The sequence below is a fragment of the Breoghania corrubedonensis genome, assembly GCF_003053845.1.
GTDB lineage: Bacteria > Pseudomonadota > Alphaproteobacteria > Rhizobiales > Stappiaceae > Breoghania > Breoghania corrubedonensis.
Genome location: NZ_QAYG01000001.1, coordinates 1260678 through 1316895 on the forward strand (window position 1 = coordinate 1260678; position 56218 = coordinate 1316895).

Sequence of the window (56218 nt, forward strand, 5' to 3'; positions counted from 1 at the left end):
TACGGCCTCAACATGCCGCAATCTCTGGAGCAGACGCCGAACGTGACACTGTTGCAAGATTAGGTGTTTGGCTCCGGGACAGGCGGCCAGGTCCAAGTCTGCCATAACCTCGATGCAGCATGTCCGCGTGGACGACCGGCTCAAGGCACACGCTTTCGAGGATCAGATGGCGATTGCCGGTTTGCATCTCGGACAACAACCCGGATGCGGCTCTGGCCTTGATGGAGGAGATCCGGAGCGAAGTCGCACAGCTTCCGGCCCATCCGAAACGCTGTCGTCCCGGCGGGATGGAGCGCACACGGAGCTGGTGGTCCGGCCCGGCTACCTAGAGCATATTCCGATCAGATTGAATCAAACTGATCGACAAGAATATGCTCAAGAGATCGATTTTGAGCGATTTCTTGTCGTTCAGGCGGGTTCGCCTGAACGGGAAGCGCTCTAGTGATCCATACCGAAACAGCCGACTTGATAACCATCATGCATGTGCTCCGTGCCGCCCGCGTGCAGTCATGACAGCGCCGAACTCAGAAGCGGCGCGGATCGAAGGGCGCGAGCGAAATCTCCGGCGCGCGCCGCGCGGCAAGCGCGCGCACAAGCTCCGCGGTGCCGGCCGATTGCGTCAGACCCAGGTGACCATGGCCGAAGGCGTAGATCACCCGGTCCGCCTTGGGCGCGCGCGCGATCACCGGCAGGCTGTCGGGCAGCGAGGGACGGAACCCCATCCATTGCGTGCCGCCGCTGGGGTCAAAGCCCTGAAGGAAGTCGGCCGCCTTGCGCACCAGGATCTCGGCGCGCCGGTAGTTCGGCGCAAGCTTCAGCCCGCCAAGCTCCACCGCGCCGCCGACCCGCAGTCCCTCGCCGATCCGGCTGACGACGAAGCCGTGATTGGCGAAGGTCACATGCGTGCGCAGATCGAAGCTGGCGGTCGGGAAGGTGGTGTTGTAGCCGCGCTCGGTATCGAGCGGGATGCGGTCGCCGAGCATGCGCGCGATCTGGTGCGACCACGCGCCGGCCGCGACGACGAGCTGATCGCCCCGGTGCTCGCCTGAACCGGTGCCAGTGTCTGTGACGACCTCGACGCCGTCCTCAAGCTGGCGCACGGCCAGAACCTCGGCGATCTCGATCGCCCCGCCGGCCTCCACGAAGGCGCGGGCGAGGTGCTGGGTCCACGCTTCCGGGTCCACCGTGTTCATCCAGTCCGGCGTGAAGCCGGCATGGGTGAAGCGCGGGCTCAGGCCCGGCTGGATCTCGGCGATCGCCTCGAGGCTTTCGAGCAGATCGAAGGCGATGCCGTGGCGACGGCGCTGGTTCCACGCCGGTTTCGAGGCCTCGAACTGCGCGCGGCCCTCATAGACCTGAAGCTGACCTTCGCGCCGCATCAGGGGTTCGCCCGAAACCTTGACGATCAGCCGCTCCAGGGCCGCGCGCGACAGCCCCATCAGGCTCGACTGCGCCGCGACCGCCGCCTCAAAGCGCGATTTCGCCGTGGCGCGCCAGAAATGCAGCATCCACGGCATGATCTTCGCCGCATAGGCGGGGCGCAGCGACAGCGGTCCGAGCGGATCGAGCAGCCATTTCGGCGCCTTGCGCATGATGCCGGGCGCAGCCAGCGGTTCCACCTCGGCAAAGGCGAAGGCGCCGGCGTTGCCGCGCGAGGCTTCCGCCGCGACGCCCTTGCGGTCGAGGATCCGCACCCGGTGCCCGTCGGCCTGTAGGGCCAGCGCGGCGGTCACCCCGATGATGCCCGCGCCGATGACAATGATTTCAGCTTGTGTTGACTGCGCCAAGACGGACCTCGATCGAACGCGATGGAAACGAAGCCCCCGGCGTCGGACCGGCGCCGGGGAAGGGGAGAGGCAGGAGGGAAGGCGGTCAGGGAGCGATTCCCTGCCGGAACGGATCTTCCGGCAGGAACAAGAGGTTGCTTTCGGCCATCACGTAGGCCTTGCCGGTGATGGAGGGGATCACGCCGCCGTTCGGGCCGGTGCGATAGGACAAGCGATAGGTGCTGCCGATAATGCTCTCCTGGACGATCTCCTCGCCCTCGGCCAGACGGCCTTCGGCGGCAAGGCAGGCGAGGCGGGCGGAACTGCCGGTGCCGCAGGGCGAGCGGTCATAGGCATCGTCCGGGCAGAGCACGAAATTGCGGCTGTGTCCTTCCGCCGTTTCCGCCGGACCGTAGAAGATCACGTGATCGACCGGCATGCCGTCTGCGCCGCCGAGCCCTTGCGCCAGCAGCGCCTCGCGCACCGCGACCGCCGCATCCGTGAGCCGGCGGATGTTCGACGAGATGACCGGGATCGGGCTCGGGTCGACGATGAAGAAGCAGTTGCCGCCATAGGCGATATCGCCGGTGACGGTGCCCAGACCCTCGACCTCCACCGAAACGCCCGTGCGGTCGCGCCGGCTCTCGATATTGGTCACCGTCACGGTGTTGGCGTCGCGCACATCGACGGTCACCACGCCCACCGGCGTCTCGATCCGGTGTTTGCCGAGCCCGATGCGCCCCATGTGGACGAGCGTTGCGGCAAGGCCGATCGTGCCGTGGCCGCACATGCCCAGCACCGCCTCGGCGTCGAAATAGATCACGCCGGTCACGCAGGTCGGGTCGACCGGCTCCACCAGCAGCGCGCAGACCATCGCGACCTGCCCGCGCGGCTCCAGGATCACCGATCGGTAGAACGCGCGATGCTCGGTTGCGAGCCTTGCGGCGCGCTCGGCGAGCGGCCCTGAGCCGAGATCCGGCCCCCCGTCGAGGATCACCCGGGTGGGCTCGCCCCCGGTGTGGCTGTCGATCACATGCATTCGGCGATCACTCCCCCCTGCTTCGACCAGTTCGCGAACCACGCGTTGAACTGGTTGAACTGCGCCTCGCAGAACCGCGCCTGGGAGGGCGACAGCGCGTCGGTCTCGTTGATGTTGAGCGCGTATTCGCTCTCGCCCTTCAGCGTCATCAGGTGCTTGAAGTAGAGCACCAGATCGACGCCCTCGTCGAACTTGGCGAGCACCGAGAAGGCCTCGGTCAGTTCGCGCGCGCGCAGATCGGCCTCGGGACAGCCCCCGGCCGCACGGCGCGACAGGGCGACCAGCAGCAGCGCCTCCTTCGGCAGGATGCTGCCGATGCCGGTGATCGTGCCGACGGCGCCGCATTTGACGAAGCCGTGGTAGACCTCGGTATCGACCCCCACCATCAGGATCACGTCGTCATCTTGCGAGGTGATGTGCTCGGCCGCATAGCTCAGGTCCGACTTGCCGCCGAATTCCTTGAAGCCGATCAGGTTCCTGTGTTCCGCACGCAGGGCGAAGAACAGGTCCGCCTTGGTCGAATAGCCGTAATAGGGGCTGTTGTAGATGATCGCCGGCACGTCCGGCGCGGCCACCAGGATTGCCTTGAAGTGGTTGCGCTGGGCGGCGACGGACAGTCCGCGCGAAAGCACGCGCGGGATGACCATCAGCCCGGCGGCGCCGACCTTCTGGGCATGCGCGGCATGGGCCACGGCGGATTTGGTGTTGATCGCGCCGGTTCCAACGACGACCGGCACGCCGGCCCTGGTCAGGCGCTCCACGCCCTCCATGCGCTGCTCGTCGGTCAAGAGCGGCCAGTCGCCGCAAGAGCCGCAATAGACGACGCCGGACATTCCGGCGGCCATCAGCTCCTGCCCCTTGCGCACGAGCGCGTCGAAATCGGGTTCACGGTCGGCGGTGCAGGGGGTCAGCAGCGCGGGGATGGTGCCGAGAAAGACGTCCTTGTTCATGGTTTTGTTCGGGGATTGGGTCATGGGGCAAGCTCCGTTCGTTGTTCGTTTGGGCGATGGCGCCGAAGGGGCGGGCGGGGCGCGGTTCGGTCAGGTCGCGATCCATGCGGGCGGCGCGGCAGGCGCGCGGCCGCTGCACGCCGCCTCGGCGCATTGCGCCAGAGAGCCGAAGCGGACGGCGCGGTTGCTCAGGCCTGGCGCATAATGGGCATATTTGCCCGAGTTGGTCATCAGCACCCGGGCGTGGGGCGGAAAGACGGGTTCCGAGATCGAGCACCAGCACAGGTCGGGTATGATCCGCACACCTGCGGCCTCGAGCCGGGCCCTGACCCCGTTTTCGGCGATCTGCGCGAGCGTGCCGCGACCGAGCGTGACGATGGCGGTGACGTTCGGGCCGACATGCGCGCCCTCCATCAACCGCGCGAAGGCGGCGCATTCGGCGGCGGAGAAATGCGGGCTGCCGAGCGCGACGAGGTCCACCTCAGCCCCGCCCCGGTTGAACTCCGCCCACAGGCGGGCGAAATCATCCAGGCCGATCGCCACGCGGTCCGCCTCCGGTACAGGCGCGAGATCCGCCTCCGGCGTGATGCCGGCGACATGCAGCATCGGCGCGGCCGAGGTGGTTCCGAAGGCGGCGCACAGCGCCTTGAGATCATCCTCGCAAGGGCAGGCGGCCTCCAGCCCCCGGATGAGCGGAATGCGGTCAGGCGCCGCCTGACCGGCGAGCCATCCGAGCATCGGCCAGAAGGCATCGTCGGCGCCTGCGGGCATCGTCACGTCAAGGATGCGGCGCGGCGCGCGGTTCTTGCCGAGATAGACGCCGGCTTGAGCTGCCCGGCCGGTCAGCGCGATGCACAGGTCCATGAAATCGGCATGCTTTTCGGTGCGTGCGCCCAGCACGCTGTTGGCATAGACCACCGCGTTGCTTTCCGCCCAGGCGATGTCCTCGCCCGCCTTCGGCCGGTCGGCCAGGAGGTAGGGCGCGCAGGTGAAGCTCGGTTTCGCGCCCATCTCCACATAGGCATCCGCCAGCCCTGCTGCGGGCGCGCCGAAGGCCTCGTCCACCCCCTGGGCGCGCCAGTTGGCGTGGTCGACCGAAATCGCGTTCATGGTCGTCGGCACCCGCACCCGGCCGCCCTTGTCCGCCATCGCGCGGGCAAAGGTCAGGAAGGCGGGGCTTGCGTAGATGCAACCGTCGATGTGGACGCGGCTGACATCGGTCAGCCGGCGCGCGCCTTGCGCCCTCGCCATCGTGACGATAACCTCCATCGCAAGTTGTGCCGCCTCGCCAGATCCGCCGGTCAGAATGGCGCGGTCGGCCTCGCTCAGTTCGAGCGCCCCGGCTTCGAGCGTGTCTGCGGGCACGAGCGGCCATGTTTGCGTGCCGGCCTTCAGATGCGTACGGGTGATTTCGGCGGTCTTTTCGCGGGCGAGCGCGTCGTACTCGGCGGCGGACAGGCGCAGGACCGCGATCTCGTGGCCGAACAGCCGCCCGGCGACCAGCGCGCCAAGGGTGAGGATGTCCTCGGCCTCGCGGAAGACCAGCGCGCGCGGTGCGGTTCCGGCGAAGGCCAGGCCCAGCAGGACGCCGCTCCCGGTGCATGAACCGCGGCTGGTCGGCATCATGACGATGTGCCCGGCGAGCGAACGCCCGCGCTGCGGGTGATGCGCGTCGATGATCTCGCCCGTTGCGGGATTCACGCCGCCCCAGACACTGAGCCCTTCCTCGCACACGAGAAGCGGCCCCTGAACGGATGCGGACACGATCGATGTCGCCATGATTCTTCCCGTCGCCTCCACCGGACCATCGCCGGCTCATCAACTTCGGCGTGTTGTGCGACCCGTCAACACCCGAAATGGCGCCGAAAGGCGCAAGTTTCGGGGATTGCCCGCCTCCGGCCGGTTGCAAATGTTGCGCATGTCACGAAAATATGCTTAAACGATCACAACTGGTAAGAAAAGAAAAATATGGCACAAATGGAAAAATCCTCCGCCGATGACGCCGGCACCGAGACCGATGCCGCCACCGGGGCCGCGGGCGACGACTGGGAAGCCGAGCGCATGCAACTGCGCTCCGACCTCGGCAGCCGGATGAAGGCGATGCGCCAGGCCTGCGGCTTCACGCTCGAGGCCGCCGCCCAGCGCACGGGGCTTGCGCTGTCGACGATCCACAAGATCGAGAACGGGCGCGTCTCTCCAAGTTACGAGAACCTGGTGCGGATCGCACGCGCCTATGACATCGGCATGGAACGGCTGTTCTCCTCCGACCACGAAGCGCACCAGACGACGCGGATGACCGTGACCAAGGCCGGCGAGGGCCGCAAGGTGCGCTCCAAGAACTTCGAATACGAGGTGCTTTGCAACGCGCTTGCCGAAAAGAAGATCATCCCGCTCGTCACCCGCGTGGAAAAGCGCGCGCCGCTGAAGCCGGAAGAGCTTGAGTCCCACGACGGCGAGGAAACCCTCTACGTGCTGTCCGGGCGGATCGAGCTTGTCGTCGAGCATTACCAGCCTGTCACGCTGGGGCCCGGCGACTGCGCCTATTTCGACAGCACGCTCAAGCACGGGCTGCGCGCGCTGGACGACGAAGAGGCCCGGATCTTCTGGGCCTGCACCTATATCGACGTGGACAAGTAGGCCCGGGAGGCCCCCGGGCAAAGCAGGACCGGCAGAGCAGGGCCGGCAGGGTAGGGCAGGGCGCCTCGCCGATTGCCGGCCCTCCGTTCGGCCGCGTCCGACCACCCTCGACCATCACCCGCACGGCACAAGGAACCTGACCAAGCATGGCCGAACCTCATGTCCTCTCCGTTGACGCGTTGCTGCAGCGTGTTGAGACGATCTTCGAGCGCGCCGGCGTCCGCCGCGAAAGCGCGAAGGCCGTTGCCGGCGTCATCGTCGCGGGCGAGCGCGACAGTTGCAAGTCGCACGGGATCTATCGCATCGAGGGCTGTCTCAAGGTGCTTGCCGCGGGCAAGGTGGAGCCGAATGCGGTGCCGCAGCTCCACGATGCCGGCACGTCGGTGATCGAGGTCGATGCGGGCGGCGGGTTCTCCAACCCGGCCTTCCATGCGGCCAGGGATCTCCTTGCCGAGCGCACGCGGGCAAACGGCATCGCGGCGCTGGTGATCCGCGATTGCCTGCATTTCTCCGCGCTCTGGCACGATGTGGAGGCGCTGGCCGAAGAGGGGCTGGCATCGCTTTCGATGTGCCCGAGCTATTCCTTCGTCGCACCGGCGGGCGGCACGGAGCAGCTTTTGGGGACGAACCCCTTCGCCTTCGGCTGGCCGCGTCCGGGCGGCGATCCTTACGTGTTCGACTTTGCGACCAGTGTGGCGGCGCGCGGCGAGATCGAGCTGCACCGGCGTGCCGGCACCCCGATCCCGGAAGGCTGGGCCATCGACCGCGACGGCAATCCCACGACGGATCCAGACGCCGCGCTCGATGGCGCGATGCTGACCTTCGGCGGGCACAAGGGGTCGGCGATCTCCACCATGATCGAGCTTCTGGCCGGCGCGATGCTGGGCGAGTTCATGAGCAAGGAAGCGCTCGACTTCATGGGCGGCACGGCCTTGCTGCCGCGCCACGGGGCGCTGGTGATCGCGCTCGATCCGCGCACATTCGCCGCCAGAAGCGGCCGCGATCCGCTGGCAGAAGGCGAGACGCTGCTGACCGCGATCGGCGCCCAGGGCGCACGGCTTCCCTCCGAGCGCCGCTTCGCCGCACGCCGCAAGGCAATGCGCGACGGGATCGCCCTGAGCGAGGCCGAACTGGCGCAACTCGACCGCTTCGAAAAAGACGGCCTCGCCGCGGTGGGCGCCTGAGCCGGTCGGGTCTCCCGGCGAAGGGACCTGGCGTTAAAGGGCTCTGGTGAGAGACCATTGTGATTTGGCAGAAGCAGGTGGCGGACATTTTCGCTGCGGCCCATCCGCCTTAGCCGCGAATCGCTCTAACCGGCGCCGCCCGCGTAATCCCGCGCAAGGCGGGCGGCCTGGCGGGCGACATCGGCCACGTCGAGGCTGAGCGCCAGGCTCGCATCCTCCAGTTCCTCAAGGTCGAACCAGCGCGCCTCCAGCGCATCGTCGCCGGCGACCGGCGTTCCCGAAATCCGGCGGCACAAAACCGCCACCAGCACATAGTGCTGGCGCAGGCTGCCGTCGTCTGCATGGTCGAAGACATCGACCGCGGTGAAGACCTTGAGGGCCTCGCCCTCAAGCCCCGTCTCCTCCATCAGTTCGCGCACCGCCGCCGCCTCGATCCGCTCGCCGCGATCGACCTTGCCGCCGGGAAAGCCCCAGTGCCCGACATCGGGCGGATTGGCGCGCCGCACCAGCAGCACCTTTCCATCCTGAAACACCGCCGCGATCGTCGCCACGATGGGGCGCGGCGCGTTGGCAAAATCGGACGGCGGGGAAGACGTGGTCAAGAGAACGGCCTCTTTCGCGAGACGGCCCATCCTTCGAGACGGCCTTGTCAGGCCTCCTCAGGATGACGTTGTGTTTGTTGTTAGTTTTGCAGAATTCACAACACGTGCAACGTCATCCTGAGGAACCCGCACAAGCGGGCGTCTCGAAGGATGGGCGGCTTGCTTGTAGCAAACCATGAATGACCCCGGCGCGCTATCCCTCCAAACCTCATCGCCCGTCAGGCCGCGATAGCGACCTTGTCCTTGATGCGGCGGAAGGCGTCGTTCGCTTCGCGCAAGACCCGGTCCTGGTCGACCCGCGTCAGCCGGCGCCCCTGCATCACGATCTCGCCGTCGATGATCGTCGTGTCGACGACGCTGCCGTTTGAAGCAAAGACCAGATGGCTCATCAGATGGGCGGGATCGTCGCTGAGCAGCGGCGTGAAATGGGCGTTCCGCGTATCGACGAGAATGACGTCGGCCTTGGCGCCCGGCACCAGATGGCCCACGTCGAAGCCGAGCGCCCGGCCGCCGTTGCGCGTCGCCATGCCCAGAACCGTGGCGGCCGGCATCAGGCCGGCGTCGCAATGGCGCGCCCGCTGCATCAGCGAGGCGAATTTCATCACCTCGAACATGTCGGCGCTGTTGTTGCACTCAACCGCGTCATGTCCGAGACCCACGTTGATGCCCTTTGCCATGTATTCGGGAACCCGGGCGATGCCGTTGCCGAGCTTTGCGTTGGAACTGGGATTGTAGGCGATGTGCGTGCCCGTCTCCGCCATCATCGAGATCTCGCTGTCGGACAGCCAGACGCAGTGCGCGGCAACCGTGTCGGGTCCCAGAAGCCCGGTTTCGTAGGCAAGCTCCGTCGGGCGCCGGTCGAACTTCTCGAGGCAATAGTCGACCTCGGTCTGGGATTCGTTCAGATGAACATGGATCCCGGCGCCCAGTTCATCGGCGGTGCGGCGCGCGGTGCGCAGCAGTTCCGGCGAGGCAAGCGGCAGCCATTCGATGCCGATGCGCACCGCGATCCGCCCGTCGGCCCGCCCGTGCAGCGTGTTGAACGCCTCGATGTTGTCCGCCATCGTATCGAGATTGTGCTCGTCGAGCGCGATGTCGTTGGAGAGCACGGCGCGCATGCCGATCTCGTCCGCCGCCTTCGCCAGCGACGGCAGCAGCCGGTACATGTCGTTGACCGTGGTAACCCCGGACAGGATCGATTCCGAATAGCTCGCCAGCGCCGCCCAGTAGGCCGCCTCCGGATCGAGCCCGCGGATCAGCGGATACCAGCACTGATCGAGATATTCCCACAGCGGCAGGTGATCGTTGAAGCCCTTGCCGATCGCCGTGTGATAGTGGAGATCGACGAGCCCGGGCATGATCACCTTGCCGCTCGCATCGATGACGCGGTCGTCGTCGCGCGCCTCGATTTCCGGTGCGCCCGGCCACAGCGAGGCGATACGGTCGCCCTCGATGACCAGCGATCCGCCGGGATGATAGGTGCCGGCCGCGTCCAGCGCCAGCAACAGGCCGTTCTTCAGGATGATGCGTGCCACGTCTCGCTCCTTGTCGTCTGTCCCCGGCGCTTCGCGAAGGGGAGGGGAGGGGGCAGCGCGGCGTCTCCGCCTTCGTTCCCGCCCCCGTCTCCGCCTTCGTTCCCGCCCCCGTCTCCGGCTACGTCTCCGCCCCCGTCTCCGGCTACGTCTCCGCCCCCGTCTCCGGCTTCTGGGCCGTCAGGCGGAGGAAGGGGGGATGGGTGCGCTCGCTGATCGTCAGCCTTTCGCGCGCCTCCGCCGCGATGGCATCGGCCGTCAGTTCGTAGATCGACGGCCCGAGGAAACCCGCCTCGCGGATGAGATCCACATAGGTTGCCTGCGACCAGTGCCTGTCGTGGATGACGAAGGGCTCTGCGACGCCGGGCACCTGCAGCGTCACCTTGCGCAGCGCGCCGTCGGCATACTTGATGCCGGCCTCTCCGCTCTGGAAGGTCTTGAACCGGACGCCGGTCACGCGCGGGTTGGAATCCAGCACGAAAAGCTGGCCGCCCGGTTTGAGGACGCGGTGGATCTCCTTGAGGATCGCGGCGATCTCCGCCTTGCTGTCGATGTTGATCAGCACGAAACAGATGATCGCCGCATCGAAGCTTTCGTCCTCATGGGGCACCCGCCCGCTTTCCACGCGCGCGAATTCCGGTCCCGGCAGCCCCAGGGCCTTCGCCTTTTCGATCATGTCGGGGGAGAGATCGACGCCGCTGACCCGCGCGATCCCCGCATCGAGCATGCGGCGGGTCACCTTGGCGCCGCCGCAGCCGTAGTCGAGCACGCGGATATCGCCGCCCAGACGGCGCAGCATTTCCGCGATCAGCGGCTGGTAGCCGAGAAGATCCTCGACATGATCGTCATAGGCGACGAACAGGTCGGAAACCGTGCTGTCGTCCCATTTGGTCTTGGTCGTCGCGCCCATCAGTTGACCGCCTCCATGCGCCGTTGCGTGAACAGGTGCCGATGCAGCGGATGGAGCGCCTCCAGCGCCCGCGCATTGACCTCCGGCCTGCGCGAATGCAGCCAGAACAGCACGAGAATGTCGCGCCAGTAGGCGGGGACGGAAAACCGCAGCACATCGTCCAGATCGAGGTTGCCCTTGCGGATCTCGCCTTCGGCGCAAAGAACGTCCTCGATCGTCTCCGGGCTTGTCGCCGGCATTTCCGGATAGCCGATGCCGGCCGTCGCGGGCCGCTCGGCCACAAGCGCGCGCGCCCGCTCCAGATCGGGCTCGTAGATGTGGATGGAGCCGACGTGGTGGTAGTAGCGCCCCACCCGCACGCCGAGGCGCCGGGCGATGTATTCCTGGATGAGCGTGAACGAGAACACGTCGCTCAGAAAGCCGATATAGGCATCGTTGGCGCGCATGAACGCCACCATGTGCAGGGCGCCGTCGCGCAGCAGAAGCTGCAGGCCCAGCGTGCAGGACACGTCGATGTTGCGCCGGTAGATGTCCTCGTTCGCATCGAAGATCTGGAGGAAGGCGCGCTTGCTGTCGGGATCGTCGTTCAGCAGGATATCGACGACCCGCTCGATCTGGTCGATCCGGTCGGGCCCGAAGGCCAGCAGCTTGCGCCCGTAGCCGGTGCCGGGAAGCGTTTTTCCGTCCGCGCTGTAGCGCTTCATGCGCGGCGCATAGCGCTCGATGAACGCCAGATCGTTGCGGCCCGACAGATACCAGAGCGCCTCGGCGTAATTGAAGACGATGTTCTGGCGCCGCGCGGGGCTGAGGCACATCCGCGCCAGCGGGTTGTGCAGCACGGCGGAAAAGCCGAGCACCTCGATTTCCGCGTTTCCGCGCGGCGCGTTGCGGAATTCGGGCGCGGAAAGAACGCCCGCGATCGTCGAGCGATACATGTCGTCGAAGGTTTCATAGCGGTCTGTCATGGCGCCACCTACGCTTCGGCGAGCAGGTGCTCGAGCGCCTTCGGCTCCACCGTCTCGTCATAGACGAGCGTGCGCACGCGCGTGATGGTCTTGAGGCCGCGAACGAGGAACGCGTATTCGACGCCCCGCTTCAGGAGCAGGGTAATGTCCTTCTGCAAGGCCGATGCCCAGCCGAGTTCGACATGCGTGCCGGGAGAGGCGGGAAAGCCGGGATAGGCGACGAACCGGTCGCATCTGGCGATCTCGTCGTAGTCGATGCGCGTGCATTCGTCAGGGGTCATGAATTCCCGCCCCCACTGCTCGCGCCGGTGAGCCGAATGAACCTCCCAGCCCAGCGTCTCGAAATGATCGATCAGCGGGACGAACATCGCCATTCCATGATCGGACATCCGCTTTTCCTGCGGATCGACGAGTGCCTTGAACGGCCCGGCGAGAAATACCTTCATCTGAACGCGTCCTCTCCAAAATTTTTTGAATTGAATGACAATCAAGGAAACAAAAGCCGAAAGTGTTGTTGGGATCGCTCCTGTCAAAATGCGGATCGGCGGAGGATTTCTTCTGTTCGCTCCCGCCTGATCGGGCCACCGCGGCGGGTGGCGCAATTTCGAACGGGCGGACAAGCCTTCTCCGGCGACAGCCGCGAAGACCGGCCGAAGCCGACAGGTCCGCGCGCATGCGTCGGCCCGATTTCAAAGCCGCGAGTTTCAGGTCCCCGATTTTCAGGTCATTGAGTTCATCGCAACAGACAAGCTCATCGTAAAAGACAAGTTCATCGCAACAGACATCCGCGCCACAAACCGCCGGCGCATTTCAAAATCAGACCGACACGTTTCTTCCGATCGAAATATCGCCGGCATTTGAAACGGTCGGGCGGGGCCTGTCAACAGCATGGTAGCAGCGGCAGGCCCAGCACTGGCCCGCCCTTCTTCGGGCGCGGCCCGCTCAGCGCACGCTGGCGAGAAACTTCCGGGTTTCGGGGTGCTGCGGATCGCCGAAAATCTGGTCCGGCACGCCTATCTCGGCCATGACGCCCTTGTGGAAATAGGCGACGCGGTCCGACACGTCCCGGGCGAAGGCCATTTCGTGCGTGACGCAGATCATGGTCATGCCTTCCTCCGCCAGCATCTTCAGCGTTTCCAGCACCTCGCCCACCAGTTGCGGATCGAGCGCCGAGGTCACCTCGTCGAACAGCATGTAATCGGGCGACATGGCGAGCGCACGGGCGATCGCCATGCGTTGCTGCTGGCCGCCGGACAGGCGCGCGGGATAGGTCGCGAGCTTGTCGCCCAGCCCGACATGGGCGAGCTGCGTCCTCGCGATCTCCTCGGCCTCCGCCTTGCCCATCCCCAGCACCTTGCGCGGGGCGAGCGTGACGTTTTCCAGAACGGTCAGATGCGGGAAGGCATTCCATTGCTGGAACACGATGCCGATCTTCCGGCGCAGCCTGTTGAGATCGGTCGACTTTGCATGCACCTCGGTGCCATCGACGACGATCCGGCCGGAGGCGATCGGCTCCAGGCCGTTGATGCAGGTCAGGAGCGTCGACTTGCCCGAGCCGGAACCACCGATGATGGTCACCACCTCGCCCTTGTCGACGGTCAGCTCGATGCCCTTGAGGACTTCGAGCTGACCGAAGGATTTGTGGACGTCGTGGATCTCAATCATTGGACCACCTCTTTTCGAGATACCCGCCGAACCGGGCAAGCGGGAAGCTGATGACGAAGTAGAAGACGCCGCAGATGAGGAGCAGGAACATCGGTTCCTGCAGGCGCGTGATGAGGATCTGGGTCGATTTCAGCAGTTCGGTCACCTGCACCACGTAGACCAGGGCCGAATCCTTCATGACGCCCAGCGCCAGCCCGATCCACGACGGCAGCGCCACGCGGGTGGCCAGCGGCAGCACGATGTGGCGCATGTCCTGGCCCCAGGTCATGCCGAGCGAGCGGGCCGCGCGCCGCGTCGTGGTGGGCACGGCGTCGATGCCGCCGCGCACGATCTCGGCGCAATAGGCCGCCGTATAGAGCGAGAGCACCATGCAGGCCACCGTGAGGCCGGAAAACTGCAACCGCAGAACCATGCCCATGAACGCATTGGCGAGCACGAGCTGGATCAGCAGCGGCACCGAACGGAAGATGTCGAGAAAGAAGGTCAGCGGCGCGGCGTAGACGGTGCCGAGCTGGACGCGGATCACGCCGAAGACGATGCCGAGGACGGTGCCGATGGCGACCGAGATCGCGGTGACGACGATGGTCATTCCCGCGCCCTTGGCGAGGAAGATCAGGTCGGCTGAGGAAAGCGCGGTGTCGAACATGCTCTGCGCCCCCTCAATAGCGGAACAGGCGTGCCGCGATCAGGCGGGCGCTCAGGGTGATGATCTTGGTGATGATGTAGAAGATCACCGCGGCGATCGCGAACAGCTCGAAGGTGCGGAAGGTCAGCGCGTTCAGGTCCTGGGTGACGCCGTAGAGATCGGAATTCAGGCCGACGGTCACGCCGAGCGAGGTCATCAGCACCGCCCAGACCATCTGGTTCGTCATCGGCAGGAACGAGATGCGCAGCATCTGCGGCACGATGATGTAGCGGAAGGCCTGGGTCTGCGACATGCCGAGCGAACGGCCGGCACGGATCTGGGTGTCGGGAATGGCCTTCAGCGCGCCGCGGAAGTTCTCCGCCAGATAGCCGGCATTGTTGAAGGTGATGCCGATCAGCAGCGAGACGAAGGGGCTGAGATGGATCCCGAAACTGGCGATGCCGAAATGCGCCATGTAGATCTGGAACAGGGCCGGGGTGTTGCGCGCGACCTCGACCCAGCCGGTTGCGACCGCCCGCAGCGAGCGGGAGCCGGACAGGCGCAGCAGCGTCAGGAGGATGGCGCACAGGATGCCGATCAGCATCGACAGCACCGCCACTTCCATCGTCACCACCGCACCGTCCAGCATTTTCGGAAGCCGGGCGAGCGCCTGGTTCCATTGGAAGGTGTAGCCGAACATTGCCGTTTCCTGCCTGAGGAGATGTCGCGGGAAAAGCGGCGCGGGTCTCCCGCGCCGCCGTCAGTTCCGGCGTCCGGTTAGCGATAGGCGTTCGGAACAGTCAGGGAGGGGAGAGTGCCGCCGACCCACTTCTTGTAGAGTTCGGCATACCGGCCGCTGCGGATCTGCTGGTTCACGAACAGGTTCAGATAGTTGATGAGGCCGTATTCGTTGCGGCTGGCGAACAGCGCGACATAGTCGGTGTCGAACGGCGCCTTGCCGACCACCGAGATGCCGTCGAACTTGCCCGAATTCACGCTCGCCATCGCCACGGTGGAGGTCGAGACGGTGGCGTCGAGCTGCCCCTGGCTCAATGCGAGGAAGACGTCCGCCTGGGTCTGATAGGGCCGGTATTCGCCCTCGCCCCACGCCTTGACCTGCTTTTCCAGGGCAATACCTTCGAAGGTGCCGGCGACGGCACCGACGGTGTGGCCCTTCATGCTCTCGAACGAGGTGATGCCGGACTTGTCGTTGGCGGTCACGACCATCTCGAACGCGAAGTAGGGGATGGAGAAACCGACGGTCTTGGCGCGCTCCAGCGTGTCGGAGGTCGAGGCGACGCCGACGTCGACGCGGCCCGACATCAGCGCGGGAATGCGCTCGGGGAAGGGGGTCTCGACGATTTCGGCCTCGACGCCGAGCACCTTGGCGAGGTCCTTGCAATAGTCGACGTCGAAGCCGATCGGCTCGTTGTTCGCGTCGCGCATGCCCATCGGCGGGAAGTCGAGTACGACCGCGCAACGCAGCGTGCCGGAGGAGATGATGTCATCGAGCTTGTCCGCCTTGGCGGCGCCGGCAAAGCCGGTCGCGGCGATCAGGGCGGCGATAATGGTGATTTTTGTCATTGGTGGAACCCTCTGTTGATTCTTGAGCAAACATGACGCGATTTTTTCTTTACTGCAATAAATTTTCATATAAGAAAAAATCTAGCGCAACGCGAAAATCGCCGCCAAGCCTGCGTTGGAAGCCAAGCCAATGGATTCACGTATGTTTTTTCTTCTCCCTGCATCCATGCCGCGCGCCATTCCGACACATTGACGTGAATTTCGGGGGTCAGGATGCCCTCATTGCAAAGGCCAACTGGAAGGGACTCACATGACTTTCGCACCCCACGGCAAACATCTGATCGCAGGAACGTGGACCGGGACCGAGCAGACCTTCCTGTCGGAACCCGCCCACGGTCCGGCGCATGCGTTCTCACTCGGCACGCCGGAACTGGTCGACCAGGCGGCGCGGGCCGCCGAAGAGGCGTTCTGGACCTACAGCACGACCACCCGCGCCGCGCGCGCCGGTTTCCTTGAGGCGATTGCCGACGAGATCGAGGCGCGCGGCGAGGCGATCACGCAGATCGGCACGCAGGAGACGGGTCTGCCGGAGGCGCGGCTGAACGGGGAGCGCGGACGCACCACCGGCCAGCTGCGGCTCTTCGCCGACCATATCCGCAAGGGCGACTATCTCGACCGTCGCCACGACGCCGCCCTGCCGGACCGCCAGCCGCTGCCGCGCCCCGACCTTCGCCTGATGCAACGTCCCATCGGCCCGGTGGCGGTGTTCGGCGCCTCGAATTTCCCGCTCGCGTTCTCAACCGCCGGCGGAGACACGGCGGCCGCGCTGGCAGCCGGCTGCCCGGTCGTCGTCAAGGGCCACGACGCCCACCCCGGCACCGGCGAGATCGTCGCCGAGGCGATCCTTGCCGCGATCGTCTCCTGCGGCATGCCGCAGGGCGTGTTCTCGCTGGTGCAGGGCGGCACGCGCGAGGTCGGCCAGGCGCTGGTGCAGCACCCGCTGATCAAGGCGGTAGGTTTCACCGGCTCGCTCGCCGGCGGGCGCGCGCTTTTCGACCTGTGCGCGCAGCGTCCCGAACCGATCCCGTTCTTCGGCGAGCTCGGATCGGTGAACCCGATGTTCATGCTGCCGCAGGCGATCGCCGCGCGGGCCGGCGAGCTCGGCCAGGGCTGGGCCGGCTCGCTCGCCATGGGGGCGGGCCAGTTCTGCACCAATCCCGGGATCGCGGTGGTGATCGACGGCGCGGGCGCCGACGCCTTCGCCGAGGCCGCCCGTGAAGGGCTCTCGCAAACGGGCGCGCAGGTGATGCTCACCGACGGCATCGCCGCGGCCTATGCCAAGGGGGCTGCCCGAATGGGCGCGCAGGCGGGCGTGCGCGGCCTTCTGACCTCCATGTGCGACAGGCGCGAGGCAAGGCCCTTCCTTTTCAAGGTGTCGGCCCGGGACTGGATGGACAACCGCGTGCTCGGCGAGGAGGTCTTCGGCCCGCTCGGTCTCGTCGTCGTGGCAAATGACGAGGAGGAGATGGTCCAGGTCGCGCTGAGCTTCGAGGGACAGCTGACCGCGACGCTGCACATGGACGATGCGGATGTCGCGCTCGCGCGCCGACTCATGCCCGTTCTGGAACGAAAGGCGGGGCGCGTGCTGGCAAATGGCTTCCCCACCGGGGTCGAGGTCTGCGACGCCATGGTCCACGGCGGGCCGTACCCGGCTTCCACCAATTTCGGGGCGACCTCGGTCGGAACCCTGTCGATCCGCCGCTTCCTGCGCCCGGTCTGCTACCAGAACATGCCCGCCGCGCTGCTGCCGGACGATGCGGCCAGCTGAGCCCTCGGAGGCTGGCCCGGAAACGGCATCGGGCCGGCCTCTCCGGGCGGGCTCACATTTTCCCCACAAAGGAGAACGGACCATGCGTTCGCGCATCAACATTTCCGTCGTCGGCTGCCATGCGGAAGGCGAGATCGGCGACGTCATCATCGGCGGGGTGCTGCCGCCGGAAGGCGACACGATGATGGAGCGGATGATCGCAATGGAGCGCGATCACGACCATATCCGCCAGCTGCTGATCTGCGAACCGCGGGGCTCGGTCGCCCGCCACGTCAACCTGATCGTGCCGCCGATCTCCCCGGATTGCGCGGCCGGCGCCATCATCATGGAGCCGACCGAATACGTGCCGATGTCCGGGTCCAACACGATCTGCGTCGCGACCGTCCTCCTGGAGACCGGCATGGTGCCCATGCAGGAGCCGGAGACGCGCTTCAGGCTCGACATGCCGGGCGGGGTGATCGAGGTGAGCGCGCGCTGCGAGGACGGCAAGTGCAAGTCCGTCACCTTTCGCAACGCCCCCGCCTTCGCCTCCGTGCTGGACGGGGCGCTGGAGGTCGAGGGCCACGGCACGATCCCGCTCGATATCGCGTACGGCGGGATGTTCTTCGCCATCGTGGATGCGAAGGCGCTGGGTTTCGCGATCGAGCCGGACGAGGCGCGCGATCTCGCACTTCTCGGCGAGAAGATCCGCAAGGCCGCGCGCGAGCAGTTCGAGGTCGTGCATCCGGACTTCCCGAACGTGCGCGGCGTCTCCATCGTGCAGTTCGCCATGCCCTTCGAGGGCAGCGGCCAGGTGACCCGCAACACCTGTATCGTGTCGCCGGGCCGCTCCGACCGTTCGCCGACGGGCACGGGAACGTCGGCGCGCATGGCGGTGCTGCACGCCAGGGGGCAGATGAAGGTCGGCGACGAACTGATCCACGCCTCGATCATCGGATCGCGCTTCGTCGGCAGGATCCTCGATGCGCAGGAGCGCGGGGGCCGCACGACCATCATCCCCCAGATCACCGGCCGGGCCTGGATCACGGGCCAGCATTCCTACCTGCTCGACCCTGAAGACCCCTGGCAGACCGGCTACATGCTGTCGGACACCTGGGGCGTCACGCCAACCTTGAGGCAGTGAGCCGGACGGCTGCGACAAAGACGTCGCGACCCGCGCTGGAGCATATTCCGCTCGCTCGCAAAGTGCTCCAAGTGGCGCGCGGGTCGTTCCTGCAGCGGTACGGCTCAGGCCCTCTCGGGGATCTCCAGGCCGAGCCAGTCCCGGTAGAAGGTGTCGATATCCGGTTCGAAGTCGTGGATGACCGGATACCACGGCGTCGGCGCCTCGACATCGAGCAGATCGCCCGAGAGCGGGCAGAAATACTCGCGTATCACCTGCCATTCGGTGCTCGGCGCCATCAGGCGCGGGTAGATCTCCTCCATCTGCTGCGCCGTCTCGCGCACCCGGATGCGGGCGTAGAGCTTCCAGTTCTCCGTCCACTCGCAGAAATCGTGGCCGGCCCAGCTGCGCACCATCCATTTCTTGTCCGAAGCACGCTGGACGATGAAGAGCTTCGGACCCAGCGGCAGGATGATCCTGTCGTCCCAGGGAACCGCCTCCTGCAGGATCTCGACATACTTGACGAAGCGGTCGTGGTCCTTCGGCGTCGACAGCATCTGGTGCAGCGTGTCGCGGTCGATGGTGCCGTCGACGAGATCCCTGATCTTCGATTTCGTGTAAGCCATGTGGTCCTCCCTTTTTTCATGACACGGGTGCGCCGATCGCCGCCGGCGCGCCCGAAGCCCGGATCATTCCTCGACGAGTTGCACGACCTTGACGTCGGGCAGTTCGGAGATGTCCATCGAGTACTCGCGGCCGTAGGACGGGATCGGCAGATCGGCCTCGTCGAGCTTCCAGCTTTCCGGCAGGTTCCAGAAGGCGCGGAACGCCGTCTCGAACTTCGGCCCCAACTTGAAGGACGCCGCGAACATCTGCTGGACATGGACGCCCGCATCCTTGGCGAGGATCTTCTCGCGTTCGCGGGCCATCCAGTCGGAGGTCGGCACCGACTGGTCGAGCCGCTCCTTGCGGATCGCGGCACGCCTGGCCTTGGTCGCCGCCTCGTCGACACCCAGCATGCCTTCGGCGGCATCGACGAGCACGACGCCATAGACGGTGTCGGCGAAGCGGCGCAGCAGATACCCGCCATTGACGTCGTCGGCGACCGCCTGGGGCGCGCGGTCGAGCGGATCGCCGAAGCCGGGGCCGCCGCGCATGTAGTTGAGATAGAGATCGTAATCCTCAAACATCGCCTCGGTGGTGATCGCCTGCTTGTCGCGCTTGATGCGCGCCCCCGGAAGCAGGCCCTCGTAAAGCGGGTTTTCCGGATCGGTGTCGCCGCCGAAGGGAATCGGCTCGCCGTTGGCGATCTTCTCCTTCAGCCCCGTGTCATGCGCCTCGAAGCGATAGCCGGAGGCGGCGGGGTAGCCGCCCATCAGCCCCCAGTCGGAGCTGATATGGCCGTTGCCCATGAAGAACATGGTCCAGTCCTTGGCATTCCAGACCATGCGCAGAGACTCGAACCCGCAGCCGCCGCGATACTTGCCGGCGCCGCCGGAGGAGGCCTTGATCTGGCGGCCGAGATAGACCAGCGGTTCCGCCAGCTCCCAGATCTCCATGTCGCCCATGTCGCCTTCCGGGTTCCAGACCGCGGCGGCGTGGCTGATGCCGTCGGCATGGGCCGAGGCGCCGACCCCGTTCGCGGCGCATTCGAACGAGTTCACGGCGTGGATCTCGTCGTACTGGTTGAACCCGCCGCCCTGCAGCCAGTTGGAGGTGTTGGCGTTGCCGGCGTTGACCTCCTCCAGATAGCCGCGGCCGAAATAGCTGCGCGAGAGCCCGCGCCACAGCGCCGTCCACGACGAGACGAGGAAGTGCCACGAGTAGCTGAAGGCCACCCGCCGGTCGTCCGGGTTCATCCACGTGCCCTTGGGCAGCCGGAATTCCGTGCCGTAGGCCGCGCCGTCGTTGATCATCTCGGTCGGGATGAGGCTTTGCGTCATCATCACCCAGATGCCGGAGGTGAAGCTGACCTGGTGGGCGTTGTAGGTGTGCCAGCCCCAGCGGCTGGACCCTTCGAAATCGAGCCGCCACGTGCCGTCGCCGCGGATGGTGATTTCCGAGGGCGTGTGCATGATCGTGTCGAGCTTGGCGAAATCCGACGGCACGCGGACGTCGTCATGCGCATAGGGCACGTCGACGAAGCCCACCTGGCGATACTTGCCCGGGATCGTCATCGCCTTGATGCGGTTCTGCAGACCGACCCTGCCATGCTCGACAGCCTCGTAGGCGAACTGCCAGTAGGCCTCGATCCCCTCTTCGGCGACCACCTCCTCCACCAGCCGGCGGATCATGTGGCAGCCGGCGACACGGGTGCGCTCGTCGAGCATCCAGTAGCGCGTCGTGCGCACCATCCTTTGCGATTCATGCAGCCAGTCGCGCTTCAGCTCGTCGTTCTCGCCGATCTTGCGGCAAGTGATCGAATAGCCGTCGCCGAAGCGCTGCACCTGGCCGGTGGACATCGAGCCGGGGCCGACCGAGCCGGTATCGATCACGTGGGTCACGCCGCCGACCCAGCCGATCAGTCCGCCCTCGTGGAAGATCGGCACGATGGTGTGGATGTCGCAGGGATGGACGTTTCCGATCAGCGAGTCGTTGTTGCAGAAGATGTCCTTGTCGTTGATCCCCGGATTGCTCTCCCAGTCGTTCTCGATCATGTACTTGATCGCCGCACCCATCGTGCCGACGTGGATGATGATCCCCGTCGAAGTGAGGATGGAGTCGCCGGCGGCGTTGTAGAGGGTGAAGCACAGTTCTCCCTCCTGCTCCACGATCGGGCTGGCGGCGATCTTCTTGGCCGTCTCGCGGGCGTCCACCACCCCGGCGCGCAGCCTTGAAAACAGCTTGTTGTAGAGGATCGGCTGCTCGTCGCGCAGTTCCAGCCGTTGCAGGCCGGCATAATGCCCGGTCCGTTTTGTGGCCTCCATCAGCTTGTCGCGGTGCTGCTTGAGGGTCTCGCCGCCGCGCACGATGCCGCGCCGGATGTTCGCCTGAATGTTCATGTCGTGTTTCCTCCCTTATGCCTTCACACTTCCCGTCCGCTGCCTTCACGCCTCCCGAAGGTGGAACAGCCTGTGTTCGTCGAGCCAGGTCTCGAATCCGTCGGGAACGACGAAGGTCGTGGCATCGGATTCGATGATGGCCGGCCCGAAGATCCGGTTGCCGGGCAGGATGCTCTCCATCTGGTAGAGCTGCGCATCGACCCACTTGCCCTTGCGATAGAATTGCCGCGTGCCCAGCTTCGACGCCTCCGGCGGCGCCACCTCGTGCAATTCCTCGCTGGGAATGCGCGGCTTGGGGATCGGCACGGTGCCGCGCATGATGGCGCCGGTGACCGAATAGCCGAGCTCGGGCGAGCGCGCGGAGGCGGCATAGACCCGGCCGTAGGTTTCGTTGAACGCCTCCACGAGCGCGTCCCAGTCGTCGGCGCTTTCCGCGCGCGCGATCGGGCTCTCGATCTCCAGGTCGTTCAGCTGTCCGCGGTACTGCATGCGGAAGCCGGGCTGCAGCTCGACCTTGTCGGCGGCGTAGCCGTTGAGGGCGAACTCCTCCAGCACCCGCTCGCTCAGCTCGTCCCAGGCGGCCTGCAGGATGGCCGCCTGCGCCACCTTGTCGTGCTCGTGCGCATGCTCGTCGATGTTGATGTCGAGCGACTTGTCGTAGCGATATTCGAAGTCGGCCGCGGCGCAGCCGAAGGCGGAGAAGCCGGCGGCCCAGGCCGGGACGATCACGTCCTCGAAACCGAGCCCCTCGGTATAGCCGTAGGTGTGGACCGGGCCGGCGCCGCCGTAGGAAAAGCAGACGAAGTTCGACGGGCTGGAGCCCTTGCCGGAGATCATCGAGCGCAGATAGTCGCGCAGGTCGCTGTCGAGCAGTTCGATCACGCCGGCCGCGGCCTCCTCCACCGTCAGCCCGAGCGGATCGGCGATCTGCTCCTTCATGGCATCCCAGGCACGCTGCCGGTCGAGCTTGACCTGTCCGCCGAGGAAATTGTCCGGGTTCAGATAGCCCAGGATCATGTGGCAGTCGGAGATCGTGACGGTGTCGATGCCGGATTCCGGCCAGCACACGCCGACCCGGTAGCCGGCCGAATCCGGCCCCAGCTTGATCGCCCTGGTGTAGGGATCGAGGCGGATGAAGGAGCCGGCGCCGGCACCCACCGAATCCATCGCGACGAGCGGCAGTGACAGCACCAGCCGCGCCATGTCCGGATCGTTCCGGATGGTCAGTTCGTTCTGGGTGATGAGCGCGACGTCGAACGAGGTGCCGCCGATGTCGGAACAGGCGATGTTCCTGTAGCCCAGCGTCTCGCCCAGGTACTTGGCGCCGATCACCCCGCCGATGGGACCGGAGACGATGGTGCGCGCCAGCTCCTTCGCCTTCCACGAGATCGTGCCGCCATGGGTCGCCATCACGCGGAAGTCGAACCGCGATCCGTGGTCCTTGAACGCGGTGGAGATCCGGTTGAGCGTCTGCCGCGAGGGCTCGGCCGCATAGGCTTCGAGGATCGTGGTGTTGGTGCGGTGGGTTTCCTTGCGCACCGGGTAGTAGTCGGTCGAGGCGAAGACCGGGATGGTCTTGCCCGAGGCCTTCACCTCCGCCTCCACGATGTCGCGCACCCGGCGTTCGTGGTCGGGGTTCTTGTAGGAGTGCAGCAGCGAGATGACGATGCCCTCGACATCCTGCGCGATCAGTTCCCGCGCTGCGACGCGCGCCGTCTCCTCGCGCAGCGGGATCACCACGGTGCCCGACATGTCGACCCGCTCCATCACGCCCCGGGTCAGGTGGCGCGGCACCAGCGGCTCGTCGTAATAGTGCGTGTTGAGATGGATCCGGTCCTCATAGGCGAAGCCCAGATAGGCCTGGATCGCCCGCCCCATGCGGTGGAAGTCCTCCATCCCCGCATTGACGATGAGGCCGCAGCGCAGCCCCTTGCGCTGCACCACGCGGTTCAGCATGGCGGTGCCCGAATAGACCCCGGTCTGGATCTTCTCCAGCGCGTCCTCGAGCGTCAGGCCCCAGTGCTCCAGTCCCTCCTTGCTGGATGCGATCAGGCCCAGCGCCTCGTTTTCCGGCGTCGATTGCGACTTGCCGACCACGAAATCCCCCTCCGCGTCCACGAAGAACGTGTCGGTCATGGTGCCGCCGGCGTCGATGCCAAGCACCTGAACGCTGCGGACGTTTTCCTTGTCGAGTTGCAATGTGGCGTCCTCCCTTAAGTGACGCGGCTCTGCGGCCGCGCCTGAAAAGGATCGCCGGAACGGCCGCGCCGCAGGTGTCCGAATATCGGACGCCGTGTCGGACATGCCGCGGACGCGAAGACGCGCGAAAAGGGGAGTGGGCCAGAAGGGGAGCGGGCAGCCAGGACGGGTGCAGCCGGGGGAGCCGCCGCAGGAGGCGGGGCGTCAGCCGGCATTGCCGCTTGTTAGGGTGATGTCAGCCGGCGTTGCCGGCTGGGCGCTGGATGCCGTGCGTATGGAGCTTGAGATAGAGCGTGGAGCGGGCGATCCCGAGCGCGTGGGCGCTCGCCGTCAGGTTGCCGCCGGTCTCGTTGAGCACGTCGAGAATGCGCTGCTTCTCGCTGGCGCGCAGCGAGGCCTCGCCTGACGCGGCGGGCGGCGCGACGATTTCCGGCGGCAGGTCGCCCAGTTCGATCAGGCCCGTCATCGACAACGCCGAAAGCTGCTCCACGAGGTTTCTCAGCTGGCGGACGTTGCCGGGCCAGTCATGGACCTGCAGGCGCTCCATCGCCGGCGGCGTGAAGCGCAGCGGGCCGCGGTTGCCTTTGGCGTGGAACTGTTCGGCGAAGTGTCTCGCCAGGCGCCGTATGTCCGCCGGGCGCTCGCGCAGGGGAGGGACGTGCAGGCGCGCGCCGTTGAGCATGAAATAGAGATCGGAACGGATCTGCCCGGCCTGCAGCGCCGCGTGCAGGTCCGTTCCCGACAGGGCGATGACGCGCGCCTGCGTCTCGTGCGCATGCGAGATCCCTTCCGCCTTGAGCAGGTGGAACAGCAGCGACTGCACGTCGGGCGCGGCGGCGGCGGGCTCGTCCAGACACAACACGCCGCCCGAACGCAGCACCGAACGCAGCAGGCGCGCGATCCGGCCCGCGCCGTCGTCTTCCTCGCGCAGCCGGTCGGCGGTCAGTTCACCGCAATAGACCATCTCGAACGGCCTGCCGGCATGCGCGGCCCGCGCTATCGCGCGCGCCAGCAGCTCCTTGCCGACGCCGGTCTCGCCCTCGATCAGCACCGGCAGGTGCGTCGCGCCGAGGCGCGCCGCCCGTTCGCACAGCCGCTCCATCTCCGGCCCGCCGCCCGATATCCAATCGAGCCCCAGGCCCGGACCGTCCTGCGTGCGGCGGCGGCGCCGGCGCGAGGGCAGCACGATCATGGCGCCGAGCGCGCTGCCGCCATCCTCGACGATCTCGATCTCCGCCGCCGGCATCGCCTCCGCCAGAGCGTCCACGAGCCGCTCCGGCGGAATTTCGCGCAGATTCCGGACCCGGTCGCGCACGGCGCCCACATCGCCGAACTCCGGGGCCCGGTCCGGGAAAAGCTCGGTCGCGAACACCTCGCCGCCGAAGCGATCGAGCAGCAGCACCTCGTCGTCGCTCCAGTAGCGCCGCGTGGCAAGCAGGGTCGCGACCAGCTTCTGCCGTTCCTCCTCCGCCTCCTCCCGCAGCCTGCCGCCGATTTCAGCGGCGAGCGAGGCGGACACGAGGGCCGCGTGCCTCTGGTTGCTGCCTGCGGGTCCGGAAATGTCCACGACCCCCATCAGCGCGCCGTTCACCGGGTGCAGCACCGGGGTGGCGGCGCACGACCAGCGCTGGATCTCCTCGCAGAAATGCTCCACGCCATCGATCTGCACCGGCCGGCGCAGATGCAGCGCGGTGCCGATCGCGTTGGTGCCGATGGCGTCCTCGTTCCAGCGTCCGCCGAGATGCAGATGGTTCTCGCTGGCCCGCTCCAGCACGGCCCGGTCACCGTCCGCATCCAGAACGATGCCGTTCGCATCGCACATCAGCACGATCGATCCGGTGTCCAGCAGCAGCGTTCCGGCGCGGTTGAGGACGGAATTCGCCGAAGCGCGGAGCATCGAGCTGCGTTCGCGCAGAGCCTCAAGCTCGTGCGACGTCACCCGGGGGGCCCGCTTCAGCGACGGGATTTCCCGCCTGGTTTCCGTTCGTCTCCAGGACTGGAGAACGACCTCCCTTATGCTTTTCGGCACCTTGCCGAGCGCCCGGAATCGCTCCCAGTCCTCCTTCTGGATGCTCTCCGCCATCTCTGCTCCTCTGAAGATCAGTGCAGCATAGAAAGTCTCCGCGAGCAATACATATGGATAAGGGGCCGCTTACGATACGGCACATGTCGTGCCGCACCGGAGTGGCTGGGAGTTCACGTGCAGCCGCACGCCCCAGAAAGCGAAGCTATACTCGGCGCGAGCCGCCGGAGCGCCTTGGCGGCTGCTGGGCGTTGCGGAATTCGGTCGGGCAGTTCCAGCCTCACGCCTGAAAATCTGACGAAACTGGTTGCGTTGGCGAAGCCTGGCTGGCGGCCGATGCATGTTGTGCTATCGCGGTTGGTGAGCAAGCTGCCTCAGCAGAGGAGTGCAAAGCTGGTGTCGCAGCAACGCGGCGCGCATCTCGGGGGAAGTTCCGCCCGCAAATCCCTCTGAAGCCGGTCTGCAATCCTGCGCAAAACATCCAGAGCCTCGCGCGCGCATCGCTGGATCGGCAACAGGGTGTTCATCTGAGCAAGCTGGGCAATGGTCGGGATGCGGAGGACCGTTCCCGGGAAGCAGATAACAGGCTCGAAGCCCACGGTCCGGGTGCGTCCTGACCCGTTCGAGCATGCACACCTATGCCGCGAGGAACGGGTTCTCCGGAAAGCTGCGGATCCCCGCCGACGGCGAGACCCTGACATTGTGACCGCGGAAGAAACCCTTGCGGGTGCCGACCGTAGGTCACCGTCATGCGCCGGAGCGACTACGAAACCGCATACTTGATCCGGAAGTCGAAGATCCCCTCGATCGACTATGCCGCCCCCCCTGTACAGCTGCGATTTCGGCTGCGCCTATTGCTACGCCAACTTCAGCGGCCGGTTCGTCGGCGAACCAGTGAAGGAACGGGCAACCTGGTCGCGGTGAAGAGCAACGCGGTGAAACTCGCGCGCAGCGAACTGGGCAGGATGCAGGCCGCCAAGAAGAACGGCATGATCCTGCTCTCCTCGCTCACCGACCTCTGTGAGGGCATCGAGAGAAGGCGGGGAATTGCCGGGGGCGTCTTTGTGAGCTCGTCCGCAATGGGTGGTCGGGCGTCGCGCGGATCCTAAACAAGTCGCCCATGGTGACACGGGATGTCGATCGGCTCGAACGGCTGCCGCACGCCGAGATCAACCTGACGGTCACCACCACTGACGATGCGATCAGCCGCTGGCTCGAGGTCCGGACGCCGAGCGCGACACGGCGGCTGCACGCCTTTTCGCAACGGCATGAGGAAGGCATCCGCACCTTTGCTTTCGTTGGCCTCCGCTATCGCATTTCGCCGCGCTGCCGGATCTTCTCGACACGCTCTTTGCCCGACTGGCCGGGGCCAAACACCTGGCAGGCTGGCCTTTAGGGTCGAACCCGCAAAGGCCGGCCGCGTCAGTCGCGCAACATCTCGATCGTGTCGGCGTCCGTGCATGCGGCCAGCGCGCCGGCCGCGGTCAGGCCGCCGCCGACGGGCGCATCCGGCCAGATCTCGGCAAGTGGCACCAGCACGAAGGCGCGCTCCGCGATGCGCGGATGGGGGATTGAAAGCCCCTCCTCAGCTATCTCCTCGCCCGCGTAGACCAGCACGTCGATATCAATCTTGCGCGGGCCCCAGCGGATGTCGCGCACGCGGCCGAGGCGGCGTTCGATCTCCAGCGCGCGGGCGAGCAGATCCTCGGCTGACAGCGTCGTCTCCACCACGATGCAGGCGTTGACGAACCAGTCCTGATCGGCGAGCCCCCAGGGGGCTGTGCGATAGTCGGCGGAACGGGCGACGACCGTGATGCCGTCGCTTTGCGCTATCTGCTCGATGGCGGTGCGCACGAAAGCCCGCTTGTCGCCGATGTTGGAGCCAAGGCCGAGCGCAACGCGGACCGGCTCGCGAGCCGACGGGTTGTCCGGCGCGCCGCCGGGTTGCACGCGCTTCATGCGTTGCTTCCCGCATCCTGGGAATTCTGGGGCGCGGCCTGCGGATCAAGCGATTCGCGCCGGATCGCATCGGCGACGCGGACGGCATCGACGTGCAGCTCCACATCGTGGACGCGAACGATGTCGGCGCCGTGGGCGACGGCTGCCAGATGGGCACCGAGCGACCCCGCGCCGCGATCATGCGCCTCGCGGCCCGTCAGCGCGCCGATGATGCGCTTGCGCGAGGCGCCCACCAGCACGGGCAGGTCGAAATGAGCCTTCAGAGCCCCCAGCCGATTGAGAGCGATCAGGTTCTGCTGCGGAGTCTTGCCGAAACCGATGCCCGGATCGAGGATGATCTTTTCCCTCCCGATGCCGGCGGCGGCGGCGATTTCCAGCGAGCGCAGGAAGAAGGCCCGCATGTCGGCCATGATATCGATCGCGGGGTCGACCGTTTCCCGGTTGTGCATGACGATGACAGGTGCTCCCGTCTGCTCCGCCACCATCGCCATGTCGGGATCGCCCTGCAGGCCCCAAATGTCGTTGATGGCATGCGCGCCCGCACCGAGAGCGGCCGCGGCGACGTCCGCCTTGTAGGTGTCGATGGAGATCGCGCAGCCCAGCGACCGCACGGCGGCAAGAACCGGCAGCAGACGGATCATTTCCGCGTCTGCCGAGATCGGCTCGGCACCCGGCCGGGTGCTTTCCCCGCCAACGTCGATGATGTCGGCGCCCTGGGCCAGCATCAGCCGGGCATGGGCCTCGGCCGCGTCCGCGCCGCAGTGAAGGCCGCCATCGGAAAAGGAATCCGGGGTGACGTTGAGGATGCCCATGACGAGGGTGCGCACGCCTGTCACGTGCTCCAGCGGACCGATATTGAGAAGGCGTTGCATCGCTATCCGAGTGTTCGAAGGGAAATGGGGAGCGTGATGCGCTTTCGCCGGCGCAAATGCAAGGCGCATCCGCTCGTCGCGGCCGTGTCCCGCGCCACGTTCGCGGCCAGGCCCCGACCGCGTGCGGAGCCTGCTTCGGGACGAGAAAAGCGAAACGCCGAAGCCACACGCCTTCCCGGGTCCTTTCGCCAAAAGTCCCCAAGACAGCAAGCGCCTTTCCAGTCACAATAGCTTCATCGGCGGCTGGTAGATCCATCGTCATGGGGTTCAATTACAAAAAGAGCATCACCTTTCGGCTTGCCCAGACGGCCAAGGCCTGCCGGGCGCGCTCGGGTGCGCATCTTTCGCGCATCGGTTTGCATCCGGGCCAGGAAGCGGTGCTGAAGACTCTGGCCGACAGCGACGGGCTGTCGATGAGCGAACTCGCGCTTGCGCTGGGCGTGCAACCGCCCACCGTGACCAAGATGGTCACCCGCATGTCCGCGCAGGGTCTGCTGACCCGGCGTGCCGCCGATACCGATGGCCGGCTTGCCCGTGTCTATCTCACCGAAGAGGGCCGCGAACGGGTCGAGCTGATCGACCGAGCCTGGAAGCGGCTGGAAAGGGAAGCGCTCACGGGTCTCGATGACAAGGACCGCAAGCGTTTGCGCAAGCTGCTGCGCGCGGTGGAACGCAACCTCGTGGCCACCGCCGGCAAGGATGCCGACCTCGATGACGAGATCGATTCCGAAGCCTCCGCCGTCGCCGAGGACGAACCCGTCGTGCCGATAACGGTGAGCGAACCGGCCGCCTGAGACATTTCCGTTTTCCTCGCTCACGGCTACCTCGCGCGGTTCGCGCCAGTCTGTCGCCACGCGTGCGCCGGCGCATGTTTCAACCTCTTTGCCTCGGCCTTCGAACGCGGTAGCGTGCCGACGCCAGCTTTGAGGCGGCGGTCGACCCGTTTCGGCCGCCGGCCCGGCTCTCAACCGGAGCGCCCGCCCCCATGCCCGACGATCTTCTGCCCGCCTTTCGCGACCCCGCCTACTGCGACAATTCACTCGATCGCGCCGCGCTTCGCCGCGATGACGCCCCCTGGCTCAGCGAACAACAGAACCGACCCGATGCCGCCTACATTCTGATCTCCGGCGACAGGCCGGTGGTCCGCATACGCGGCAACGCACTATCGATCCGCCATCCGCGCGCGCTTGCGGAAAACCTCGGCATTGCCGCCGACGAGATCGCCCTTCTCGGCGTGGAAAAGCCCGAGCGCGGGGCGCGTCCCGTCTTCTGCGCGCGCGTGCGCGCGGCGGCGGAAGAGATCGAGGCGGATATCGAAGCCGCGAGCAAATCAGCGCTGAAGCTCATCGACATGCGCTCTCTGGCGCTTCAGGCGACGCTGCCGGCCGGCGATCTGGGCCTTCTGGCCCAGGCCCGTTCCCTTTGCCACTGGCACGAGAGCCATGGGTTCTGCTCACGCTGCGGACACAAGACACGGATGGCGCAGGCCGGCTACAGGCGCGATTGCCCGTCCTGCTCGACGACGCATTTTCCGCGCACGGATCCTGTCGTCATCATGCTCATCGCGGACGGCGACAAGGCCCTGATGGGAAGACCGCACCGGCTGGCCGAAGGCGTCTACACCACGCTCGCCGGCTTCATGGAGCCGGGCGAGACGATCGAGCAGGCGGTCCGGCGCGAGGTGATGGAGGAAGCGGGAATACGCGTGGGCGATGTCAGCTTCGTAAAGAACCAGCCCTGGCCGTTTCCAGCTTCGCTGATGCTGGGCTGCTTCGGCGTGGCGGAAAGCCGCGAGATCAACCTGGGCGACGACGAACTGGAGGATTGCCGCTGGTTTGGCCGCGAGGAGGTGCGTGAGATGCTGGCCGGGCGGCACCGCGACGGCCTTGTCGTACCTCCGCCGATCTCCATCGCCCACTGGCTGATCCGCAGCTGGATAGAGCAGGAAACGTAGCCCGATCGCAACCGCCCGCTCCAAAGCGCCGCACACGTCAGGCCGTTGGGCAGGCATGCCGGAGATCCCTTTGCCAGAGCGCACGGTATTGTTTTCGTTCACGCTCCTCCGCTAAATAGCACCTAGTGAACAACCGGTCGCATGGCTGCGGCCATCATTGACAGCGAACGCGGACGGGCCGCGCGAAGGACCCCCAATGAGCCAGACCAGCCGGCGCGTGACGCCACTTGCCGCCGCCGACTATTGTGTCGATCTCCTGCGCCATGCCGGACTGCCCGCCGATGACGCGGCGACGGTCGCCGCCTCCTTGGTGCGGGCGGACCTGCGCGGGGTCAACACCCACGGCATCACCCGCATGCAGGTCTACATGGAGCGGCTGAGCGGCGGTCTCATCAATGCCCGGCCCAACATGACACTGACGAAACCGACGCCTGTCGTCGGCCATCTGGACGGCGACAACGCGCTGGGTTTCGTGACGGCGACGCGGGCGATGAACGAGGCCATGAAGATGGCCGAGACGTTCGGCATCGGCATGGTGGCGGCGAACCACTCCAACCATTACGGCATGGCCGCCGCCTATATCCTGCAGGCCGCGGAAGCGGGCTACATCTCGTTCGCCTTTTCCAATGCGCCGGCCGCCATGCCGGCATGGGGCGGGCGGGCGGCGCTACTTGGAACATCGCCCTTCGCGGCCGGTGCGCCTGCGGGCGGGAAGACGCCCTTCGTGGTCGATTTTTCGCCGGCGATCACCACGCGCGGCGCCATCCGCCGGGCGATGCGCCACGGCAAGCCGCTGGCACCGGGCCTCGCGCTCGACAGCGAAGGCCGGCCGACGACGGATCCCAAGGCCGCTTTCGAGGGCGTGGTGCTGCCGATGGGCGGGCCGAAGGGATCGGGCCTCGCCATGCTCATGGACGTGATGAGCGGCGTCTTCGCGGGGGCCGGATTTGCCGGCGGCGTCGGCGATCTTTATGGCGGCGCCGGACCACAGGACGTCGGCCATTTCTTCCTGGCGATGAAGCCGGGCCTCTTCATGAGCAGCGAAGAATTCCAGACCCGGATGGAGACGCTCGTGCGCACGGTGCATGACCAGCCGCGTGCCGAAGGCTTCGATGAGGTGCTGATGCCGGGCGAACGCGGCGCGCGCTGCGAGGAGACCTACCGCCGCGAAGGCATTCCCTTTGCGGACGAGGATATCGCGCTCTTGCAGGAAACCGCCACCACCTACGGCACCGCTCCGCTGGCCGTCTTGCCGTAGGAGCGCATGCGGAAGGTGGCGTGTCGCACATGTGTTCCGTGTCGCGCCGCCACACTCTCCCGCCTCAGGCGTTTTCCGCGCTGGAAAGCGGGCTTGCCACGCTTTCCAGCGAGGCCTGCTCGGCATCGATGCCAATGAATGCCTCGCAGAGCGCAGCCGCGATCATCACTGTGGCGGCAAACGCATATCCGTAGAAGACATTCCAGGCCGAGCCTGTATCGATCAGCATGCCGAAGATCCACGGCGAGAGGATACCGCCGGTCGCGGTTCCGATCGAATAGAACAGCGCGATGGCCAGCGCGCGGGTTTCCAGCGGAAAGATCTCGCTTACCGTGAGATAGGCGGAGCTGGCGGCAGCGGAGGCGAAGAAGAAGATCACGGACCACAAGATCGTCAACGTTATGGCTCCGAGCATTCCTTGCGCGAACATGTAGCCGGTGACCAACAGGATGAGTGCCGAGATCGTGTAGGTGCCTCCGATCATGACACGCCGGCCAAACGTATCGAACAACCGGCCGAGCAACAGCGCGCCGAGGAAATTACCGATGGCGAAGGGCAGCAGATAAAGACCTGTCTGGCCCGAAGGAACATCGAAGAAGTTCGACAATACCAGCGCGTAGGTGAAGAAGATCGCGTTGTAGAGGAAGGCTTGCGACGCCATCAGCGTGAGGGCCAGAAGCGATCGCTTGAGATGCGTGCGGAACATCGCCTTCAAAATGGCGGCAAGTGAAAACGAGCGCTGCGGATGGATCTTGATGCGGTCGTCGGCGTCAATGTCCGACAGCTCCTCACCCGTCTCGCGGCTCACGCGGTCCTCGAGCCCGCGCATTACCTTTTCCGCCTCGTCCAGACGGTCGTGCGTGACGAGCCAGCGTGGGCCTTCGGGCAAATGGCGCCGCATGAAGAGCACGATGACGCCGAGCGCTGCACCCACGAAGAAACCAATGCGCCAGCCGACATCGACAGAGAAGTAGGCCGTGTCGAGCAATACGATCGTGGAAAGCGACCCGAGAGCAGCACCTGCCCAGTAGGATCCATTGACCGCCAAAGCTGTCTGGCCACGCACGCGCGCCGGCATCATCTCGTCGATCGTGGAGTTGATCGCCGCATATTCCCCGCCGATGCCCAGCCCCGTGATGAAGCGGAACACAATGAAACTCGTCAGGTCCCAGGAAAACGCCGTAAGCATCGCGCCGACCAGATAAACCCCGAGCGTAACGAAAAAGAAGATGCGGCGGCCGAAACGGTCCGTCAGATACCCGAAGATCAGTGCGCCGACCACCGCGCCGGCGATATAGAAGGACGCGATCATGCCGATTTGGGAACTGGTAAAGCCAAGACTTTCCGGTTCCTGAAGGACACTGGAAACCGCACCTTTCAAGGTGACTTCAAGACCATCAAGCACCCAGGTCACTCCCAGCGCCAGTAATATGGCCCAGTGCAGCCTCGACCATGGCAAACGGTCCATGCGAGCAGGGATGTCTGTTGTTACGGAGTGTGTGGCGTGACGATAACTTGTAGAATTCATGAAATTTTTCCCGGAACATCTGACTGAACGCTCAACACCGTGACAATTGCTTTAGTTCCCCATCGGCGACTTCCGCTTGCTGACAATTTTTGCCGATCACAGCTCCACCAGGGGAATTCACCGCTTTGCGGCGGGCGATTTTCCGGGCAGACTCACTGCCTGTTTCAAACGTCGAAATTGTTCTTCCCGGCGCCGTTCGCGGTGCCATCCGGCAACCGTTTTCAGGCCGGACTGATCCGACACGGGCGGACCAAAGCCATGATGGAGCATGCCTTTTCGATCGGGGATCGGGCCCCGGATATATTTGAAATGGTCATCGAGATCCCGAAGACCCGGGCAATGTCGCGGAAGCTGGAGGTGGACCTCGCCGATGGCACGCTTCTCAATGCCGGCGAGATCGACCCGCCGGTCCCGATCCACTGGCACTACGGCGCCATTCCGCAAACTTTCAGCGACGAAGGCGAGGCGCTGGACGTCCTGCTGGTTCTGGATGACAGCGACCGCGCGCCGGCCGAACAGGTCCGGGTGCGTCCCATCGGCGTCTTCATCGCGATCGACGGGTGGGAAACGAACGACGACAAGGTCATCGCCGTGCCCGACACAAGGGAACATGCGCATATCCGCGAGATCGGTGACCTGCCGCCGATCGAGACCGGAGACGGGCAGGCCATGCCGCTCGCCGCGGCCGTGAACGCCTTTCTCGCGCGCTACCGCCCGGGCGACGAGATCGTTTTCGACGGGTGGGGCAACAGCCGCGACGCGTGCCGGATCATCCGGCTCGGCATGAACAAGTACCGCTGCGCGCCGCTTGCTCGCAACCGGTCCGACGCACACACCTTTCCCCTCTACCAGCACATCTTCATTCCGCCGCCACCCAGATATTACGGCCCGACGCACTATCTGGAAGACCTCGCACCCGTGAACGCCCTGTTCAGGCGTGAACCCTGCCACCCGGGTTACGGACACATCGTCTCCGGAGCGGAACTGAAACGGGTTCTGCGCGACGCTGGGTTGGTGATCGGACGCTCGCGCCTGCGCGGGCACGACCGTGAACGGCTCGTAGCAGAACGACTGCGCATGGCCGATTTGCTGATACGCTACGGCGCCAAGGTTTTCACCGCCTCCAACGACGGCGACTGGCTGAAACAAGCACGCGCGCACGGCGTCGTCACCGCGCATGTCGACCACGAGGACTACGAGGTGGAGAATGTCGCCGGCATCAGCGCGATGGATTTGAGAACGATCCAGTACCAGCGCGCCGACGGTACCCATGTCGCCATCGTGGAGCATGGCGTCGACCGGTCGGCGCTCAAGGACCGGCTGGTGCGCATCGGCGTCGCCAAGGCAGACGAGGCGTGCCGGGTTTTCAACGTGCCGGACAGATTGATCCCGTGGGAGGTGCCGGGCCGCGTCACCTCGCTCACGCAGCTCACCAACTGGGTGGATTACGGTTTCAACATCTGGCCCGACCGACACAACCGGCCGCATCTGGTGATTGGCGAAGCGGTGGCCGAAATCGCCCGGGCTTGCGGCCGGAGCGGTGAACTCGACAGCTTCATGGAGACCTGCACGGCCGAGTTCGAAGGCGTGCATATGCTGAAACTGGCACCCGGCCAGCCGTACGGCGCGCCGACCAACAGCATCGACGTGGGGACGGCGATCATCTCCAATTCGAGCCTTGCGTGGGAAAGCCGGGATGCGATGGAAGCGATCCTGCAACGCCCGGTCGACAATTCCATCGTGGTGGAGGAGGACGTACCGGGCCTGCGCTGCGCGGTGTTTCCAATCGACAAGTCGGCCTATTCGATCCTGCTGGAAGGCGATCCATTGCATCATGCCTCCGTCGACCGCACCTGCATCGACCCACTCGATCCGATGGATTCCTTCTTCGACGTGCATGGATCCGAGCACGAGAATCTGGCCGCCCGGGTGCGGGCGCGGCGCGAGGCCATGGGCGAGGGCGTCTTCGCCCAGAATGCCGTTACGGTCCGTCGACGCCCCCCGATCCTGCGCGCTCGTCCCGTTGACGGCGACGGTGGCGGTGGCGGCGAGCGGCACTGAAACGACAAGAGGGAGAGCGCGAACCCGATGAAGGAAAAGCCCGCCGTCATCATTCTCGACTGGGACAACACGCTGATCGACGGCACGGCCTATTTCGCGCGCGTCGATGCGGCGGTGTTCGAGCGGATCCGGCGCGAGGACGGGGTGGATGCCGTGGGCGACCATCAATCGCTGCCGGGCGAAAGCGATGTCGCCTTCTTCGCGCGGCTGCTCGGCTCACAGGCGCTGGCCGCCAAGGCGGTGGTTCTTTTCGAGGAATACACCCGCAAGGGCGGGATTCCGGTCGAATTCCTTCCCGGAGCGACGGAGCTTCTGAGCTTTCTGGACCAGCAGGGCATTGCGCACGCCATTCACTCCAACAGCGAGGATGCGTATCTGCGCGATCTCGTGCGGGTCAATTGCGAGCGCGTGGGGCTGCGCGTGCCGCTGACGCTCGGCATCTTGCCGGGCCGGATCGCCAGCAAACCCGACCCGGCGGGCATCCGTGAAGTGCTGCGGCTTCTGTCGAATGACGACGTTTCGCACATGCCGGACGAACGGGTCTGGATCATCGGCGATTCCCCCGGGAGCGATGGCATGGCCGGACACAATGCCGGCATCAGCGTCGGACTGGTTCCCTACCGCGGCGAGGAGATCGACATGACCCACGAGGAATGGCGGATCTTCGCCAACCTGCACGACGTGAAGGAGACCATCGCGGCCGCCTGCCGCTGAGCTTCAGATGCCGTCCCGGGCCGCGACCACGCGAAGCTGGTGGATGAGGTGGAGCAGCGATTCCTTCGACAGGCCGCCGATCTTGGTCGACAGCAGGTTGGCAAGCTCCGTGGCTTCCGGTTCGAGACCGGCCGTGTCCACGGTGATGCGCGGATCGGACACTTCGGCCAGACGTTGCAGCTCCTCCGCCTCGTCCCAGATCACGTTGAAGAACGTGATGATGCGGTGGACCATGAACCAGGTCGGCCGACCGCGACGGCCATGCTCGAGCGCGGAGAGATACGCGCTGGAGACCTGCAGGGTCGTCGCCATCTCCTTCAGCGTGATACCGCGCTTGCGACGCATCTCGCGCAGCTTCGCACCGAACGGCGTCATTGGCCTCGCTCCCTCATCGCCAGCCCCCCTTGCCCGCCCGGCGGATGCGAACATAAAGCGCGCCAGCCCCGCCGTGCCCCGCATGGGCCTCCTCGAATCCGATCACCAGCCGCCGGCATTCCGGCCGTTCCAGCCACAGCGGCACCATGCGCCGCAACACGCCTTCGCCCGACCCGGATCGCCCGCCCTTGCCGGTGATCACCAGCACCAGCCGCAGGCCGTCGCCTTGCGCGGCGGCGAGGAAACGGCGAAGCCGGCTATGCGCCTGGTCCTGGGTCATGCCGTGCAGATCGATGCGCGCATCGATATCGGCCTTGCCGCGCGCCACCTTCTGCCGCATGCGGCGGTCGAGGGGCGCAAGCGCGGGCAACGAGGGCGGCGGACGCAGGGCGGCGGCGGCGGTCTGCATCGGCTTGCGCGCGGGAGCCGGCTTTTCCTCACGCGGGTCCGCCGGTTTTTCGGGCTCTTCGGAAGGAAGGCTCCGGCCGGGCAGCGGCTCCAGCGTTCTGACCACCTGACGCCAGAGGCTCTTTTCCTCCGGGCTCAGGGGCCGACCGCGCCGACCGCCGCCACGGCTGCTCACGGTTTTGCTCCGTGCCGTGCGGCCTCCGCAAGCCGGGAGCCACGCGGCGCCAGCAGCGTGAAGCGGGCGGAATGCTTGATCTCGCCGGCGGTATGGCCGGCATCCTCGCCGGTGCCCACGAAAATGTCGCCGCGCGCAGGGCCGACGATGGCCGAGCCCGTATCCTGCGCGATCATCAGGCGACGGAACCGACCGCCTGCCGACTTCGGCAGGTCCGCTTCGATAAAAACGGGCGTTCCGAAAGCATGCAACGTGCGATCGACCGCAAGCGAGCGGCCCGCCGTCAGGGGCACACCTGCGGCCCCCACCGGGCCTTCGTCCTCACCCGCCTCCACCTCGCGGAAAAAGATGTAGGAGCGATTATGCTCGATCAGCGCGCGCGCCTCCTCGCGGTGCGCCTCCATCCAGGCGCGCAAGGTGGCCATGGTCATGTCCTCACGCGCGATCTCGCCGCGCTCGATCAGGACCCGGCCGATGGCGGTGTAGGGCTGGCCGCTCTTGGCCGCATAGGCGAGCCGCAGAAGGGAACCGTCGGCAAGCTTCAGCCGCGCAGATCCCTGGATGTGAATGAAGAAGGCATCGAGCGGATCGGCCACCCAGGCGATTTCGAGGCCGCGTCCGGCAAGCGCGCCGGCCGCGATCGCGGCACGGTCGGGATATTCGGCAAGCCCGCCGTCGCCGGTGCGCCTCGCAAAGGCATATTCCTCGCCGAGCCCGACCTTGCGCGCGGCACGGCGTTGCGAAGCCGTGATCTTCACCAGATCGTCGGGCTTTCGGTAGAGTGGAACGGTAAAGCGCGACGTCCGCATGCGGCTGCCAGGGATCGCCGGTTCGAAATAACCGGTGACGAAACCGGGCTCGACGATGCGCACGGCGACGAACTCGCGCTCGAAAAAAGCCCGCGCAACTGACCGCGAGCCCCGGGCGGCTTCCGCCTTGACGCAAAGCGATGCGAGATCGCCGCCGGAAATTCCGAGCGCTCCGGCGCGCGCATGCGGGGCACGACATCCCTTGAGGAAGGCGGAAAGGGCGGCCGACGGATCATCCTCACGCCATCCCGACAAATCGGAAAAGGAAACGGCCTCAACGGAGGGATGGTAGACGGCGCCCGCACCGGCCGTTGCCTTCGTGCCGGCTGCCGCGATGCGAACCGGCGCCACATCGGCATCGAAGGCGTGTGAGGCGCCGTTTTCGGGAGGGGTCACCGTCGCAGCCTCGCTCGTCTGCGTTGCGCTGGCGCGCGCCATGGCCTGCGAGGCAAGCGGGCCAGCGGCCAGGCTCAGCGTCAGGATCGGGAGCGCGGCCAGCAGGCCCGCGCGCGCGGCAGACGTCTGCGTCTTCCGGCGCATCGGACAAGGCGGCGGATCGCCCGCCCGCCGCCGCGCGTTCCTCGCCATGTCAGTCCGCCGTTTCGGTCGCCACCAGCTTCCAGTTCGGATCGCGTTGGGTCACGTCGCGCGAGAATGTCCAGATATCGGTGACATCCACGACCTGGTTCGGGTCGCCTTCGATGATCGCCCCGTCCTCGTTGCGCGTGGCCGAGATGATCTTGGAACGGAAGCGCACCGTCACTTGCGCGACGCTCTTCTTCAGCGTCGCCTCGACGATCTCCGCCTTGTCGATGCCGACGAAGGTGAAGGCCACGGCTTCCTTGCGCGATTCACGATCGGCGATGGCGGCGACGAAGCCGTCATAGACCTCTTTCGACAGCAGGTTCTTCAAGGTTTTGCGGTCGCCCGCGGCAAAGGCCGTGACGACCATCTCGTATGCGGATTTGGCGCCTTCGACGAAACTGCGCGGATCGAAGGATCCGTCGGAGGAAATGATCGCCCGCAGCGCCTCGTTGAGGGCACTGCCAGCCGGCGCGACCTTTTCGAGCCGCCGGTCGAGCGAAGTCTTGCCGGCCTCGTCATCTTCTTCGGTGCGCGAGGGCAGCGAGACGACATTGTCGTTCGTGTCGCCCTGTTCGCCTGTATCCTGCGTGCCTTCGCCTTTCTGGCGCGGGGCCTGCGAATAGGGGTCGAAGGGTGGACGTTCGCTGCCCGTACGCCGGCCAAGGACGCTGCGCAATTTGAACAGGATCACGACGGCCAGTACGAGAAAGATGATGCTGTAGACGTCGAGAAAACCACTCATGTCCCGCTACCGGCTGTGCTGTCTTCGGGTGGCGACGTCGCCTTCCGGCCATACCCAGACAATTCCCTGACACCGCACGGTCAAGTTCCGGGCGTCAACACCAGGGCAGGGTCGGAAAGTCCGTCACCGCTATCCTCTTTATGTAAGTCACCTTGAACCAGCATCCAACGCCCAGCACAAGCCCCGTATGCCGATTGCCGCAAAAACGTGGGCGAAACCGTCGGGAAATTTCGCATACTATTTCCCAAGGCAAGCGTTTCTCCGGCTATCGCGCGCATCTGCCGCTGGCATCCCGGCGCTTTGACACCTATGTAAGCCGCGAACACTTGCGAGGCACGATGAGACCCGGACTGCTTTTACCCATCGCCCTTCTCGGGATTCCGATCCTCGAGATTACCGTCTTCATTCAGGTCGGCAGCCTCATCGGCGTCTTCCCGACACTGGCGATGATCTTCGTCACCGCCGTCATCGGTACCGCGCTCCTGCGCTATCAGGGCTTCTCGCTGCTCACCCGCATTCGCGCGGAGATGGATGCCGGGCGCATACCGGGCGCCGAGCTCGGCCACGGCGCGATGATCCTTGTCGCCGGCGTGCTGCTGCTCACCCCTGGCTTCGTCACCGACACGATCGGCTTTCTGCTCTTCGTTCCCGCCGTGCGTTCCGCGCTCTGGCGCTTCATCGCGCGTCACGTTGTCGTGATCGACATGGCCCGTGGCGGCGCGCAGACGGCGAGTCCGCGCGATCCGGTAGTCGACCTCGATGAGGAAGAATGGAGCCGGAAGCCGGGAAACCCGGAAACACCGTGGAACAACAAACGCTTGAACTAAAACCCAAGTGCCTGTCGGGTTGGCGGATGGCGGCATTAAGTTTAACACCTAAAATGCAACCGATTCAGGCTGCCGTCAGGCGACTTTCACAGAAGATCGCCTTATGTTCCAGCCTCGATTGGCGGTCTTGCGCAGCTTCGCGCTCCCGCTCTAAGGGGTGATGAGGTCATGACGTCTGCACGGATCGACTGGGTCGACTATGCGAAGGGCTTCTGCATCGTCGCGGTGGTGATGATGCATTCCACGCTCGGCGTGGAGAAGGCCGCCGAGGCCACCGGCTGGATGGGCCACGTGGTGGAATTCTGCCGCCCCTTCCGCATGCCCGACTTCTTCATGATCTCCGGGCTCTTCCTCGCCAATGTCATCGACCGCGACTGGCGCACCTATCTCGACCGCAAGGTCGTCCACTTCGCCTACTTCTACGTCTTGTGGGTGACGATCCAGTTCGCGCTGAAGGCGCCGGTCTTCGCGGCTGAGCTGGGCTGGCAGGGCGCGGGCCTGGCCTATCTGGCGGCCTTCGTGCAGCCCTTCGGCACGCTGTGGTTCATCTACATGCTGCCGATCTTCTTCGTCGTCGCCAAGGCCGCGCGCGCGGCCCGCATTCCCTGGCAGATCATGCTGGGCCTCGGCGTTGCGCTGGAGATCGTCCACGCCGCCGGCGCCTCGGCCGGCCTGTCGCCGTTTCCCACCGGCGCGGTGCTGATCGACGAATTCGCCGCCCGCTTCGTCTATTTCTACACCGGCTATGTCGCCGCCCCGCACATCTTCCGCCTCGCCGCCTGGGCGATGGCGAACGTGCCGAAAGCGCTTTCCGGCCTTCTCGCCTGGGGCCTCGTCAACGGCGCCGTCGTGGCGGCCGGCCTTTCGCTTTATCCGGTCGTGTCGCTGGCTCTGGGGGCGGCGGGCGCCTGCGCGGTCATTCTCGTCTCCGCGCTGCTGTCGCTCCTCCATCGCGCGGAGGTCTTGCGCTTCTTCGGCCAGAACTCGATCGTCATCTACCTGGCGTTCTTCCTGCCGATGGGCGTCTCGCGGGCGCTGCTGCTGAAATTCGCCCCCTTCCTCGATCTCGGCACGATCTCGCTGATGGTCACGGCGGCCGGCGTCCTCGGCCCTGTCGTCTTCTTCCTCCTGGTGCACAACACCCGCCTGGCGTTCCTCTTCCGGCGCCCGGCCTGGGCCCATCTCCGTGCGCCGAAACCGGCCTTGCAGCCGGCGGAGTAGGCAAGGCACGCCCCTCATCGGAGTGAAAAACCGCGCGGCCCCGACTTCGCCCTTTCCATGGGCGTGCGGCATGGGCATGATCCGCCCATGTCCAGCGAATCCTCACCTTCCCTCAAGGCCGGCGATCACGTCTTTCTGGTCGATGGCTCGTCCTACATCTTCCGCGCCTATCACGCGCTGCCCCCGCTCACGCGCAAGTCCGACGGGCTGCCGGTGGGCGCCGTCGCGGGCTTCTGCAACATGTTGTGGAAGCTTCTGCAGGAGGCGGACGAGACGGCCGCCGGCGTCACGCCGACCCATATAGCGGTGATCTTCGATCATTCCGCCAAGACCTTCCGAAACGAGATCTACGACCAGTACAAGGCCCAGCGGCCGGAGCCGCCGGAAGATCTGATCCCGCAGTTCGGCATCATCCGCGATGCCGTGCGCGCCTTCAACGTCGCCTCGATCGAGCAGCCGGGCTATGAGGCCGACGACATCATCGCCACCTATGCCTGCCAGGCGGTGGAGGCGGGCGCCGATGTCACCATCATCTCTTCCGACAAGGACCTGATGCAGCTCGTCGGTCCGCATGTGATCATGCTGGACACGATGAAGAACAAGCGCATCGCCGAGCCCGAGGTCTTCGAAAAGTTCGGCGTCGCGCCCGACAAGGTGGTGGACGTGCAGTCGCTCGCCGGCGACAGCGTCGACAACGTGCCGGGCGTTCCCGGCATCGGCGTCAAGACCGCGGCCCAGCTCATCAACGAATACGGCGATCTGGAAACGCTGCTTTCGCGCGCCTCCGAGATCAAGCAGACCAAGCGCCGCGAAAACCTGATCGAATTCGCCGATCAGGCGCGCATTTCCCGCCGGCTGGTCGAGCTCGACTGCAACACGCCGGTGGACGTGCCGCTCGCCGATGCCGCCGTGCGCAAGCTCGACGGCGAGAAGGCGCTGGCCTTCCTGAAGGCGATGGAATTCACCACGCTGACGCGCCGCGTGGCGGAGACGGCCGGCAAGGACGCCGGCACGGTCGAGGCCGCCGACCTCGCTATCAAGGGCTGGGACGCGCCGGAAACGGCGGCGCCCTCCGGCAGCTCCGAAAAATCCGTAGCCTCCCCCGCCTCCGGCGCCGGTCCCGCTGCACTCGCGGAGGCACGCGCGGCCGAGATCCGGGCGATCCCGCTCGACGCCTCGGCCTATGAATGCGTGCGCGATGTGGCCCGCCTGAAGGCCTGGATCGAGGACGCGTTCGAGACCGGCTTCGTCGCGGTCGATACCGAGACCACCTCGCTCGATCCGATGGAGGCCGAACTCGTCGGCGTTTCGCTTTCCACCGCGCCGGGCAAGGCCTGCTACATTCCGCTCGGCCACCGCGACGGCGAGGGCGATCTGCTGGGCGGCGGCGGGCTTCTGGAAGGCCAGATCCCGCTGAAGGAAGCGATTGACCTCCTCAAACCCCTGCTGGAGGACGCAGCCGTCCTCAAGATCGCGCAGAACCTCAAGTACGACTGGGTGATCCTGAAGCGCCTCGGTATCGAGGTCGCGCCCTATGACGACACGATGCTGCTCTCCTACACGCTCGATGCGGGGTTGCAGGGCGGCAACGGCATGGACGCGCTGTCGGAGCGCTGGCTCGGCCACACGCCGATCAAGTACGAGGACGTCTGCGGCAAGGGCAAGTCGGCCGTCACCTTCGACAAGATCGCGCTCGACAGGGCCTGCTCCTACGCAGCCGAGGATGCCGACGTCACGCTCAGGCTCTGGCAGGTGCTGAAATGCCGGCTGCCGGGCGAGACCATGACCACCGTCTACGAGACGCTGGAGCGCCCGATGGTGCCGGTTCTCTCGCGCATGGAAATGCGCGGCATCCATGTCGACCGGCAGATGCTGTCGCGCCTTTCAGGCGAACTCGCGCAAGGCGCGGCGGCGCTCGAGGCGGAAATCCACGAGATGGCGGGCGAGACCTTCAACATCGGCTCGCCCAAGCAGCTCGGCGACCTGTTGTTCGGCCGCCTGGGCCTGCCCGGCGGCAAGAAGACCAAGACCGGCGCCTGGTCCACCTCCGTCTCCGTACTGGAGGATCTGGCGGCCGAGGGCCATCCGTTGCCGGTCAAGATCGTGGAATGGCGCCAGCTCACCAAGCTGCGCTCCACCTACACGGACGCCCTGCCGGACCATATCAACCGGGAGACCGGCCGCGTCCACACCTCCTATTCGCTTGCCTCGACCACGACGGGGCGGCTGTCCTCGTCGGAGCCGAACCTGCAGAACATTCCGGTGCGCACCGAGGCCGGCCGCAAGATCCGCAAGGCATTCGTGGCGGCGGAAGGATCCAAGCTGCTGTCGGCCGACTACTCCCAGATCGAGCTGCGCGTGCTCGCCCACATGGCCGAGATCCCGCAGCTGGTGAAGGCGTTCGCCGACGGGCTCGACATCCACGCGATGACGGCCTCTGAAATCTTCAACGTGCCGGTCAAGGACATGGATCCGATGGTGCGCCGTCGCGCCAAGGCCATCAATTTCGGCATCATCTACGGCATTTCCGCCTTCGGGCTCGCCAACCAGCTGGGCATCTCGCGCGGCGAGGCGGGCGACTACATCAAGACCTATTTCGAGCGCTTCCCCGGCATCCGCGACTACATGGAAGAGATGAAGCGCCAGGTTCACGCCAACGGCTATGTGACGACGATCTTCGGCCGCAAGGCGCACTACCCGGACGTCAACACCAAGAACCCGAACATGCGTCAGTTCTACGAGCGTGCGGCCATCAACGCGCCGATACAAGGCTCCGCCGCCGACATCATCCGCCGCGCCATGGTGCGCATGGAGGACACGCTGGCCGCCTCGAAGCTCTCGGCGAAGATGCTGCTTCAGGTGCACGACGAACTGATCTTCGAGGTGCCGGACGAGGAGGTGGACGCCACCATCCCGCTGGTCGCCCGCACCATGGAGGACGCGCCCTCGCCCGCGCTGTCGCTACGCGTTCCGCTACAGGTCGACGCCCGCGCCGCGCAGAACTGGGACGAGGCGCACTGAGGGCCGCGCCCGCCCCGGACGATGACACGCCATCGCCGCAAATCGTTCCTACATAGCGAAATGACGGGTATGGAGATCGGCTCCGGCCGGCCCGCGCCGCAGGAACGTGTCACGGAGTAGCGCGATGACCGATGTGCCGGAAGGATGGCAGGTCTACAAGGGCAAGGGCGTAGAGGGAAAGACGCGTGAGGAACGCGCCGCCAGGCTGAAGAAGCGCTTTTCTTCCGTGTCCGATCATTCCCTGCCAAAGCAGCGCCGCCCGATCGGCCGTTCGATGCGTCAGGTCGCGCTTGTCGCCCTGATCGCGCTTCTCGTCGTAGCCGCATGGAAGACCATGCCCGGCGGCAGTCCGTTCTGAGCGTCACGCGTCCTCAGCCGTAGCTGTGCAACTCGCTGCCGTAGCGCCTGAGCCATTCGCGCGCCTTTTCCGTTTCCGCGAAGAGACCCTCCGTCACCGCCCAGAAGCGGGCGGAATGGTTCATCTCGACGAGGTGTGCCACCTCGTGAGCGGCGACGTAGTCGAGCACAAAGGCCGGCGCCAGAACCAGCCGCCAGGAGAAATTGAGCTTGCCCTTCGCCGTGCATGAGCCCCAGCGCGAGCGCGTGTCGCGGATGGAGATGCCGGTCGGCCGGCGCGCGCGCGGAAAATCCCGGTTCAGCGCCGCGGCGTGGCGCTCCACGGCCTGCGTGAGGTCCGCCCGCGCCTCCTTTTTCAGAAAATCCGTCAGCCTGCGCGCAATATGCGGCTCCTGGCCGGAAACCACGAGGCAGGGGCCGTCCACCGCCGCCAGTTGCGTGACCGTGCCGCGCGTCGCCGGGCGGTGCTCGATGAGGTGGGGAATGCCGCGCAGCGGCACCGTGGCACCGGCACAAAAGGGCTGGATGGCCGGCATCTTCCTCATTCGCTCGGCCAGCCAGCCGCGATGATCCTCGGCGAAGGTGCGCGCGGTCCTGAAGGTGCCGCGCTCGGGGATCGTCAGAACGGGGTCGCCGCCGGAAGCGGGAAGCCGCAACGTGTAGCGTCGCGCACGCGCGTTGCGCCGAACGTCGACGCGGACCGCGCGGCCCTCGATCTCGAGCATCAGGTGATCCGGGGCGTCAGAGCCTGGACGAAAGAAACGCATCGGCGGATCCGCAAGCAATCAGGGGCGATTCGCAAGCGCCAAGTATAGCCGCCGGCCGGGCGCGAGGCCCGGTAATAGGGCTCCCGCCATCGCCGTGATCATCGAAAAACGTGTCGCGCTCCGTCACGGGCGCCCACATGGCGAAAGCGGACCCGTGGGGGCCCGCGTTCTGCTGCGTGCAACGGCGCCAGGTCCGCAGCATTCACATGGCGGCGGAAGGCTCCGCTCCGCCCCTGTTGCGGCGTTTCGACATGAACTGGTCGAATTCTTCGCGATCGCGGGCGTGGCGCAGATTGGCGAGAAAATCGTCGAATTCCGCGCGCATCTCGTCAAGCCGCCGGCGCTCATCCTCCAGCCGCTCCAACTCGCTATCGCGATACTCGTCGAAGGCGCCGTTGCCGGTGCGTCCGCCGCCCATGCCGAATTCCGTTCGCCCGAATTCCGTTCGCATGGAGCGAACGCCGTCGCGAAAGTCATCGCGCACACCGCCAAAAGCCTTGTGCAGGTGATCGCCCCACAGGATGTAGGCGATCATGGCGAGGCCCAGCGGCCAGTAAAAGACAAAGCCCAGGATCATCAAGGTGATTGTGAGCGGCGTCCATGCCGGACGTAAAGGTCCGCACTGTGTCATCGTACCTTCCCCAATTGCCCAACCCTGAATGGACTTGGGGGCGAGGGGATGTTGTTTCAAGAACGTGCGAAAGCGGCCCGTGGCGCGTCTCCGGGTCGCTTTTGCGCCGCCTCAGGGCAGGTCTCTCACGTCAACGCCTTCGCCTGCGCCACCCAGTCGTCACGTTCGGCGCGGCCGCGCAAGGTCAGCTTTTCGTCGAGTTCGACGAGTTGCGCCTCGCTGAGGCTCGCGATCTGCCTGAAATGATAGATCCCGGCCCCGTTCAGAGCCATCGCCAGCTTCGGGCCGATGCCGGAGATGCGTTTGAGATCGTCCGGCGCGCCTTCCGGTGCGGATAATGTGATCGCAGCAAGGCCGGCCGGGACAGCCTGAAGCCGGGCGGCGACCGGTTTGGCCGCGCGTGGGGCGGCCGGCCTGGGTGCTGGCACGACACCCGATCGCCCCGACGCGGCGGCGGAAACGGCGACACGGGCCGGGGACGAAGCGGAGACGTTCCTGTCCGGCGTGCGGTTGGAGCGGATGAAATCGGCGATCCGCGGCGCGATCTCGGAGCGGAAGCGCGAGCCGTTGAAGACGCCATAGTGGCCGACGCCTTCCTGCATGTAATGGGCGCGCCTGTCATCGGGAATGTTGCAGCAGAGCGTGTGCGCCGCGCGCGTCTGGCCGATGCCGGATATGTCGTCCTTCTCGCCTTCGATGGTGAGCAATGCGGTGTTTCGCACGGCCGCAGGATCCACCGGCCGGTCGCGGTGCATCATTTCGCCCTTCGGCAGGGCGTGGTCGATGAAGACCGTCTCCACCGTCTGGAGATAGAACTCGGCGGTCAGGTCCATCACCGCCATGTACTCGTCGTAGAACTCGCGGTGCTTTTCCGCGTTGTCGCCGTCGCCGGTGACGAGATGATTGAAGAACTCGTGATGGGCGATCATGTGCCGGTCGAGGTTCATGCTCATGAAGCCGGAAAGTTGCAGAAAGCCGGGATAGACCTCTCGCATGAAGCCCGGCAGCGGGAAAGGCACCTGCATGATCACGTTGCGCTTGAACCAGTCGATACCGTTGGCCACCGCCAGATCGTTGACGGCGGTCGGGCTTTCGCGCGTGTCGATCGGCCCGCCCATCAGCGTCATCGTGTTGGGGGCGTACGGATCGCCGTCCGCCTCCATCACGCAGACAGCCGCGAGCACCGGCACGGCGGGCTGGCACACCGCCATCACATGGGTATCGCCGCCCAGCCGGTGCAGCATCGAAATGACGTAGTCGATATAGTCGTCGAGGTCGAAAAGACCTTCGGAAAGCGGGACCTGGCGGGCATCTATCCAGTCGGTGACATAGACGTCATGCGTCGGCAGAAAGGCCTCCACCGTGCCGCGCAGCAGGGTCGCGTAGTGGCCAGACATGGGCGCGACGATCAACAGCTTGGGATCGTTGCGCGGCTTTTCCAGGGCACGCTGGAAGCGGATCATCCGGCAGAAGGGCCGCTGCCAGACGATCTCTTCGTGCACCGGCACCTTCAGGCCGCCGACGCGGGTGAACTCGAACCCGAAACCGGGTTTGCCGTAGCGGCGCGTGATACGCTCGAACAGTTCGCAGCCCGCCGCGATGTTGCGTCCGACAGGCGTATGCGCGGCAGGATTGAGCGGGTTCTTGAAATAGAGACGGGTGACATCGACGGCTGCGCGCATGGGACTGAGCGCTGCGTGGTTCATCTCGTAAAGCTGATAATAGGGTACCTGCATGAAGTCATGAAGATTCATCGCCGACGTCCCCTTCGTCATTTTTGCAATGCAACATGTTAAGAGGAGATCGACGGTCAACGCAACTGAAAGCGACACCGGATCGGGCAATTGCCTATTTAGGTGGCAAAAGTAATGGCGCAATTGGCATAGCAGATGTCGGGATCAAGCATCGCGGCTCAGGCGGCGAGGTCGGCCACCACCGCGTCGAGCACAAAGAAGCCGTCCCGTGTCGCGCGCACCCGCGTGCCGTCCATCCGCTCCACCATGCCGTGGGAGACGAGATCGGCGAGACGGCGCGGATCGAGGCGACGGCCCGACAGCCGTTCGTAGCGCGCGAGATCGACGCCTTCGGCAAGCCTCAGACCCATGATCAGGTATTCGTCGCCCTGTTCTTCCATGGTCAGCACCTGGTCCTCGATCATGCCGTGACCTTGCGCCTCCACCTTCTGGAGCCAGGTCTCGGGATAGAGTTCGGTGGCGGTGGCGCGCTTGCCGTTGCCGCCGGTCAGCCGGCCATGCGCGCCGGGGCCGACGCCGACATAGTCGCCATAGCGCCAGTAGACCAGATTGTGCTGGCATTCGGCGCCGGGTGCGGCGTGGTTGGAAATCTCGTAGGCCGGCATGCCGTGCGCCTCGCAGGTCGACAGCGTGACCTCGTAGAGATCGGCGGCCGCATCCGGATCCGGCACGACGAGCTTGCCCGCCTCGTGGAGCTTGAAGAACGGCGTGTCATGCTCGATCGTGAGCTGATAGAGCGACAGATGATCGGCGGCGAGCGCGATGGCGCGTTCAAGCTCGGCGCGCCAGGCTTCGGGCGACTGGCCGGGTCGGGCATAGATCAGGTCGAAGGACAGTCGCGGAAAGGTCTCGCGCGCCATCTCGATGGCGCGCAGCGCCGTGTCGACATCGTGCAGCCGGCCGAGAAACCGCAGTTCTTCGTCATTCAACGCCTGGACGCCCAGTGAAACGCGGTTGACGCCCGCGGCGCGGTAACCACGGAAACGCTCGGCCTCCACGCTCGACGGGTTCGCCTCCATCGAGATCTCGACCGTGTCGGACAGGGTCCAGTTCTTCGCCACCGAGCCCAGGATCGCCTCCACCGTCTGAGGCTTCATCAGCGACGGCGTGCCGCCGCCGAAGAAGATCGATGTGACTTCGCGCCCGCGCGTCTGGCTTGCGAAATGGGCAAGCTCGGTCGCAAACGCTCTTGCGAAGCGTTCCTGGTCGATCGCCTGGTGGCGAACGTGGGAATTGAAGTCGCAATAGGGGCACTTGGCCGCGCAGAACGGCCAGTGGATGTAGATCCCAAATCCCGGGTCCTGCGTCATGTGGCGCGTGCGGGCTCCAGGCAGGCGTCGGCGAAAAGCTTGAAGGCACGGGCGCGGTGCGACAGCGGGTCGACCTCGCCTGCACTCCAGCCGTGCTTTTCGTCGGCGCTCATTTCGCCGAAGGTGCGCTGATGGCCCTGCGGCAGGAAAACGGGGTCGTAGCCGAAGCCCTGCCCCCCGCGCGGCGGCCAGACCATTGTGCCGACAATTTCGCCACGGAACGTCTCCACATGACCATCCGGCCAGGCGAGACACAGCGCGCAGACGAAACGGCCCGTGCGCTTGTCGGGGCTGGTCGCCCCTGCCTGCTGGAGCTTTTCCTCCACGTTGCGCATGGCCATGGCGAAGTCCTTGTCCGGCCCCGCCCAGCGCGCGGAATAGATGCCCGGGTCGCCGCCCAGCGCATCGACCGAAAGCCCGGAGTCATCCGCCAGGGCCGGCAGGTTCGCTGCCGTGGCGGAGGCGCGGGCCTTCAATTCGGCATTGGCCTCAAAGGTGGTGCCCGTTTCCTCGGGCTCGGGCAGGCCGAGCTCGCCGGCCGAGACCACCTCCATGCCGAAGGGCTCCACCAGCGCGCGGATCTCCCGGAGCTTGCCGGCATTGTGACTGGCGAGCACGAGACGGCCGGGCGTGAGGGTGCGGGTCATTGCGATTGCCTCAAAGGATCGCCATCTTCTGAAGATCGACAAGGCGGGAGATGCCGCCCTGGGCGAGTTCCAGAAGCTGGTTGAATTCGGCGACGGAGAACGGCGCACCCTCGGCGGTGCCCTGGATCTCGACGAGGCCGCCGGCGCCGGTCATGACGAAATTCGCATCCGTGTCGGCGTCGCTGTCCTCCAGATAGTCGAGATCGAGGACGGGCGTTCCGCCGTAGATGCCGCAGGAAATGGCGGCGACGTGGTCCTTCAGGACCGGCTTCGTCACCATGTCGCGGGCGCGCATCCACTCGATGCAGTCGTTGAGCGCGACCCAGGCGCCGGTGATCGAGGCGGTACGGGTGCCGCCATCGGCCTGCAGGACGTCGCAATCGACAGAGATCTGGCGCTCGCCAAGCGCTTCCAGATCGACGACGGCGCGAAGCGAGCGGCCGATCAGGCGCTGGATTTCCTGGGTGCGGCCGGACTGCTTGCCGGCCGAGGCCTCGCGGCGCATGCGCTCGCCGGTGGCGCGCGGCAGCATGCCGTATTCGGCGGTCACCCAGCCGCGGGCCTGACCGCGCAGCCAGGGCGGCACGCGCTCTTCAAGGCTCGCCGTGCACAGGACATGCGTGTCGCCGAACTTGACGAGGCAGGAACCTTCCGCGTGTTTGGAGACGCGGCGTTCAAGTGTCACGGGCCTGAGTTCGTCGGCGGCACGTTTGGAAGGTCGCATGAAAAGTCTCCGTTTCGGCCGGGCCTGTTGCAAGGGAACGGCCGCGTCAGCCTGGATCATTGGCGAGCCTTGTAGCCGCGCCGGACAAGCCACGTAAAGGGCCCTTGCCCACTTGTCGGCATTTGGGACTAAATATCGTCAATCCGGCGCCGAAGCGGTTTGACCGGAACGATTGGAAGTTGAGAGAAGCGAATGCGGGATTTGAGCAAGCCAGCCGTGTCGATCGAAACCCCCGGCGGGGGCCTGCGCGACCTCGACGACCGGTCGCGCGAGATCTTTCGCTCCATCGTGGAAACCTATCTGGAAACCGGCGAGCCGGTAGGCTCGCGCAACATCTCGCGCATCCTGCCGATCAGCCTGTCGGCGGCCTCCGTGCGCAACGTGATGTCGGATCTGGAACATCTCGGCCTGCTGTTTTCACCCCACACCTCCGCCGGCCGTCTGCCGACGGACCTGGGCTTGCGCTTCTTCGTCGATGCGCTGCTGGAGATCGGCGACGTCACCCGTGACGAACGTGAGGCGATCGAGGCCCGCGTCAAGGCGTCGGGCGACATGCGCGGCGTGGAGCAGGTGCTGACCGAGGCGAGCCAGATGCTGTCCGGCCTGTCGCACGGAGCCGGCGTGGTGCTGACCCACAAGTCCGACACCCGCATGAAGCACATCGAGTTCGTGCGCCTGGAGCCTTCGAAATCGCTCGTGGTGCTGGTCGCGGAAGACGGGACGGTGGAAAACCGTGTCATCGATCTGCCCGACGGCCTGCCGGCCTCCGCGCTCGTCGAAGCGTCCAATTATCTCAACGCCCATATTCGCGGCCGCACGCTTTCCGAGGCGCGGTCGGCGCTGGAAGCACTGCAGGACCAGCGACAGGCCGAGATCGACGAACTGACCCGCCGGCTGGTCGATACGGGACTTGCGACCTGGGCAGGCAACGAAACCGGGCGCCACGACACGCTGATCGTGCGCGGACGCTCCAACCTGCTCGATGCCGCAACGGTAGAAGACATGGAGCGGATACGGCTGCTTTTCGATGATCTTGAAAGCAAGCGCGAACTGATCCAGCTTCTGGGCGCGGCAGAGCGCGGCGACGGGGTTCGCATCTTCATCGGTTCGGAGAACAAGCTGTTCTCGCTTTCCGGTTCCTCGCTGATCGTCTCGCCTTACCGCGACAAGGAACAGCGCATCGTCGGCGTTCTGGGGGTCATCGGCCCGACGCGGGTCAACTATGCGCGCGTCATTCCGATGGTCGACTACACCGCCAGGGTCGTCAGCCGTCTGCTGGGTTAGGAATTCTCATGGCACTCTCCCCAGAAGAACTGGAGCGCTACGCGCGGCATATCGTCCTGCGCGATGTCGGCGGTCCGGGCCAGCAGAAGTTGCAGGCGGCGCGCGTGCTGATCATCGGCGCGGGCGGTCTCGGGGCTCCCATGATCCAGTATCTGGCAGCCGCCGGGGTCGGCACGATCGGTGTGGTCGATGACGACATCGTCTCGCTGTCGAACCTGCAACGCCAGATCATTCACGACACGGACGCCGTGGGGCTGCCGAAAGTGGAGAGCGCGAAGGCGGCGGTTGCCCGCCTCAATCCGCATGTAACCGTCGAGACGCACTGCACGCGCATCAATGCGGAAAACGCGCAAGCGCTGATTTCGGCCTATGACATCGTCGCCGACGGGTCGGACAATTTCGCCACGCGCTATTGCGTATCGGATAACTGCTTTTATGCGAAACGGCCGCTGGTGACGGCCGCGATCGGCCAGTTCGACGGATCGCTGACCACGCTGAAGCCCTATCTAAGCGCAGCCGATGGCAAGCCGAACCCGACCTATCGCTGCCTGTTTCCCGACCAGCCGCCGGAAGGATTACTGCCAACCTGCGCGGTCGCCGGTGTGCTCGGCGCGCTTCCGGGCATCGTCGGCACCATGCAAGCGATGGAGGTGATCAAGGAGATCACCGGGCTCGGCGAGGATCTCGTCGGCCGGCTGATCCTGTTTGACGCCCGCTCCATGCGCATGGAGACGATCCGCTACGCCTGGTCGCCCCGAAACCCGCTGAACGGGAAGGCAGCGTAGGGTCAGGGGACGGACGCGAGTTTCAAGGAGCAGCTTTGCCGCGCTGATATCCGGCTTCCGGATCTGCGGTCGGCTATCGCCTCCCTTGTCCGCAATGAGGGAGTGTGGGGCGAGGTTCCGGCCCCTCCCCTTGCTCCTCATTCCGGGCGGTCTACGGCGAAGCCGCAGCACCAGACCCTGAAGCCAGCGCAACACATGCGGCGAAGCCGCTCCATTTTCCCTTGGCCCTTATCGTCTGCCGTCAGTTCAGCGGCTGGGTGTTGCCCTGGGACATGTTCTGACGATAGAGCGCGGCGAAATCGATCGGGTCGATCATCAGCGGCGGGAAACCGCCGTTGCGGGTGCAATCGGAGATGATCTGGCGCGCGAAGGGGAAGAGCATGCGCGGGCACTCGATCAGCACGAACGGGTGCATGTGCTCTTCGGGAATGCCCTGGATGCGGAAGATGCCGCAATAGACCAATTCCACCGCGAACATCGCCGTGCCGTTGGATACGGCCTTCGCCTCCAGCGACAGCGTCACCTCGAACTGGTTGTCGTCGTGCTTCGTCGCGTTGACATTGACGTTGATGTCCAGCTTCGGCTGCTGTTCGTTCGGACGCAGCGTTGCCGGCGCGTTCGGGTTCTCGAACGAGAGGTCCTTGATGTACTGGACGAGGATGTTCATGGCAGGCTGCTGTTGCTGCTGCGTGCCGGCAGCGGGCTCGTTCGTATCGCTCATCGAGTGTCGTTTTCCGTGTGTCGGTCCTAATGGCGGGCCACAAAACGGGCCGGCCTCGATGCGGCTGGCTAGCATGACGGGGCAGGGCGAGACAAGCGAAGAGGCGCCATGGGACGGCCGATTCCGCCCGCTCGCGGCAAAATTGCCGTTACGACACATCACAATTAGCGGATTACAATGGCTTGGCGGCAGCGGTATGGCGGTCTATTCAAAGGGCGTAAGGATCTTTTGAGCGATGCGAAAAGTGGAGCGACATGCTCGGCGCTGTTCCTGACCGCAATGATTTCGGTGAAAGGCTCCTGAAGCTCGACACGCTTGTCAGGCTCAGGTGGCTTGCTGTCGCCGGCCAGACGGCGGCTGTCCTCGTCGTCAATTACGGCTTCGGCTTCGAGGTGCCGCTGGGCTTCGTCTTCGCGCTGATCGCGTTGTCGGCCTGGCTCAACCTGTTCCTGAAGCTCGTGCGGGCAAAGGTGCAGCGCCTGCCGCAGCGCTGGGCCGCAGTCCTGCTTGGCTATGACATCCTGCAGCTGTCCGGGCTGCTGTTTCTGACCGGCGGGCTCGGCAACCCCTTTGCCGTGCTGCTCCTGGTTCCGGTCACCGTTTCCGCCGCCGCCCTGCCGCCGCGCGACACCATCGCGCTTGGCGGCATCGTCATCTGCACTGCCAGCCTGCTCGCGTTTTTCCAGCTTCCGCTACCCTGGTACGACGGCGAGGTCTTCACCCTACCGGGCACGTACCAGTTCGGCGTCTGGACAGCGCTGGTGGCCACCCTCGCCTTTATCGCCTTCTACACCTTTCAGGTCGCAGCCGAGGCTCGCCAGCTTTCCCAGGCGCTGGCCGCCACGGAGCTGACGCTGGAACGCGAACAGCACCTGCATTCGCTCGACGGGCTCGCTGCAGCAGCAGCGCACGAGCTCGGCACACCGCTTGCCACGATCGTGCTGACCGCCAAGGAGCTGGAAACGGATCTTCCCGAAGGTTCGCCCCAGCGTGAAGACGTTTCGCTGATCCGCACGCAGGGCGACCGCTGCCGCGAGATCCTGCGCAAGCTCACCTCGCTTTCCTCCGACCAGTCGTTCCTGAGCCTGCGTCTGTCGCATCTGGTGGAAGAGGTGGCGGAGCCGCACCGCGAATTCGGCGTGACGGTCACCATCATCAAGGAAAGCACCGCCGGCGAGCCGACAGTACGGCGCAACGCCGCGATCCTTTACGGGCTCGGCAACCTCTTGGAAAACGCCGTCGATTTCGCCACAAGCGCGGTCAGCGTCCGGCTGAACTGGAACGACGCGAGCGTATCGGTCACCATCGCGGACGACGGACCAGGCTTTGCCGACGACGTGATCGACCGCATCGGCGAACCTTATGTCACGACGCGTGCGCGCACCGGAGCCCGACCGACGGAGGTCGCGGCGCAGGCGAATGCCGGTGGGCTGGGACTTGGCTTCTTCATCGCCAAGACGCTGCTGGAGCGCACCGGAGCCCGGCTTTCGCTGCGCAACAGCCTGGAGGGCGGCGCCGTGGTGCAGATCGTTTGGCCACGCATCGCGCTGGAGAGTGCAGAGGATTCCGCAGCCGCGATGGAAGAGGCGGGATACGCCTAGGCGCAACGCCGCGAGGAGGCGGCGATAACGGGAGAACTTGGGTGGGGAGAGCGCGATTTGCCCAAGGGCGTCTGCTCTCCTATAAACGGGGTCGAAAAGGGGGCGGCTCTGCCCCCTGGAATGCAGGAAGTACAGATGACAGACGAAGTGCCGAGTGAGCCGCTGGAAGGCGATTTTGCGGGTGCTCGCCTGCTGATCGTCGACGATGACAAGCCGTTTCTGCAGCGGCTGGCACGGGCGATGGAAAAGCGCGGCTTCGCCACCGACATTGCGGACAGTGTGGAAGAGGCGAGAGCCAAGATCGCCGCACAGCCTCCCGCTTTCGCCGTGGTCGATATGCGGCTTGGCGACGGAAACGGACTGGACGTGATCAGCGCCTTGCACGAGCACAATCCCGAGGCGCGCGCGATCATCCTCACCGGATACGGCAATATCGCGACGGCAGTGACCGCCGTGAAGCTCGGAGCCATCGACTATCTGTCGAAGCCCGCGGATGCCGACGACATCTTCGCCGCGCTCACCCGCAAGCTTGACGAGATGGCGCCCCCGCCGGAAAATCCGATGTCTGCCGACCGTGTCCGCTGGGAGCATATCCAGCGCGTCTACGAGCTCTGCGACCGCAATGTGTCGGAAACCGCGCGGCGGCTCAACATGCACCGCCGCACGCTGCAGCGTATCCTCGCCAAGCGCGCCCCGCGCTAGGAACGCCAGCACATCCGGCGCCGGACCCGAGGCAAGATCCGGTCAGATCAGGTCGCTCTGACCGCAAAGGACCTGCTTCGGGCGAGGACGCCGGCGCGATTTCCTGCCACCCGGGCAGGATCGCGCAGGATAAGATACATGCAGTGCCGCCCCGCAGGGACGGCCTCACGGATTTTGTTCGTTCCGTTCACCGCGCCTCGGACCGCCCACCAAAAGGCGGGAACGAGGTCAGCGCGCGGAAAATACGGACGACGAACGTGCTTTTGCACCGTCAGACGGCGGGTTCGGGCGGCAACAGACGAACACCGGGGTATTCCGCCCTGGCGACACGCGTGCACAGACGCGACCAGGGGCACTCGTGGCACGCCCCGCGGATGGTTTCTTGCGCGAAGGCATCGCGCAACAGCGCCACCGACCGCGCCGTCAACTCGAACTCCGCGCCCTCTGCAATCTCATGACCTAGGAGAGCCCCGACATCGGCCGCCGCGCGCCGGTCGCGTGCCCTCACGCGCTCCGTGAAACAGTGCGGATCCTTGTCGTTCGCGATCAACGCCTGGCAGATCGCATCCGCGCCGCTCACGACCCGAATGCTCTCACCGGCGTTCAACCGCTCAACGATACCGTCGTAAGCACGCGCGAAGGCGGGGTTGTAGCCGTTTCCCACATAGGTCAGCAGACAAAGGAAGTGGTGGCCACGAAGCTCGATCGTCATTGTGAAAATCCAGTCGGAACGTCGCCCGTTTGCGGATCTGGAAAGCCCGCGGAAAGCGACAGGGGGTCGCGCGGACGATAGCCATCGGCGTCCCGATTGCAACGGGTGCGGACCTTCACGCTCCCTGTACCATCATTAGAGGCGGCCTGGCCGGGACAAGT

53 protein-coding genes (1 of these 53 running past the window's edge) are annotated in these 56218 nt (G+C 65.6%); 21 read left to right on the forward strand and 32 right to left on the reverse strand.

Annotated features, from left to right (window positions below; translation table 11 throughout):
* Both C8N35_RS05490 and C8N35_RS23570 read left to right on the forward strand, forming a co-directional pair.
* Window positions 1-63, forward strand: partial view of a response regulator gene (locus C8N35_RS05490; RefSeq protein ID WP_107988548.1) — the 3' portion only. The gene continues 735 nt to the left of window position 1, outside the view; the window shows 63 of its 798 coding nt (coding positions 736-798); its start codon lies off the left edge, out of view; the stop codon is at window positions 61-63.
* A 64-nt stretch (window positions 64-127) separates the two neighbouring features.
* A complete protein-coding gene (locus C8N35_RS23570) occupies window positions 128-442 on the forward strand; it encodes a hypothetical protein (protein WP_146177347.1) in 315 nt (104 codons plus the stop codon).
* 82 nt (window positions 443-524) lie between these two features.
* Here the strand turns inward: C8N35_RS23570 and C8N35_RS05495 are convergent, their stop codons facing one another.
* The 4 genes from C8N35_RS05495 to lhpI form a co-directional block, all read right to left on the reverse strand.
* The gene (locus tag C8N35_RS05495; protein ID WP_107988549.1) at window positions 525-1787 is read right to left on the reverse strand and encodes an NAD(P)/FAD-dependent oxidoreductase; all 1263 of its coding nucleotides are present in this window, start codon (window positions 1785-1787) and stop codon (window positions 525-527) included.
* Between the two features lie 85 nt (window positions 1788-1872).
* Complete coding sequence (locus C8N35_RS05500; RefSeq protein ID WP_107988550.1) at window positions 1873-2805, reverse strand: 4-hydroxyproline epimerase; 933 nt, start codon at window positions 2803-2805, stop codon at window positions 1873-1875.
* On the reverse strand, window positions 2796-3755 hold the full coding sequence (locus C8N35_RS05505; protein WP_107989103.1) for a dihydrodipicolinate synthase family protein: 960 nt from the start codon (window positions 3753-3755) through the stop codon (window positions 2796-2798). Before C8N35_RS05505 ends, C8N35_RS05500 begins: the two co-directional genes overlap by 10 nt.
* Window positions 3756-3845: 90 nt before the next feature.
* Entirely contained in the window at window positions 3846-5534 is a 1689-nt protein-coding gene (gene lhpI, locus C8N35_RS05510; RefSeq protein WP_107988551.1) for a cis-3-hydroxy-L-proline dehydratase, read from the reverse strand.
* Between the two features lie 189 nt (window positions 5535-5723).
* Here lhpI and C8N35_RS05515 point away from each other — a divergent pair, with 189 nt between their 5' ends.
* Window positions 5724-6392 carry a helix-turn-helix domain-containing protein gene (locus C8N35_RS05515; RefSeq protein ID WP_210203390.1) on the forward strand — a complete coding sequence of 223 codons (669 nt, stop codon included), beginning with the start codon at window positions 5724-5726 and terminating at the stop codon, window positions 6390-6392.
* A gap of 146 nt (window positions 6393-6538) precedes the next feature.
* The gene (locus C8N35_RS05520) at window positions 6539-7576 is read left to right on the forward strand and encodes an Ldh family oxidoreductase (RefSeq protein WP_107988553.1); all 1038 of its coding nucleotides are present in this window, start codon (window positions 6539-6541) and stop codon (window positions 7574-7576) included.
* Between the two features lie 125 nt (window positions 7577-7701).
* Here C8N35_RS05520 and C8N35_RS05525 read toward each other — a convergent pair whose 3' ends face one another.
* The 9 genes from C8N35_RS05525 to C8N35_RS05565 all read right to left on the reverse strand — a co-directional run bounded on the left by C8N35_RS05525 (window position 7702) and on the right by C8N35_RS05565 (window position 15459).
* Entirely contained in the window at window positions 7702-8178 is a 477-nt protein-coding gene (locus C8N35_RS05525; protein WP_281261763.1) for an NUDIX hydrolase, read from the reverse strand.
* A gap of 218 nt (window positions 8179-8396) precedes the next feature.
* Window positions 8397-9713 (reverse strand): amidohydrolase family protein, encoded by a 1317-nt coding sequence (locus tag C8N35_RS05530; protein WP_210203391.1) that lies wholly within the window; start codon window positions 9711-9713, stop codon window positions 8397-8399.
* Window positions 9714-9855: 142 nt separating this feature from the next.
* On the reverse strand, window positions 9856-10620 hold the full coding sequence (locus tag C8N35_RS05535) for a class I SAM-dependent methyltransferase (RefSeq protein WP_107988555.1): 765 nt from the start codon (window positions 10618-10620) through the stop codon (window positions 9856-9858).
* The gene (locus C8N35_RS05540; protein WP_107988556.1) at window positions 10620-11585 is read right to left on the reverse strand and encodes a thymidylate synthase; all 966 of its coding nucleotides are present in this window, start codon (window positions 11583-11585) and stop codon (window positions 10620-10622) included. The genes C8N35_RS05535 and C8N35_RS05540 overlap by 1 nt, the downstream gene beginning before the upstream one ends.
* 8 nt (window positions 11586-11593) lie before the next feature.
* On the reverse strand, window positions 11594-12031 hold the full coding sequence (locus tag C8N35_RS05545) for a nucleoside 2-deoxyribosyltransferase (protein WP_107988557.1): 438 nt from the start codon (window positions 12029-12031) through the stop codon (window positions 11594-11596).
* A gap of 496 nt (window positions 12032-12527) precedes the next feature.
* Window positions 12528-13250 (reverse strand): amino acid ABC transporter ATP-binding protein, encoded by a 723-nt coding sequence (locus tag C8N35_RS05550; RefSeq protein WP_107988558.1) that lies wholly within the window; start codon window positions 13248-13250, stop codon window positions 12528-12530.
* Window positions 13243-13896: an amino acid ABC transporter permease gene (locus C8N35_RS05555; RefSeq protein ID WP_107988559.1), complete on the reverse strand. Its 654-nt coding sequence runs from the start codon at window positions 13894-13896 to the stop codon at window positions 13243-13245. Before C8N35_RS05555 ends, C8N35_RS05550 begins: the two co-directional genes overlap by 8 nt.
* Before the next feature lie 13 nt (window positions 13897-13909).
* On the reverse strand, window positions 13910-14575 hold the full coding sequence (locus C8N35_RS05560; RefSeq protein WP_107988560.1) for an amino acid ABC transporter permease: 666 nt from the start codon (window positions 14573-14575) through the stop codon (window positions 13910-13912).
* 77 nt (window positions 14576-14652) lie between these two features.
* Entirely contained in the window at window positions 14653-15459 is an 807-nt protein-coding gene (locus C8N35_RS05565; RefSeq protein WP_107988561.1) for an ABC transporter substrate-binding protein, read from the reverse strand.
* A gap of 250 nt (window positions 15460-15709) precedes the next feature.
* Here C8N35_RS05565 and C8N35_RS05570 point away from each other — a divergent pair, with 250 nt between their 5' ends.
* Window positions 15710-17227 carry an aldehyde dehydrogenase (NADP(+)) gene (locus C8N35_RS05570; RefSeq protein WP_107988562.1) on the forward strand — a complete coding sequence of 506 codons (1518 nt, stop codon included), beginning with the start codon at window positions 15710-15712 and terminating at the stop codon, window positions 17225-17227.
* Window positions 17228-17309: 82 nt separating this feature from the next.
* Window positions 17310-18350 carry a proline racemase family protein gene (locus C8N35_RS05575; protein WP_107988563.1) on the forward strand — a complete coding sequence of 347 codons (1041 nt, stop codon included), beginning with the start codon at window positions 17310-17312 and terminating at the stop codon, window positions 18348-18350.
* Between the two features lie 104 nt (window positions 18351-18454).
* Here C8N35_RS05575 and C8N35_RS05580 read toward each other — a convergent pair whose 3' ends face one another.
* The 4 genes from C8N35_RS05580 to C8N35_RS05595 all read right to left on the reverse strand — a co-directional run bounded on the left by C8N35_RS05580 (window position 18455) and on the right by C8N35_RS05595 (window position 25613).
* On the reverse strand, window positions 18455-18955 hold the full coding sequence (locus C8N35_RS05580; RefSeq protein ID WP_107988564.1) for an acetone carboxylase subunit gamma: 501 nt from the start codon (window positions 18953-18955) through the stop codon (window positions 18455-18457).
* A gap of 63 nt (window positions 18956-19018) precedes the next feature.
* Entirely contained in the window at window positions 19019-21331 is a 2313-nt protein-coding gene (locus C8N35_RS05585) for a hydantoinase B/oxoprolinase family protein (RefSeq protein WP_107988565.1), read from the reverse strand.
* Window positions 21332-21376: 45 nt separating this feature from the next.
* A complete protein-coding gene (locus C8N35_RS05590) occupies window positions 21377-23530 on the reverse strand; it encodes a hydantoinase/oxoprolinase family protein (RefSeq protein ID WP_245926664.1) in 2154 nt (717 codons plus the stop codon).
* A gap of 235 nt (window positions 23531-23765) precedes the next feature.
* Window positions 23766-25613, reverse strand: coding sequence for a sigma-54-dependent Fis family transcriptional regulator (locus C8N35_RS05595; protein ID WP_107988567.1), 1848 nt, complete (start codon window positions 25611-25613; stop codon window positions 23766-23768).
* A gap of 689 nt (window positions 25614-26302) precedes the next feature.
* On the opposite strand from C8N35_RS05595, the gene C8N35_RS05600 reads away from it, so the two are divergent.
* Entirely contained in the window at window positions 26303-26662 is a 360-nt protein-coding gene (locus C8N35_RS05600; protein ID WP_107988568.1) for a hypothetical protein, read from the forward strand.
* Window positions 26663-26673: 11 nt separating this feature from the next.
* Window positions 26674-26949: a radical SAM family protein gene (locus C8N35_RS05605; protein WP_107988569.1), complete on the forward strand. Its 276-nt coding sequence runs from the start codon at window positions 26674-26676 to the stop codon at window positions 26947-26949.
* 26 nt (window positions 26950-26975) lie between these two features.
* On the opposite strand, the gene folK is transcribed toward C8N35_RS05605, so the two are convergent.
* Window positions 26976-27512, reverse strand: coding sequence for a 2-amino-4-hydroxy-6-hydroxymethyldihydropteridine diphosphokinase (folK, locus tag C8N35_RS05610; protein ID WP_107988570.1), 537 nt, complete (start codon window positions 27510-27512; stop codon window positions 26976-26978).
* Window positions 27509-28384 (reverse strand): dihydropteroate synthase, encoded by an 876-nt coding sequence (gene folP / locus C8N35_RS05615; RefSeq protein ID WP_107988571.1) that lies wholly within the window; start codon window positions 28382-28384, stop codon window positions 27509-27511. The genes folK and folP overlap by 4 nt, the downstream gene beginning before the upstream one ends.
* Window positions 28385-28644: 260 nt before the next feature.
* Here folP and C8N35_RS05620 point away from each other — a divergent pair, with 260 nt between their 5' ends.
* The 3 genes from C8N35_RS05620 (at window position 28645) to C8N35_RS05630 (ending at window position 31596) form a co-directional block, all read left to right on the forward strand.
* The gene (locus C8N35_RS05620) at window positions 28645-29178 is read left to right on the forward strand and encodes a MarR family winged helix-turn-helix transcriptional regulator (protein WP_107988572.1); all 534 of its coding nucleotides are present in this window, start codon (window positions 28645-28647) and stop codon (window positions 29176-29178) included.
* A 191-nt stretch (window positions 29179-29369) separates the two neighbouring features.
* Window positions 29370-30338, forward strand: a complete 969-nt coding sequence (gene nudC / locus C8N35_RS05625; RefSeq protein WP_107988573.1) for an NAD(+) diphosphatase — start codon at window positions 29370-29372, stop codon at window positions 30336-30338.
* Window positions 30339-30534: 196 nt separating this feature from the next.
* On the forward strand, window positions 30535-31596 hold the full coding sequence (locus C8N35_RS05630; RefSeq protein WP_107988574.1) for an Ldh family oxidoreductase: 1062 nt from the start codon (window positions 30535-30537) through the stop codon (window positions 31594-31596).
* A 64-nt stretch (window positions 31597-31660) separates the two neighbouring features.
* Here C8N35_RS05630 and C8N35_RS05635 read toward each other — a convergent pair whose 3' ends face one another.
* Window positions 31661-33064, reverse strand: coding sequence for an MFS transporter (locus C8N35_RS05635; RefSeq protein ID WP_210203392.1), 1404 nt, complete (start codon window positions 33062-33064; stop codon window positions 31661-31663).
* A 369-nt stretch (window positions 33065-33433) separates the two neighbouring features.
* Here C8N35_RS05635 and C8N35_RS05640 point away from each other — a divergent pair, with 369 nt between their 5' ends.
* Both C8N35_RS05640 and C8N35_RS05645 read left to right on the forward strand, forming a co-directional pair.
* A complete protein-coding gene (locus C8N35_RS05640; protein WP_170122026.1) occupies window positions 33434-35185 on the forward strand; it encodes an inorganic diphosphatase in 1752 nt (583 codons plus the stop codon).
* A gap of 27 nt (window positions 35186-35212) precedes the next feature.
* A complete protein-coding gene (locus C8N35_RS05645; protein ID WP_107988577.1) occupies window positions 35213-35899 on the forward strand; it encodes an HAD family hydrolase in 687 nt (228 codons plus the stop codon).
* Window positions 35900-35902: 3 nt separating this feature from the next.
* Here the strand turns inward: C8N35_RS05645 and C8N35_RS05650 are convergent, their stop codons facing one another.
* Genes C8N35_RS05650 through C8N35_RS05665 form a run of 4 tightly spaced genes read right to left on the reverse strand, consistent with a single transcriptional unit; the run spans window position 35903 to window position 38993 of the window.
* Window positions 35903-36274, reverse strand: a complete 372-nt coding sequence (locus C8N35_RS05650; RefSeq protein WP_107988578.1) for a helix-turn-helix domain-containing protein — start codon at window positions 36272-36274, stop codon at window positions 35903-35905.
* Between the two features lie 13 nt (window positions 36275-36287).
* Window positions 36288-36857, reverse strand: coding sequence for a Smr/MutS family protein (locus C8N35_RS05655; protein WP_107988579.1), 570 nt, complete (start codon window positions 36855-36857; stop codon window positions 36288-36290).
* The gene (mltA, locus tag C8N35_RS05660; RefSeq protein ID WP_245926665.1) at window positions 36854-38206 is read right to left on the reverse strand and encodes a murein transglycosylase A; all 1353 of its coding nucleotides are present in this window, start codon (window positions 38204-38206) and stop codon (window positions 36854-36856) included. The genes C8N35_RS05655 and mltA overlap by 4 nt, the downstream gene beginning before the upstream one ends.
* Before the next feature lie 49 nt (window positions 38207-38255).
* Window positions 38256-38993, reverse strand: a complete 738-nt coding sequence (locus C8N35_RS05665; protein ID WP_107988580.1) for a Tim44/TimA family putative adaptor protein — start codon at window positions 38991-38993, stop codon at window positions 38256-38258.
* A 338-nt stretch (window positions 38994-39331) separates the two neighbouring features.
* Here C8N35_RS05665 and C8N35_RS05670 point away from each other — a divergent pair, with 338 nt between their 5' ends.
* From C8N35_RS05670 to C8N35_RS05685, 4 genes are all read left to right on the forward strand, one after another.
* Entirely contained in the window at window positions 39332-39820 is a 489-nt protein-coding gene (locus tag C8N35_RS05670) for an FxsA family protein (protein WP_107988581.1), read from the forward strand.
* Window positions 39821-39988: 168 nt separating this feature from the next.
* Window positions 39989-41041, forward strand: coding sequence for an acyltransferase family protein (locus tag C8N35_RS05675; RefSeq protein WP_107988582.1), 1053 nt, complete (start codon window positions 39989-39991; stop codon window positions 41039-41041).
* Between the two features lie 87 nt (window positions 41042-41128).
* The gene (polA, locus tag C8N35_RS05680) at window positions 41129-44062 is read left to right on the forward strand and encodes a DNA polymerase I (RefSeq protein WP_107989106.1); all 2934 of its coding nucleotides are present in this window, start codon (window positions 41129-41131) and stop codon (window positions 44060-44062) included.
* Window positions 44063-44186: 124 nt separating this feature from the next.
* Complete coding sequence (locus C8N35_RS05685) at window positions 44187-44420, forward strand: hypothetical protein (protein WP_107988583.1); 234 nt, start codon at window positions 44187-44189, stop codon at window positions 44418-44420.
* A gap of 13 nt (window positions 44421-44433) precedes the next feature.
* On the opposite strand, the gene C8N35_RS05690 is transcribed toward C8N35_RS05685, so the two are convergent.
* The 6 genes from C8N35_RS05690 to rph all read right to left on the reverse strand — a co-directional run bounded on the left by C8N35_RS05690 (window position 44434) and on the right by rph (window position 50252).
* Window positions 44434-45144, reverse strand: coding sequence for a M48 family metallopeptidase (locus C8N35_RS05690; protein WP_245926666.1), 711 nt, complete (start codon window positions 45142-45144; stop codon window positions 44434-44436).
* A gap of 244 nt (window positions 45145-45388) precedes the next feature.
* Entirely contained in the window at window positions 45389-45817 is a 429-nt protein-coding gene (locus C8N35_RS05695; protein WP_107988584.1) for a DUF2852 domain-containing protein, read from the reverse strand.
* A 125-nt stretch (window positions 45818-45942) separates the two neighbouring features.
* Entirely contained in the window at window positions 45943-47571 is a 1629-nt protein-coding gene (gene phaZ, locus C8N35_RS05700; RefSeq protein ID WP_245926667.1) for a polyhydroxyalkanoate depolymerase, read from the reverse strand.
* 158 nt (window positions 47572-47729) lie between these two features.
* Window positions 47730-48881, reverse strand: a complete 1152-nt coding sequence (gene hemW, locus C8N35_RS05705) for a radical SAM family heme chaperone HemW (protein WP_107988585.1) — start codon at window positions 48879-48881, stop codon at window positions 47730-47732.
* On the reverse strand, window positions 48878-49528 hold the full coding sequence (rdgB, locus tag C8N35_RS05710; RefSeq protein ID WP_107988586.1) for an RdgB/HAM1 family non-canonical purine NTP pyrophosphatase: 651 nt from the start codon (window positions 49526-49528) through the stop codon (window positions 48878-48880). Before rdgB ends, hemW begins: the two co-directional genes overlap by 4 nt.
* Before the next feature lie 10 nt (window positions 49529-49538).
* A complete protein-coding gene (gene rph / locus C8N35_RS05715; RefSeq protein WP_107988587.1) occupies window positions 49539-50252 on the reverse strand; it encodes a ribonuclease PH in 714 nt (237 codons plus the stop codon).
* 192 nt (window positions 50253-50444) lie between these two features.
* Between rph and hrcA the strand changes: the two genes are divergently transcribed.
* On the forward strand, window positions 50445-51536 hold the full coding sequence (hrcA, locus tag C8N35_RS05720) for a heat-inducible transcriptional repressor HrcA (RefSeq protein ID WP_107988588.1): 1092 nt from the start codon (window positions 50445-50447) through the stop codon (window positions 51534-51536).
* Window positions 51537-51544: 8 nt separating this feature from the next.
* Entirely contained in the window at window positions 51545-52321 is a 777-nt protein-coding gene (locus C8N35_RS05725) for a HesA/MoeB/ThiF family protein (RefSeq protein WP_107988589.1), read from the forward strand.
* Window positions 52322-52562: 241 nt separating this feature from the next.
* On the opposite strand, the gene secB is transcribed toward C8N35_RS05725, so the two are convergent.
* Window positions 52563-53042: a protein-export chaperone SecB gene (gene secB, locus C8N35_RS05730; RefSeq protein WP_107988590.1), complete on the reverse strand. Its 480-nt coding sequence runs from the start codon at window positions 53040-53042 to the stop codon at window positions 52563-52565.
* A gap of 254 nt (window positions 53043-53296) precedes the next feature.
* Here secB and C8N35_RS05735 point away from each other — a divergent pair, with 254 nt between their 5' ends.
* Window positions 53297-54643: an ActS/PrrB/RegB family redox-sensitive histidine kinase gene (locus tag C8N35_RS05735; protein WP_107988591.1), complete on the forward strand. Its 1347-nt coding sequence runs from the start codon at window positions 53297-53299 to the stop codon at window positions 54641-54643.
* A 135-nt stretch (window positions 54644-54778) separates the two neighbouring features.
* Window positions 54779-55345 carry an ActR/PrrA/RegA family redox response regulator transcription factor gene (locus C8N35_RS05740; protein ID WP_107988592.1) on the forward strand — a complete coding sequence of 189 codons (567 nt, stop codon included), beginning with the start codon at window positions 54779-54781 and terminating at the stop codon, window positions 55343-55345.
* 271 nt (window positions 55346-55616) lie between these two features.
* Here C8N35_RS05740 and C8N35_RS05745 read toward each other — a convergent pair whose 3' ends face one another.
* A complete protein-coding gene (locus tag C8N35_RS05745; RefSeq protein WP_107988593.1) occupies window positions 55617-56057 on the reverse strand; it encodes a DUF1284 domain-containing protein in 441 nt (146 codons plus the stop codon).
* Between the last annotated feature and the right edge of the window lie 161 nt (window positions 56058-56218).

What these genes read in the sequence shown, in the direction of transcription:
- C8N35_RS05555 (WP_107988559.1), bottom strand. Translation starts at nt 13,896, where the DNA reads ATGTTCGACACCGCGCTTTCCTCAGCCGACCTGATCTTCCTCGCCAAG.
- C8N35_RS05650 (WP_107988578.1), bottom strand. Translation starts at nt 36,274, where the DNA reads ATGACGCCGTTCGGTGCGAAGCTGCGCGAGATGCGTCGCAAGCGCGGT.
- rdgB (WP_107988586.1), bottom strand. Translation starts at nt 49,528, where the DNA reads ATGACCCGCACCCTCACGCCCGGCCGTCTCGTGCTCGCCAGTCACAAT.
- C8N35_RS05540 (WP_107988556.1), bottom strand. Translation starts at nt 11,585, where the DNA reads ATGACAGACCGCTATGAAACCTTCGACGACATGTATCGCTCGACGATC.
- C8N35_RS05515 (WP_210203390.1), top strand. Translation starts at nt 5,724, where the DNA reads ATGGCACAAATGGAAAAATCCTCCGCCGATGACGCCGGCACCGAGACC.
- C8N35_RS05520 (WP_107988553.1), top strand. Translation starts at nt 6,539, where the DNA reads ATGGCCGAACCTCATGTCCTCTCCGTTGACGCGTTGCTGCAGCGTGTT.
- nudC (WP_107988573.1), top strand. Translation starts at nt 29,370, where the DNA reads ATGCCCGACGATCTTCTGCCCGCCTTTCGCGACCCCGCCTACTGCGAC.
- phaZ (WP_245926667.1), bottom strand. Translation starts at nt 47,571, where the DNA reads ATGAATCTTCATGACTTCATGCAGGTACCCTATTATCAGCTTTACGAG.
- C8N35_RS05605 (WP_107988569.1), top strand. Translation starts at nt 26,674, where the DNA reads ATGGTGACACGGGATGTCGATCGGCTCGAACGGCTGCCGCACGCCGAG.
- C8N35_RS05600 (WP_107988568.1), top strand. Translation starts at nt 26,303, where the DNA reads ATGCGCCGGAGCGACTACGAAACCGCATACTTGATCCGGAAGTCGAAG.
- C8N35_RS05695 (WP_107988584.1), bottom strand. Translation starts at nt 45,817, where the DNA reads ATGACACAGTGCGGACCTTTACGTCCGGCATGGACGCCGCTCACAATC.
- C8N35_RS05570 (WP_107988562.1), top strand. Translation starts at nt 15,710, where the DNA reads ATGACTTTCGCACCCCACGGCAAACATCTGATCGCAGGAACGTGGACC.
- C8N35_RS05550 (WP_107988558.1), bottom strand. Translation starts at nt 13,250, where the DNA reads ATGATTGAGATCCACGACGTCCACAAATCCTTCGGTCAGCTCGAAGTC.
- rph (WP_107988587.1), bottom strand. Translation starts at nt 50,252, where the DNA reads ATGCGACCTTCCAAACGTGCCGCCGACGAACTCAGGCCCGTGACACTT.
- C8N35_RS05500 (WP_107988550.1), bottom strand. Translation starts at nt 2,805, where the DNA reads ATGCATGTGATCGACAGCCACACCGGGGGCGAGCCCACCCGGGTGATC.
- C8N35_RS05690 (WP_245926666.1), bottom strand. Translation starts at nt 45,144, where the DNA reads ATGCTCGAGATCGAGGGCCGCGCGGTCCGCGTCGACGTTCGGCGCAAC.
- C8N35_RS05505 (WP_107989103.1), bottom strand. Translation starts at nt 3,755, where the DNA reads ATGAACAAGGACGTCTTTCTCGGCACCATCCCCGCGCTGCTGACCCCC.
- C8N35_RS05740 (WP_107988592.1), top strand. Translation starts at nt 54,779, where the DNA reads ATGACAGACGAAGTGCCGAGTGAGCCGCTGGAAGGCGATTTTGCGGGT.
- C8N35_RS05635 (WP_210203392.1), bottom strand. Translation starts at nt 33,064, where the DNA reads ATGGACCGTTTGCCATGGTCGAGGCTGCACTGGGCCATATTACTGGCG.
- C8N35_RS05620 (WP_107988572.1), top strand. Translation starts at nt 28,645, where the DNA reads ATGGGGTTCAATTACAAAAAGAGCATCACCTTTCGGCTTGCCCAGACG.
- lhpI (WP_107988551.1), bottom strand. Translation starts at nt 5,534, where the DNA reads ATGGCGACATCGATCGTGTCCGCATCCGTTCAGGGGCCGCTTCTCGTG.
- C8N35_RS05560 (WP_107988560.1), bottom strand. Translation starts at nt 14,575, where the DNA reads ATGTTCGGCTACACCTTCCAATGGAACCAGGCGCTCGCCCGGCTTCCG.
- C8N35_RS05640 (WP_170122026.1), top strand. Translation starts at nt 33,434, where the DNA reads ATGGTCATCGAGATCCCGAAGACCCGGGCAATGTCGCGGAAGCTGGAG.
- C8N35_RS05595 (WP_107988567.1), bottom strand. Translation starts at nt 25,613, where the DNA reads ATGGCGGAGAGCATCCAGAAGGAGGACTGGGAGCGATTCCGGGCGCTC.
- folP (WP_107988571.1), bottom strand. Translation starts at nt 28,384, where the DNA reads ATGCAACGCCTTCTCAATATCGGTCCGCTGGAGCACGTGACAGGCGTG.
- C8N35_RS05670 (WP_107988581.1), top strand. Translation starts at nt 39,332, where the DNA reads ATGAGACCCGGACTGCTTTTACCCATCGCCCTTCTCGGGATTCCGATC.
- C8N35_RS05745 (WP_107988593.1), bottom strand. Translation starts at nt 56,057, where the DNA reads ATGACGATCGAGCTTCGTGGCCACCACTTCCTTTGTCTGCTGACCTAT.
- C8N35_RS05565 (WP_107988561.1), bottom strand. Translation starts at nt 15,459, where the DNA reads ATGACAAAAATCACCATTATCGCCGCCCTGATCGCCGCGACCGGCTTT.
- C8N35_RS05630 (WP_107988574.1), top strand. Translation starts at nt 30,535, where the DNA reads ATGAGCCAGACCAGCCGGCGCGTGACGCCACTTGCCGCCGCCGACTAT.
- hemW (WP_107988585.1), bottom strand. Translation starts at nt 48,881, where the DNA reads ATGACGCAGGACCCGGGATTTGGGATCTACATCCACTGGCCGTTCTGC.
- hrcA (WP_107988588.1), top strand. Translation starts at nt 50,445, where the DNA reads ATGCGGGATTTGAGCAAGCCAGCCGTGTCGATCGAAACCCCCGGCGGG.
- polA (WP_107989106.1), top strand. Translation starts at nt 41,129, where the DNA reads ATGTCCAGCGAATCCTCACCTTCCCTCAAGGCCGGCGATCACGTCTTT.
- C8N35_RS05535 (WP_107988555.1), bottom strand. Translation starts at nt 10,620, where the DNA reads ATGGGCGCGACGACCAAGACCAAATGGGACGACAGCACGGTTTCCGAC.
- C8N35_RS05585 (WP_107988565.1), bottom strand. Translation starts at nt 21,331, where the DNA reads ATGAACATTCAGGCGAACATCCGGCGCGGCATCGTGCGCGGCGGCGAG.
- C8N35_RS05645 (WP_107988577.1), top strand. Translation starts at nt 35,213, where the DNA reads ATGAAGGAAAAGCCCGCCGTCATCATTCTCGACTGGGACAACACGCTG.
- mltA (WP_245926665.1), bottom strand. Translation starts at nt 38,206, where the DNA reads ATGCGCCGGAAGACGCAGACGTCTGCCGCGCGCGCGGGCCTGCTGGCC.
- secB (WP_107988590.1), bottom strand. Translation starts at nt 53,042, where the DNA reads ATGAGCGATACGAACGAGCCCGCTGCCGGCACGCAGCAGCAACAGCAG.
- C8N35_RS05575 (WP_107988563.1), top strand. Translation starts at nt 17,310, where the DNA reads ATGCGTTCGCGCATCAACATTTCCGTCGTCGGCTGCCATGCGGAAGGC.
- C8N35_RS05675 (WP_107988582.1), top strand. Translation starts at nt 39,989, where the DNA reads ATGACGTCTGCACGGATCGACTGGGTCGACTATGCGAAGGGCTTCTGC.
- C8N35_RS05725 (WP_107988589.1), top strand. Translation starts at nt 51,545, where the DNA reads ATGGCACTCTCCCCAGAAGAACTGGAGCGCTACGCGCGGCATATCGTC.
- C8N35_RS05665 (WP_107988580.1), bottom strand. Translation starts at nt 38,993, where the DNA reads ATGAGTGGTTTTCTCGACGTCTACAGCATCATCTTTCTCGTACTGGCC.
- C8N35_RS05735 (WP_107988591.1), top strand. Translation starts at nt 53,297, where the DNA reads ATGCTCGGCGCTGTTCCTGACCGCAATGATTTCGGTGAAAGGCTCCTG.
- folK (WP_107988570.1), bottom strand. Translation starts at nt 27,512, where the DNA reads ATGAAGCGCGTGCAACCCGGCGGCGCGCCGGACAACCCGTCGGCTCGC.
- C8N35_RS05685 (WP_107988583.1), top strand. Translation starts at nt 44,187, where the DNA reads ATGACCGATGTGCCGGAAGGATGGCAGGTCTACAAGGGCAAGGGCGTA.
- C8N35_RS05545 (WP_107988557.1), bottom strand. Translation starts at nt 12,031, where the DNA reads ATGAAGGTATTTCTCGCCGGGCCGTTCAAGGCACTCGTCGATCCGCAG.
- C8N35_RS05580 (WP_107988564.1), bottom strand. Translation starts at nt 18,955, where the DNA reads ATGGCTTACACGAAATCGAAGATCAGGGATCTCGTCGACGGCACCATC.